Raw genomic sequence first — 54,885 nt, 5'->3', positions numbered from 1 at the left:
GCGGCGCAGCAGGATGCAGCTCTGCTCAAACATGTAGGCGTCCAGACGGGTGATGAAGCCGTTGCGCTCCAGCACCGGGATGAACACGTCGGGCTCCACAAAGCCCTGCTCCGGGTCGAACCAGCGCACCAGCGCCTCGGCCCCCACCACCTGCCAGGTGCTCAGGGACACCTTGGGCTGGAGGTAGACCTTGAAGTCCCCCTGTTCCAGAGCGGTGTTCATGCGGTTGTAGATGCTCTGGTCCATCAGCAGGCGCTGTTGGTCTGAGGGAAGGTAGAAGGCGCAGGAGCAGAGCTGGGTCTCGGGCAAGCCCTTGGCCCGCTTCCGGGCCAGATTGGCCCGGTCGCACAGCTCAGACAGGGTGGCCGGGTCCTGGGGGTCGCAGCGGCACACCCCCATGGTCAAGGGCAGATAGTAGGGGTTGGCAAGGGTGTCGTTGTAGGCGTTGAAGACGCTGGCCATGCCGGACAGGCGGGTGCGCATGGCCGCCTCCTGGTCCTGCCGCAGGAGCAGGATGAACTGGTCCTGGGCCACCCGGCCCACCAGCTCGTCGGAGCGGAGTTTCTGGCGCAGGCAGGTGTTCAGGTGGTAGAGCACCTGGTTGCCCGCCGCCTTGCCGAAGGAGCGGTTGACCAGGGAGAAGGCCTGGATGTCACAGGACACCAGGGCGTAGGTGCCGGGGGGCTGGGCGTCCAGCGCCTCCTGGGCCAGGATAAGGAAGCGGGTCTGGTTGTGGCCGCCGGTGACCGGGTCTACATAGGCGGCCTTCTCCAGGAGCACCATGCTTTGCTGCTGGCTGCGGCGGGCGTGGAGGAAGAGGAAGAGGAAGGCTGCCAGAAGGATGATGTCGCCCAGAATGGTGATCCAGAGGGCCTTATACAGCGGGGCCTGGTTGGACTCCACATCCATCACCGTGACCAGATACCAGTTGTCAACGCTGAGGGGGGCGTAGGCCAGAGCCATGCTCCGCCCGTCCATCCGGAACCGGAGGGCGCCCTTTCCGCCGGAGGCCATGGTGTCGGCCATTTCCTCCAGTTCCAGGGGGTCGGCGCCGTACTGGAGCTTCAGTGCGGTAAAGAGGTCGGGGGAGAAGAGCACCTCTCCCTCCTGGGCCAGCACGGTTCCGTCCGGGTCCACCACCACCGGGGCGTTCTGGAAACCGGGGAAGGGCTCGGGGATCTGGAGGGGGAGGGAGGCCCGGACGCGGCAGAGCACGCCGCCCGGCTGGGAGGAGAAGGGGACCAGGTAGATCAGGTCATTTTCCCCGTCCGGGGAGAGCGTGTTGGAAAAGCGAATGGTGGGCACGCCCTCCTGGCTGGCCCGCAGCAGCGCGCCGGTGAGCATGCTCCGGTTGCCGTCGGTGAGAAAGACCTCCCCCTCGCCGGTGAACAGACCCAGGGCGTCCACACCGCTCTGTTCCACCAGCGTGGTCAGATGGTCCAGACGGTCCTGGTCGTCCGGCATGGCGGCGCAGACCGAGGCGGTGAGTTGAAGATCCGAGAGCCCCTGCTGCAATTGCAGGTCCACCCGGTGGACATTGTTGGCGGCAGCCGAGACCAGACTGGCCTCCGCGTCCGAGCGCAGCAGAGCGCGCAGCCGCACCGCGGTGAAGCTGCTGAGGACCAGGCACAGCAGGGTGAACAGAGCCAGAAAGGCCCAGGTCCAATTGAAGTGGAAAGGCAAAAAACGCTTCATATCAGCCTCCGGTAATGGAAATGGCCGGAATGGCGTGGGGCTTATGGGACAGCTATGGTACGAAATTCATTTTATCATGTCGAAACGGAGGGGGCAAGGAGAAACTTGGCGGACGGTCGGGCGGCCAAAATGGCCCTGGGCGGTTGCATTTTCCGGGGGGAGCGGCTATAATCGGAGTAAGATTTCATGCGAAACCGGAGGTGCGACTATGAAAGGAAAACGACTGCTGGCCGCGGCGCTGGCCCTGACCACGACGCTGACGCTGCTGACCGCACCGGTCTCGGCGGCGACCTTCAAGGACCTGCAGGGACACTGGGCCCAGCAGGATGTGGAATATCTGGCCGGACTGGGCCTGGTGAAGGGCTACGACGACGGCAGCTTCAAGCCGGACGCCAATATGAGCGCGGTGGAGGCCCTCCTGTTCTGCGCCCGGGTGGCCACCGTGGACACCAACACCAAGAACGCCATCGTGGAGGACTGGGCCGACGTGCTGAAGGGCATCATCGGCGAGGATATGTACTCCTGGGCGGCCCCGGACCTGTCCATGTGCCTGGAGATGGGCATCATCACGCCGGAGGAGCTCTCCGAGCTGAGCCGGAACAACGGCCTGCTCAGCGCCATCCCCCGGGAGGATGTGGCCCTGTATCTGGCCCGGGCCATGCAGCTGGCCCCTGTGGCGGAGAGCCTGACGACTTACAACCTGACCTTCGCGGATAAGGACAGCATTTCCAAGGAGATGCAGCCCTATGTGTACCTTCTGAACTCCTACGGCATCCTGAAGGGAGACGAGTTCAACCGCTTCAACCCCAAGGACCCCCTGAACCGTGCCTCCATGACCTCGCTGCTCCGCCGGGCCATGGACTTCATGGATGAGCAGGGCATCACGGTGGAGCTGGCCAACTACACCACCTACGACTGGGTGGGCGGCACCATCGCCTCGGTGAACGTGCTCAACGGCGGCAGCACCCAGCTGGTGCTGACCACCGCCTTTGACGGCAACCAGAGCACCACCCTCCCCTCCGGCGTGGCCATCTATGAGAGCAACATGCGCACCACCGGCAGCGCCCTCAAGCCCGGCGAGTACGCCCGGGTGAACTTCAACAGCAAGGGCACCGCCGCCGAGGTGCGGGTCAGCGGCTCGGTGGAGGGCTTCAGCGGCAGCGTGGCCAGCCTGACCAATGATGTGCTCACCGTGGTCTCCGGCGGCCAGAGCCGCTCCTACCGGGTGGACCGCTTCACCCAGGTGAAGGTGGGCGGCCGCTCCGGCGGCATGGAGCTGCTGGAGGAGAACGCCGGCTACACCGCCGCGGTGTGCCAGGTGGACGGCCTGGGCCATCTGGCCTCGGTGGAGCTCACCGGCGGCACCCGGGAAGAGGTGGGCCTGCTGACCTCGGTGGATGTGTCCAGCTCCGGCACGGGCACCATCCAGGTCAGCGACATGAGCGGCGTCAAGACCCGCTATGAGATCTCCTCCTCCACCGCCGTCACGGTGAACAGCGCCACGGGCAAGCTCCTGTCCAGCCATGTGGGGGACTATGTGAGCCTGCGCATCTCCAACGACAACCAGGACCAGGTGTCCTCCCTCAACGTGGACACCTCCCTGCAGTATGTCCAGGCCTCCATCAAGGGGGTCAGCTATGCCCAGAGCCCCAGCAAGATCACCGTCACCCCCCTGGACAGCAGCAAGAGCGTGACCTACACCATCGCCAGCAAGTGCGACATCCGCTATAACGGCAAGACCACCACCCTCACCAAGCTGGAGAACGGCAGCTTTGTCACCCTGCGCCTCACCGGCACCGAGGTGGTGTCCATCGACGCCTACCCCGGCTCCACCACCGACAGCGGCACCATCTCTTCCATCACCTACGGCATCCCCACGGTGCTCGCCGTCACCCGGGACGACGGCAGCAGCGTCAACTATGAGCTGGACCTGAGCGATCCCCCCGAGATCTACCGGGACGGCTCCCGCACCACCATCGACCGGCTGAAAAACGGCGACAAGGTGGAGATCACCGTGCGCTACAATGAGGTCAGCGTTATCGAGGCCGAGCCCCAGAGCGCCAACGCCTCCGGTACCATCAGCAGCGTCACCATGGACACCAAGGGCACCACCATCACCGTGGAGCTCACCGGCGGCGGCACCGCCTCCTACCTCGTCACCGAGGGAGTCAGCGTCACCCAGGACGGCAAGGCCGTGGCCATCAGCACGCTGAAGCCCGGATACAAGATCTCCATGGTGGTGGACGGCGACCAGATCCTGTCCATCGAGGTGGACAAGAATACCCAGTCGGCCAACCAGCTCACCGGCACGGTGCTCTATGTGAACACCAGCGCCAAGGAGATCCTGCTTCAGACCACCGACGCCAACGGCGTCACCAACGCCGTGACCGTGAGCACCAGCGGCGCCGAGCTGCGCTCCGCCACCGGCTCCAGCCTGTATCTCTCCGACCTGGAGACCGGGGACACCGTCCTCCTGTTCGGCAGCTATGACGGCCTCACCTTCCGCACCACCCTGCTCATCCGTACCTAAGGACCCGCGCTCCGCCGGTGCAAATTGACCCTTGCAATTTGCACCGGCGGAGTATATAATACGTCTATCCATTTACTGTGAGGATTTATCCATGAAGCTGACTGCCCTCACAACTGCATCCTTTGTCTTTTCCTATGGCTGGGCTCGATTTATGGGCGCCGGCCTCTTTGACATGGAAAAAACAGGGGTGGAATAAATGGGCGGTCCCGTTCGGCGTGGACGGGAGCCGTGGATCCTCATTCAGACGCGATGCTGAAGAGCGCTCATTGATTTCATCAGTGAGCGCTCTTTTTTGCTGTGCAGAATCAGAAAGGAAGTTGTATTATTATGGTAGTCGTCATGAAACCCGGTACGCAGAAGCAGGACATCGATCGCCTGGTCGAACGCTTCCAGAAGATGGGCCTGGAAGTGGGCGTCACCAACGGTGTGGGCTGCACCATCCTGGGCCTGGTGGGCGACACCACCGCCGTGGACATGGGCAAGATCACCATTGACCCCCACGTGGAGCGGGTCATGCGGGTGCAGGAGCCCTACAAGAAGGCCAACCGCAAATTCCACCCCGAGGACACCGTGGTGGACGTGCAGGGCGTGAAGATCGGCGGCGGACACTTCAACGTCATCGCCGGCCCCTGCTCGGTGGAGAGCGCGGAGCAGGTCACCGGCATCGCCCAGGCCGTGAAGGCCTCCGGCGCCCGGATGCTCCGGGGCGGCGCCTTCAAGCCCCGCACCTCCCCCTACTCCTTCCAGGGCATGGGCGAGAGCGGCCTGGACCTGCTGCTGGAGGCCAAGAAGGCCACCGGTCTCCCCGTGGTCAGCGAGATCATGGCCCCCCGGTACGCCGAGCTCTTCGAGGAGAAGGTGGACCTGGTGCAGATCGGCGCCCGGAACATGCAGAACTTCGACCTCCTCAAAGAGGTGGGCAAGCTGAGCAAGCCTATCCTCCTCAAGCGGGGCCTGGCCAACACCTACGAGGAGTGGATCATGTCCGCCGAGTATATTATGGCCGCCGGTAACGAGAACGTCATCCTCTGCGAGCGGGGCGTGCGCACCTTTGAGACCTACACCCGCAACACCCTGGACCTGTCCGCCATCCCCGCCGTGAAGCAGATGAGCCACCTGCCCATCATCGTGGACCCCTCCCACGCCGCGGGCATGTACTGGATGGTGGAGCCCCTGGCCCTGGCCGCCACCGCCATCGGAGCCGACGGCCTCATCATCGAGGTCCACAATGACCCCGCCCACGCCAAGTGCGACGGCCAGCAGTCCCTCACCCCCGAGAAGTTCGACGCCCTGATGAAGAAGGTGGAGAGCCTGCGGGCCTGGCGGGAGAGCCAGATGTAAGGAGAGAAGCGTATGAAAACTCTGACGGTCCATCTGCCCGGACGGGACTATGACATCCGCATCGAGCGGGGGCTCCTCAGCCGGGCGGGGGAGCTGTGCCGGGAGGTACTGCCCAAGGCCCGCCGCCTGGCGGTGGTCACCGACTCCAATGTGGGACCCCTCTACGCCGGAAAGCTGGGGGAGAGCCTGAACGCCGCCGGATTCGAGGCCCGGGGCTTTACCCTCCCGGCGGGGGAGCCCTCCAAGTGCGCCCCCGCCCTGGAGCAGCTGTGGGAGGGCTTTGCCCACTTCGGCCTCACCCGCACCGACGCCGTGATCGCCCTGGGCGGCGGCGTGGTGGGAGATTTGGCGGGCTTCGCCGCCGCTACCTTCCTGCGGGGGGTGGACTTCGTCCAGATCCCCACCACCCTCCTAGCGCAGGTGGACTCCTCGGTGGGGGGCAAAGTGGCCATCGACCTCCAGCACGGCAAGAACCTGGCCGGGGCTTTCTGGCAGCCCAAGCTGGTCCTCATGGACCCGGACACCCTGGACACCCTCCCCGACGCCACCTTCGCCGACGGCATGGCCGAGGTCATCAAGTACGGCTGCATCCTGGATGAGCCCTTCTTCGACTTCCTGGCCCAGCGCCCCGGACGGGCCGAAATTACGACAGAAATCGAACACGTTTTGTATACCTGCTGCGATTTAAAACGAATCGTTGTAGAAGAGGACGAGCGGGATACCGGAAAACGGATGCTTCTCAACTTCGGCCACACCCTGGGCCACGCCTACGAGCTGGCGGGGAATTACCAGACCTGGACCCACGGCCAGGCCGTGGCCGCCGGGATGGTGCAGGCCGCCGCTCTGGGCGAGCGGTGGGGGATCACCCCCGCCGGGACGGGGGCGCGCATCGCCGCCCTGACTGCCGCCTTCGGCCTGCCGGAGACCATCCCCTGCACGGCGGAGCAGTATGACGCCGCCGTGGGCCTCGATAAGAAGGGGACGGGGGCGGACATCACCCTCATCCTGCTGGAGAAGCTGGGGAAGGCCGTTCCCCATAAAATGCCCAAGGCACAGCTGCTGGAGGAACTGAAATGAAGGTCACCATCACACCTACCCGTCTGCGGGGCGTGCTGACGCCCCCGCCCAGCAAATCCCAGAGCCACCGGCTCATCATCGCCGCCGCCCTGTCCGACGGCTTCTGTCACCTCTCCAATGTGCTCCTGTCCGACGATATCCAGGCCACCCTCCGCTGTATGCGCACCCTGGACGCCGACGCCTCCGCCGACGGCACCATCATCCGGGGGGCTGACCTGGTGGACGGCCACGACGATCCCGCCCCGGAGCTGATGGACTGCGGGGAGAGCGGCTCCACCCTGCGCTTCCTCATCCCTCTGGCTCTGGCCCTGAAGGGGAAGGGGCGCTTCACCGGCCACGGGCGGCTCATGGAGCGGCCCCAGGAGCCCTACTTCCGGATTTTTGAGGAGAAGGGCATCTCCTATGAGTTAAAGGACAACATCCTCACGGTGGAGGGGAAGCTGACCCCCGGCGTGTACACCCTCCCCGGCGACGTGTCCAGCCAGTTCGTGACCGGGCTCCTCTTCGCCCTGCCCCTCCTGGACGGGGACAGCGAGATCCATCTCACCACCGACCTGGAGAGCCGGGGCTATGTGGACATGACCCTGGACGCCCTGGAGCAGTTTGAAGTCAAGGCGGAGTGGGACGGAAAGCGCGTGTTTAAGGTGCCCGGCAATCAAATCTACCGGCACCGGGATTTAACCATCGAGGGGGACTACTCCCAGGCCGCCTTCTGGTACGCCGCCATCGGCGTGGGCAACGAGATGGACCTGGAGGGGCTCAACGCCTTCTCGGTCCAGGGTGACATGCGCATCGTGCCCTACTGGCTTCGCCTGCGGGAGGTGGGGGAGCAGGCGCTGGACGTGAGCCAGTGCCCCGACCTGGTGCCCCCCCTGGCGGCCCACGCGGTACTGCGGGCGGGGGAGACCACCCACCTGGTGAACGCCGCCCGGTTGCGGCTCAAGGAGAGCGACCGCCTGGCCACCGTGACCGAGGTCCTCACCGCCCTGGGCGGCAACGTGGAGGAGGGACCGGATTTCCTCACCTTCCACGGCAAGGAGACCCTCCCCGGCGGCGTCACGGTGAGCGCCCACAACGACCACCGCATCGCCATGATGGCCGCCATTGCCGCCACCCGCTGTGAAGCTCCGGTGACCATCACCGGGGCGGAGTGCGTCAAAAAGTCCTACCCCCACTTCTGGGAGGACTACGAGGCCATGGGCGGACAGATCGTCCGGGAGGAAGAGTAATGCGCTATACCATCTTTGGAGAATCCCACGGACCGGCCATCGGCGTCACCCTGGAGGGGCTGCCCTCCGGGGTGGAGCTGGATCTGGACTTCATCCGCTCTGAGCTCAAGCGCCGGGCCCCGGGCCAGAACTCCACCTCCACCGCCCGGCGGGAGGCCGACGAGCCGGAGATTCTGTCCGGCGTCTTTGAGGGGAAAACCACCGGCACCCCTCTGTGCGCGATTATCCGCAACACCGACACCCGCAGCAAGGATTACAGCAAGCTCCGCGACATGCCCCGGCCCGGCCACGCTGACTACACCGGACAGGTGCGCTACGGCGGCTGCAATGACTACCGGGGAGGCGGGCACTTCTCCGGGCGGCTCACCGCGCCCCTGGTGTTCGCCGGGGCGGTGGCCAAGCTGGTGCTGAAGGAGCGGGGGATCACCGTCTCCGCCCAGGTATCCAACCTGGCGGGTATCCCCGATCCCTCCGAGGAGCAGGCCCGGGCGGCCATTCTGGCGGCCAAGGGAGAGGGGGACAGCGTGGGCGGCTGCGTCCGCTGCGCTGTGGAGGGCCTGCCCGCCGGGCTGGGCTCCCCCGACTTCGGCTGTAATGTGGAGGGCATCTTTGCCCAGTACCTCTTTGCCGTCCCCGCCGTGAAGGGCATTTCCTTCGGCGCGGGTTTTGCCCTGGCCTCCATGCGGGGCAGCGAGGCCAACGACCCCTTCTGCCTGGAGGGGGACCACATCGCCACCGCCACCAACCACGCCGGCGGTGTCAACGGCGGTATCACCAACGGCATGCCGGTGGACTTTGAGGTGGTGTTCCGCCCCACCCCGTCCATCTCGAAACCCCAGCGGACGGTGAGCCTGTCCCGCATGGAGGAGACGGAGCTCATCGTGGAGGGCCGCCACGACCCCTGCGTGGTACTGCGGGCGGTGCCGGTGGTGGAGGCCGCCGCCGCCCTGGCCGCCTGTGAGGTTCTGGGGATTTAAAGAATTGGATTGTCCGGAAAAGGAGAGCGACGAACATGAGTCAACTGGAGCAATACCGACAGGAGATCGACGCCATCGACCGGGAGCTGGTGGACCTGTTCCTTCGGCGGATGGAGATCACCGGCAAGGTGGGGGAGTGGAAGCAGCAGAACGGCGTGCCGGTGCTGGACGCCGAGCGGGAAAAGCGGGTCATCGCCGCCAAGACCGCCCTCACCGACGACCCGGCCCGCCGGGCCGACCTGGCGGAGCTCTATGAGACCATCATGGCCATCTCCCGCCGCCAGCAGCGCCATCTGGTGAAGGAGGGCACCGAGGACCCGGGTTACGCCGCCTACGCCGCCGCCCTGGCTGGGGCGCGGAAGCCGGTGGAGCGTCCCCGGGTGGTCTACCAGGGCGAGCCGGGCTGTTACAGCGAGGAGGCCGCCGCCGGGTTCTTCGGCGAGGACGTGGACAGCAAGGGCTGTCCCTGGTTCTCCGACGTGTTCGCCGCCCTGGAGCGGGGGGAGGCCGACTATGCCGTGCTCCCCATCGAGAACAGCTCCACCGGCTCCATCCGGCAGGTGTACGATCTGCTGGCCCAGTACCGCTATTATGTGGTGGGGGAGTATGATGTGAAGGTGGAGCACTGCCTGATGGCCCTCCCCGGGGTGACCATGGCGGACATCCGCACGGTCTACTCCCACGAACAGGGCCTTATGCAGAGCGAGAAGTTTTTGGACCAACACCGGGACTGGCGGCGGGTGCCCACCCTGGACACCGCCGGGTCGGCCAAGCAGGTGGCCGAGACCGGGGACCGCACCGCCGGGGCCATCTGCTCCCGACGGGCCGCCCAGCTCTACGGCCTCAACATCCTGGTGGAGGGCACCAACTACAACTCCCTCAACCATACCCGCTTTGTGGTGGTCTCCCCAGTGATGGAGCTGCGGGAGCGCCGGGACAAGATCTCCGCCCTCTTCCGCCTGCCCCACCAGAGCGGCTCCCTGCACCAGATCCTGACCCTCTTCGCGGTCCAGGGGCTGAACCTTCTGAAGCTGGAGTCCCGGCCCATTCCGGGGCGGAGCTGGGAGTACCTTTTCTTCCTGGAGTTTTCCGGAGATTTGCTGGCCCCCGGCATGGACGGGGTGCTCCACGAGCTCTCCCAGCTCTCCGGTGAGATGCGGGTGCTGGGCAATTTCAAGGGGTACGAGCCATGAAGAACATCGTCCTCATCGGCATGATGGGCTGCGGCAAGTCCACGGTGGGCGCCATTCTCTCCAAAAAGCTGGGGGTGGAGCTCATCGACACCGACGCCCTCATCGAGGCCCGGGAGGGCCGCACCATCCCCTGGATCTTCCGGGAGTGGGGGGAGGGCTACTTCCGCGCCTGTGAGGAGCGCGTGGCCGGGGAACTGGCCGGGAAATCCGGGCTGGTGATCTCCTGCGGCGGGGGGCTCCCCCTGCGGGAGGGGGCCATCCGGCCCCTCCACGGGAGCGGCACCGTCTTTTTCCTCTGCCGGGACCCGGGTGTTACTTATGACTCCGGCGTGCTGGGGGACCGGCCCCTGGCCCAGGGGAGGAGAGAGGCCTTCGTGGAGCGCTTCGCCCGGCGGGAGCCGGTGTACCGCCGCTGGGCCCATCACGTCATTTCCGATCTGCCGTCCCCGGAGGCGGCGGCCGACGCCATTCTGGAGGTGCTGAAGCTGTGAAATTCCTCATCATCAACGGACCCAACCTGAACCTGCTGGGCAAGCGGGAGCCGGGCATCTACGGCTCGGAGAACTACGAGAGCCTGTGCGCCCACCTGAAAGAGTTCGCCGCCGCCCACGGCTCCACCGCCGACTGCTTCCAGTCCAACCATGAGGGGGACATCGTGGACGCCATCCAGGAGGCCGACGGGGTGTACGACGCCATCGTCATGAATCCTGGGGCCTACACCCACTACTCGGTGGCCATTCTGGACGCCCTGAAGGCCGTTTCGGTGCCCTGCGTGGAGGTCCACATCTCCAACATCCACCAGCGGGAGGAGTTCCGCCACAAGAGCGTCACCGCCCCCGCCTGTGTGGGCCAGATCTGCGGCCTGGGCCTGTACGGCTACGAGGCCGCCATGTCCTACTTTCTCTCGAGAGAGAAAGTAGGCAAAGAGAGCTTCCATTGAGCTGACTGTGGGCTTCCACAGAATATAAAAAGGAGAAGAACATGAGATATCCGGTTCCCCTGCCGCGCATCGGGATGCGGGTGGTCAAGACTGCCGTGTCGGTGATGCTGTCCTATGCGCTGTTTGTCCCCTTCGGCCTCCTGTACCGGGAGGAGCTGGGGGGCGTGCTGGGACAGCTGGGGCCGCTGTACGCCTGTATCGCCTGCATCATCTGCACCCAGAGCACCCTGGGCCAGACCTTTCAGCAGGGGATCTCCCGCCTCATCGGCGTGGTGGTGGGCGGCGCGCTGGGTACGGCCACTTTGCTGCTGGGGCCCGCGCTGGACAATCCCTGGGTGAAGGTGCCGGTGCTGGGCGCGGTGTGTGTGGCGGGCGTGTGGCTGTGCCTGCTCATCAAACGGCCTACCGCCTGTGGCATGGCCTGCATCCTGCCCTGTGTCATCCTCATCACCGGCGTCACCGGGGTGACCCGGTACTACTACGCCGCCGCCCGCATCATCGAGACCATCGTGGGGCTGCTCATCGCCCTGGGGGTGAACGCCGCCCTGCCCGACCACCGGCCGGAGCCCAAGAGGGAAGTGAAGGACATGCAAGTGGAACTGAAGAACACCACCCGCAAACTCTGTGTCATCGGGGACCCGGTGGGACACTCCAAGTCCCCCCTGATCCAGAACACCATGATCCGGGCGCTGGGGCTGGACTACATCTATCTCTGCCAGAGCGTGCCCCGGGGGCAGTGCCGGGAGTGGCTGGAGTGCGCTAAATTCGCCGGATACGCCGGTTTCAACGCCACCATGCCCCACAAGGAGGAGCTGATCCCCCTGCTGGACGAGTTGGACGAGGACGCCCGGCTCATCGGCGCGGTGAACACCGTGTGCATCCGGGACGGCAGGACCTATGGCTATAACACCGACGGCGCGGGCTTCCTCCGGGCCCTGGCCGATGAAGGCGTGGAACCCGCCGGGACAGCGGTCACGGTGCTGGGGGCCGGGGGCGCGGCCAAGGCGGTGTGCCTGAAGCTGGCCCGGGCCGGGGCCCGGGTGACGGTGTGCAACCGCTCCCGGGAGAAGGCGGAGGCCCTCTGCGCCCACGACCCGGAGCACCTGACCGCTATGGGCTTTACGCCCGAGGACCTGGCTGCCGCCGCCCAGGGGTGCCGGGTGCTGGTCAACTGCACCTCTCTGGGCATGGAGGGGACGGCGGGGCAGTTTGCGGACTTCTCCTTCCTGGACGCGCTGCCCCGGGAGGCCCTGGTGGTGGACCTCATCTACGCCCCCGCCCAGACCGAGCTCCTCCGCCAGACCGACCTGCGGGGGCACCGGACCGCCAACGGCATGGGCCTTCTGGTCCACCAGGCGGTGCTGGCGCTGGAGCACTTCACCCAGACCAGGATCGACCCCGAGGAAATGAAAGAGCGCCTGAGTGAGGTGCTCTGAGGAAACGAAACACGGCCCCGCCGTCCAGACCGGACGGCGGGGCAAAAAAATTGAAAAACCGGCGGGAAAGCTCTTGACAGACGTCGGGTTTTCAGGTATCATAATCAAGCGCCTGTAAAGGGTGCATTCTGCGATGATGCGGGAGATTGCGGCTTTCGCCGGTAACTTCCGCGGAGTATGTCCGAGCAAATCGGGCGGCTGAGAAGGTTCCGTACACGGCTCATGCCGTGCAGGGACGAAACCGGCTGCTTTTGCGCCGGTTTTCTTCGTGTCGATCCGCGACACGCACGGAAACGTGTACAGAAGATTCTCACCGTACGAAGCGTGCACGGAATACAGAACGTCACTTCGTATGTTTAAGGAGGAAACACCAATGGCAGCTCAGAAAGAAATGATCCGCATCCGCCTGAAGGCTTACGATCATCAGCTCATCGACCAGAGCGCTGAGAAGATCGTGGAGACCGCCAAGCGCACCGGCGCCACCGTGTCCGGCCCCATCCCCCTGCCCACCAAGAAGGAGGTCGTCACCATCCTCCGCGCTGTCCACAAGTACAAGGACAGCCGTGAGCAGTTCGAGCGCCGCACCCACAAGCGCCTGATCGACATCCAGAAGCCTTCCGCCAAGACCGTGGAGGCCCTGATGAGCCTGGAGCTCCCCGCCGGCGTCGAGATCGAGATCAAGCTGTAAGAGCGAACCCCCTATTTCCTTAGTTTGTACCGCAGTCCGCCGCGTTTTGAGGCGGACGGGTCAAGTTGGCCGAGCAATGAGAGCCCGATGCTCAACTCGCCCAACCAATAACCTATATAAGGAGGAAAAAACATGGAAAAGGCCATCATCGGCAAGAAGGTCGGCATGACTCAGATCTTTGACGCCGAAGGTAAGGTCATCCCGGTCACCGTCATCGAGGCGGGCCCCTGCACCGTCGTGCAGAAGAAGACCGAGGAGAAGGACGGCTACACTGCCGTTCAGCTGGGCTACGAGGACGTAGCCGAGAAGAAGCTCACCAAGCCTGAGCTGGGCCATCTGAAGAAGGCTGAGGTCTCTCCCAAGAAGGTCCTGAAGGAGTTCAAGCTCTCCAACGCGGCTGAGATGAACGTGGGCGACGAGGTGAAGGTCGACGTGTTCGCCGAGGGCGACCGCGTGGATGTCACCGGTATCAGCAAGGGTAAGGGCTACGCCGGCGTGGTTAAGCGCTATGGCGCCGGCCGTACTCCCATGAGCCACGGCGGCGGTCCTGTGCACCGTCACGCCGGTTCCATGGGCCCCGCTACCGATCCTTCCCGTATCTTCAAGGGCAAGATCGGCGCCGGCCACATGGGCTGCGACCAGGTCACCGTGCTGAACCTGGACGTGGTGAAGGTGGACCCCGAGCTGGGCATCATCGCCGTGCGCGGCGCCATCCCCGGCCCCAAGGGCGGCGTGGTGTACCTGCGCAATTCCGTCATCAACGTCAAGGCCAAGGGCGCCGCTGCTGGCATCAGCAACAACCCGCAGAAGGCGTCTGCCCGCGTCAATCCCCAGAAGGCCTCTGCGCGTAACCGCTAAAAGAAGGGAGAGATACCAAAATGCCTAAGGCAACTGTTGTTAACATGACCGGCGCTAAGGTCGGTGAAGTGGAGCTCTCCGACGCCATCTTCGGGATCGAGCCCAACCAGGTCGTGGTGCATGACGTGGTCAAGAACCACCTGGCCAACTGCCGTCAGGGTACCCAGAGCGCCCTGACCCGCGCCGAAGTCTCCGGCGGCGGCATCAAGCCCTGGCGTCAGAAGGGCACCGGCCGTGCCCGTCAGGGTTCCACCCGCGCTCCCCAGTGGACCCACGGCGGCATCGTGTTCGCCCCCAAGCCCCGCGATTACAGCTACACCCTCAACAAGAAGGTGAAGCGCCTGGCTCTGAAGTCCGTCCTGTCCGCCAAGGCGGCCGAGGGTAACGTCATCGTGGTCGATGGCCTGAACCTGGACGAGATCAAGACCAAGACCATGCAGTCCTTCCTGAACGCCGTTGAGGCCGGCAAGGCTGTCGTGGTGACCAGCGAGGTCAACCAGAACGTGGTCCTGTCCGCCCGGAACATCCCCGGCGTGACCACCACCACTGCCAAGATCCTCAGCGTTTACGACATCGTGAACGCCAACAAGTTTATCGTCGACAAGGCCGCCCTGGCCGTCATCGAGGAGGTGTTCGCGTAATGGCTACCGTCGCTTATGACATCATCAAGCGCCCCGTGATCACGGAGAAGTCCATGGCCCTGACCCAGGACCGGAAGTACACCTTCCTGGTGGCCAAGGACGCCAACAAGATCCAGATCGGCAAGGCCGTGGAGGAGATCTTCGGTGTGAAGGTCGCCAAGGTCAACACCATCAACATGGACGGCAAGCTCAAGCGCACCGGCCGCTTCCCCGCTGGCCGCCGTGCTTCCTACAAGAAGGCCATCGTCACCCTCACCGAGGACTCCAAGACCATCGAGTTCTTCGAGGGCATGGTGTAAGGAGGTAAAGAGAAATGGCGATCAAGACTTATAAGCCCACTACCCCCTCCCGCCGCCACATGACCGTGTCCGCCTTCGAGGGGATCGACAAGAAGGCCAAGCCTGAGCGCAGCCTGACCGAGGTTCTGAAGAAGAACGCCGGCCGCAACAGCTACGGCCGCATCACCGTCCGTCACCGCGGCGGCGGCAACAAGAAGAAGTACCGCATCATCGACTTCAAGCGCGACAAGCAGGGCTCCGCCACTGTGCTGCGCGTGGAGTACGATCCCAACCGCTCCGCCAACATCGCTCTGATCCAGTACGAGGACGGCGAGAAGCGCTATATCCTGGCTACCGTGGGCATGAAGGCCGGCCACATCATCATGACCGGTCCCGACGCCGACATCCTGCCCGGCAACTGCCTGCCCATCGCCAACATCCCCCTGGGCACCCTGATCCACAACATCGAGCTGTACCCCGGCAAGGGCGGCCAGCTGGTCCGCGCCGCTGGTGAGTTCGCTCAGCTAATGGCCAAGGAGAACGGCATGGCTCAGGTCCGCCTCCCCTCCGGCGAGGTGCGTTATATCCGGCCCGAGTGCCTGGCCACCATCGGCCAGATCGGCAACATCGAGCACGAGAACATCCAGATCGGTAAGGCCGGCCGCAAGCGTCACATGGGCTGGCGTCCCACCGTCCGCGGCTCCGTCATGAACCCCAATGACCACCCCCACGGCGGCGGCGAGGGCAAGAGCCCCGTCGGTCGTCCTGGCCCTGTCACTCCTTGGGGCAAGCCTGCTATGGGTTACAAGACCCGTAAGGGCAAGAACCGCACCGAGAAGTTCATCGTCAAGCACCGTAACGCTAAGTAAGGAGGTTGTAAAACATGTCCAGAAGCATCAAGAAAGGCCCGTTTTGCGCCCCCGAGCTGCTGAAGCGGGTGGACGAAATGAACCAGACCGGCGAGAAGAAGGTCCTCAAGACCTGGAGCCGCTCCTCCACCATCTTCCCCGCCTTCGTGGGCCACACCTTCGCCGTGCACGACGGCCGCAAGCACGTGCCTGTGTACGTCACCGAGGATATGGTCGGGCACAAGCTGGGCGAGTTCGCCCCCACCCGTACCTTCCGCGGCCACGCGGGTTCCAAGACCGGTAAGTAAGGAGGAGAGAATATGGAAGCGAAAGCTGTTCTGAAGTATGCCCGCATCTCTCCCCGCAAGGTCCAGATCGTCTGCGATCTGATCCGCGGCAAGAGTGTGGCTGAGGCCACCGCCATCCTGATGGCCACCCCCAAGGCCGCCTCCGAGCTCATGCTCAAGGTGCTCAAGAGCGCCGCGGCCAACGCCGAGAACAACCACCAGATGGACCCTGAGAAGCTCTACGTGTCCACCACCTACGCCGCCCCCGGCCCCATCATCAAGCGCATCATGCCCCGGGCTCAGGGCCGTGCGTACCGGATCAACAAGCGGACTTCTCACATCACCATCGGCGTGAGCGAGCGCTAAGGGAGGAGGAAAAAAATGGGACAGAAAGTGAATCCCCACGGCCTGCGCGTGGGTGTCATTAAGGATTGGGACTCCCGCTGGTATGCTCGCAACGAGAAGGTCGGCGACCTGCTGGTGGAGGACAAGAAGATCCGTGATTTCCTGAAGAAGAAGCTCTACGGCGCCGGCGTGCCCAAGATCGAGATCGAGCGCGACAACGCCAAGGTCCGCATCTACCTGCACTGCGCCCGCCCCGGCATGGTCATCGGTAAGGGCGGCGAGGACATCGAGCGCCTCCGCCTGACCCTGGAGAAGATGATCGGCAAGAGCGTGGCTCTGAACATCGTCGAGGTCAAGAGCCCCGACATGAACGCTCAGCTGGTGGCCGAGAACATCGCCCAGCAGCTGGAGAAGCGCATCGGCTTCCGCCGCGCCATGAAGAACGCCATGGGCCGCGCTATGCGCATGGGCGCCCGCGGCATCAAGACCTGCGTGTCCGGCCGTCTGGGCGGCGCTGAGATCGCCCGCACCGAGCACTATCACGACGGCACCATTCCCCTGCAGACCCTGCGCGCCGACATCGACTACGGCTTCGCTGAGGCTGCCACCACCTACGGTCGCATCGGCGTGAAGGTGTGGATCTACAAGGGCGAGGTGCTCACCCAGAGCCTGCGGACCACCCCCCGCACCCTGGACACCAAGAACTTTAAGGAGCGCCCCGAGCGTCCCCGCCGCGATCGCCGCGACGGCGACCGTCGCCAGGGCGGCTTCAACCGCAACGGCGGCTTTAACCGCAACAACAACGGCCGTCCCCAGGGCGGCTTCCGGCAGGGCGGCGCCCGTCCCGCCGGCAATGCTCAGAAGGAAGGAGGCTCCAACTAATGCTGCTGCCTAAGAGAGTGAAATACCGCCGCGTGCACCGCGGTCGCATGAAGGGCAAGGCCCTCAAGGGCAATACCGTCACTTACGGTGATTGGGGCCTCCAGGCCACCGAGCCCTGCTGGATCACCAGCAATCAGATCGAGGCCGCCCGTATCGCCATGACCCGTTACACCAAGCGTGGCGGTAAGGTCTGGATCAAGATCTTCCCCGACAAGCCCATCACCGAGAAGCCCGCCGAGACCCGCATGGGTTCCGGTAAGGGTTCTCCCGAGTACTGGGTGGCCGTGGTCAAGCCCGGCCGCGTGATGTTCGAGATCGCCGGCGTCTCCGAGGAGATCGCCCGCGAGGCCCTGCGTCTGGCTTCTCACAAGCTGCCTGTCAAGTGCAAGATCGTGAAGAAGCAGACCGCCGAGACCGAGATTGGTGGTGAAGAATGATGAAGGCAAACGAAGTCCGCAAGATGAGCGCCGCTGAGCTGGAGACCAAGCTGGGCGACCTGAAGAAGGACCTGTTCCAGCTCCGGCTTCAGCATGCCACCAATCAGCTGGAGAACCCCGTGAAGATCGCGGAGGTCAAGAAAGACATTGCCCGAGTCAAGACCATCCTGCGTGAGCAGCAGCTCGCTGGCCGATAATGTAAGAAGGAGGAATTATCATGGAGAACAGAACTTCTTCCCGTAAGACCAGAGTCGGCCTGGTGGTCTCTGACAAGATGGACAAGACCGTGGTGGTCGCCATCGCCGACCGTGTGGCCCACCCTCTGTATAAGAAGATCGTCAAGCGGACCTACAAGCTGAAGGCCCATGACGAGCAGAATGCCTGTGGCGTGGGCGACCGCGTCAAGGTCATGGAGACCCGCCCCCTGTCCAAGGACAAGCGCTGGCGCGTGGTCGAGATCATCGAGAAGGCGAAGTAAGGAGGTGCGGTCATGATTCAGCAGGAAACTTATTTGAAGGTGGCCGACAACACCGGCGCCAAGGAGATCAAGACCATCCGCGTGCTGGGCGGCTCCAAGCGTAAGTTCGGCAACATCGGCGACGTGGTCGTGGCTTCCGTGCGCAAGGCTCAGCCCGGCGGCACCGTGAAGAAGGGCGAGGTGGTCAAGGCCGTCATCGTCCGCTCCGTCCGCGGCGTGCGCCGCAGCGACGGCAGCTATGTCCGTTTCGACGACAACGCCGCCGTCCTGATCAAGGACGACAAGAATCCCCGCGGTACCCGTATCTTTGGGCCCGTGGCCCGCGAGCTGCGCGACAAGGACTATATGAAGATCCTGTCCCTGGCTCCCGAAGTGCTGTAAGGGGGGTAACGAGGCATGAATAAGATGAGCATTCGTAAGGACGACACCGTCATCGTCCTGTCCGGTAAGGACAAGGGCAAGCAGGGCAAGGTCCTGAACGTTCTCCCCAAGGAGAGCAAGGTGGTCGTGGAGGGCGTCAACGTCGTCTCCCGCCACACCAAGCCCCGCAAGCAGGGCGACCAGGGCGGCATCATCAAGAAGGAGGCCCCCATCTACGCCTGCAAGGTGCAGAAGGTCTGCCCCAAGTGCAACAAGCCCACCCGCATCGGCCACAAGGTCGAGGGTGACAAGAAGGTCCGCATCTGCAAGAAGTGCGGCGCCGAGATCTAAGAGAGGAGGAGTCAACTATGGCTAACATGCCCAACCTGAAGAAGAAGTACCAGGAAGAAGTCGCTCCTGCTCTCATGCAGAAGTTCGGCTACAAGTCCACCATGCAGATCCCCAAGCTGGACAAGATCGTGGTCAACTGCGGCTGCGGCGAGGCCCGGGACAACTCCAAGGTCCTGGAGGCCGTCGTGGGCGATCTGACCAAGATCACCGGCCAGAAGGCCATCATCACCAAGGCCAAGAAGTCCGTGGCTAACTTCAAGCTGCGTGAGGGCATGCCCATCGGCGCGAAGGTCACCCTGCGCGGCGATCGTATGTGGGAGTTCGTGGACCGCCTGTTCAACGTGGCCCTGCCCCGCGTGCGTGACTTCCGCGGCATCAACCCCAACGCCTTTGACGGCCGCGGCAACTATGCCCTGGGCATCAAGGAGCAGCTGATCTTCCCCGAGATCGAGTACGACAAGATCGACAAGATCCGCGGCCTGGATATCGTGTTCTGCACCACCGCTCAGACTGATGAAGAGGCCAAGGAGCTGCTGACCCAGATCGGCGCGCCCTTCGCCCGCTAAGGAGGAGAACGTTAATGGCTAAGAAGTCTATGATCCTGAAGCAGCAGGCGGAGCCCAAGTTCTCCACCCGCCGCTACAACCGCTGCAAGATCTGCGGCCGTCCCCACGCCTATCTGCGGGACTACGGCATCTGCCGTATCTGCTTCCGCGAGCTGGCCTACAAGGGTCAGATCCCCGGCGTGAAGAAGGCCTCCTGGTAAGAACCAAACACCCGTTTGCAACGCCGCGCCAGACGTGTATGACACGTCGGGCGCTTGCGTTGCGTGACGGGGTAACGCCGTTCCCTCACGGCGGAGCCGCCTTCGGCGGCGGCTCAGCGCACCGGCAGGTGCGAAAAACAAAATTCTCCGTTTAGGAGATAAACCCACCCGATAGTGCAAGTCGGACTGTGAAAAATGAATAAGGAGGCCCCTTTCCGGCACCCTTGGTAGGGCAATCCTCCAAAAGTTCGGAAAGAGGCCAAATTTCACTTTTCAAGCCGGGCTTTTCACTATATAATAGTTCCTTGGCAGACGGTTAAAAGGTCGGAGATTTGCGACCTCCGATACCTTGCCGCCTTAACGGGTCTTCTCACGGACTCGTAATTCAAAAAGGAGGGTAAACTCATGCATATTACCGATCCCATTGCGGATATGCTGACCCGCATCCGCAACGCGAACAACGCAAAGCATGACACCGTGGACGTCCCCGCGTCCAACATGAAGAAGTCCATCGCTCAGATCCTGCTGGATGAAGGCTATATCAAGAACTTCCAGCTGATCGACGACGGCACCCAGGGCGTGATCCGCATCACCCTGAAGTACGGCGCTGGTAAGGAGAAGGTTATCTCCGGTCTGCGCCGCGTGTCCAAGCCCGGCCTGCGCGTGTACGCTGGCGCTGATGAGCTGCCCCGCGTCATCCGTGGTCTGGGTATCGCTATCGTCTCTACGTCCAAGGGCGTCATGACCGACAAGGCTGCTCGCGCGGCTCACGTCGGCGGCGAAGTCCTTGCGTTCGTGTGGTAAGGGAGGGAGAAAGAATGAGCCGAATCGGAAGAAAGCCGATCTCCATCCCCGCCGGCGTGGACGTGAAGATCGATGGGAACGTGGTCACCGTCAAGGGCCCCAAGGGCACCCTGACCCGCGCGTTCCACCCCAACATGAACATCGCCCAGGAGGGCAACGAGCTGCTCGTTACCCGTCCCAACGATGAGAAGGAGAACCGCAGCCTGCACGGCCTGACCCGCACCCTGCTCCACAACATGGTGGTGGGTGTGACTGAGGGCTTCAAGAAGGAGCTGGACGTCAACGGCGTCGGCTACCGTGTGGCCATGGACGGCAAGAAGCTGGTCATGAACCTCGGTTTCTCCCATCAGGTCTTTATGGAGGGCCCCGAGGGCATCACCATCGAGACCCCCAGCGCTAACAAGATCGTGATCTCCGGCGCCGACAAGGAGGTCGTGGGTCAGTTTGCCGCTGAAGTCAGAGAGAAGCGTCCCCCCGAGCCTTATAAGGGCAAGGGTATCAAATACACCGACGAGGTCATCCGCCGCAAGGAAGGCAAGACCGGCGTCAAGAAGAAATAAGGAGGTGTGCCACTATGATCAATCGTCCCAATACCAAGGCGCAGCGGCTTAAGCGCCATAAGCGTGTCCGCTCCAAGATTTCCGGCACGCCCGAGCGTCCCCGTCTCAACGTGTTCCGCAGCGAGACCAACATCTACGCCCAGGTCATCGATGACGTGAGCGGCAAGACCTTGGTCTCCGCTTCTTCCCTGGAGAAGGGCTTCGAGGGCAAGGGCTCCAACTGTGAGGCCGCCAAGAAGGTTGGCCTGACCGTTGCTGAGCGTGCCAAGGCCGCCGGCATCAGCACCGTGGTCTTCGACCGCGGCGGCTATGTCTACCATGGCCGCGTCGCCGCTCTGGCCGAGGGCGCCCGTGAGGGCGGCCTGGAGTTTTAATAGGGGAGGAGAACGAACATGGCTAGATTTGAAAGAGAACCCAGCGAGTTCACCGAGAAGCTCGTTTCTCTGAACCGCGTCAGCAAGACCGTCAAGGGCGGCCGTATCTTCAAGTTTGCCGCCCTCATGGTCGTGGGCGACGAGAAGGGCCGCGTGGGCTTCGGCCTGGGCAAGGCCGCTGAGGTGCCCGAGGCCATCCGCAAGGGCATCGAGGATGCCAAGAAGAACATGTGCACCATCAGCCTGTCCGGCACCACCATCCCCCACGAGGTGATCGGTGAGTTCGGCGCTGGCCGCGTGCTCCTGAAGCCCGCCGCCCCCGGTACCGGTATCATCGCCGGCGGTCCTGTCCGTGCCGTCATGGAGGCGGCCGGCATCCGTGACATCCGCGCCAAGTGCCTGCGCTCCAACAACCCGCAGAACGTGGTGTCCGCTACCTTCGAGGGCCTGAAGTCCCTGCGTTCCCCCGAGGAAGTGGCCCGGGTCCGCGGCAAGAGCGTCAGCGAGATCGTAGGTTAAGGAGGGCCGACCACAATGGCTAACATCAATATCAAGCTGGTCAAGAGCCTGAACGGCCGCATCGCCAAGCATAAGGCGACTGCCGAGGCTCTGGGGCTGCGCAAGATCGGCGATACCACCGTCCAGCCCGACAATGTCGCCACCCGCGGCAAGATCGCTCAGATCGGTTACCTGCTCCAGGTCACCGAGGAACAGTAATGGAGGTGCGCGATATGAAACTGCATGAACTGTCTCCCGCGCCCGGCTCTGTGAAGAAGGCTTACCGCAAGGGCCGCGGCAAGGGTTCCGGTAACGGCACCACCGCCGGCCGTGGTCAGAAGGGCCAGTGGGCCCGCTCTGGCGGCGGCGTCCGCGTCGGCTTCGAAGGCGGCCAGATGCCTCTGGCCCGCCGTCTGCCCAAGCGCGGCTTCCACAACATCTTTGCCAAGCGCCTGGAGAGCATCAACGTCTCCGCGCTGAACAAGTTTGACGACGGCGCGACCGTCAACGTCTGCGATCTCCTGGAGAAGGGGATCCTGTCCAAGTGTGAGCACGGCGTCAAGGTGCTGGGCAACGGCACCCTGAACAAGAAGCTCATTGTTCGCGCTTCCGCGTTCTCCGCCTCCGCGAAGGAGAAGATCGTCGCGGCCGGCGGAAAGTACGAGGTGATCTAAGTGCTCGAGACCGTACGCAACGCCTGGAAGATTCCTGAGCTGCGCAAGAAGATCCTCTTTACCATCTTCGCGCTGCTGATCTTCCGGCTGGGCTCCGCCGTGCCTGTTCCCTTTGTGGACGGTCAGCTCTTCGCCACTCAGATGAATGCCATGAACGGCACCATCTTCGGTCTGTTGGGCGCCATGAATGGTACGGCCTTTAGTTACGCCACGGTATTTGCCCTTGGCGTGCAGCCCTATATCAACAGCTCCATCATCGTGCAGCTGCTGACCGTCGCCATCCCCGCTCTGGAGCGTCTCCAGAAAGAGGGCGGCGAGGAGGGCCGCAAGAAGATCGCTGCGATCACTCGTTACGTCACCGTCGCCATCGCCCTGCTGCAGGGCTTCGGCTACCTGACTCTGGTCCGTACCGCCGGCAACAACATCCTGGACTTCGGCGGCCTGCCTGAGGTGTGGGGCTCCATCGTGATCATCCTCACCTTCACCGCTGGCTCCGCGTTCATCATGTGGCTGGGTGAGCAGATCACCGAGTTCGGCATCGGCAACGGCATCTCCATCATCCTGTTCGCCGGCATCCTGTCCCGGGGTCCCCACATGATCCTGGCCATGATCGTGGGCGTGCAGAACTGGGCTGCCGGCAACGAGGGCGGCATGCATCCCGCCTTCATCCCCCTGATTCTCATCGGCATGCTGATCATGGTGGTCTTCATCGTGTTCATCCAGAATGCCGAGCGCCGCATCCCCGTCCAGTACGCCAAGCGCGTGGTGGGCCGGAAGATGTACGGCGGCCAGTCCAGCCACCTGCCCCTGAAGGTGAACATGAGCGGCGTTATGCCCATCATCTTCGCCCAGGCCATTGCCTCCCTGCCCGCGACCATCGGCGCTTTCGTGCCTTCGGCCCAGGTGGAGGGCTCCGGCTGGAACACCTTCCTGAAAATCTTTGACACCACCAGCGTCTTCTATATTGTGGTGTACTTCCTGCTGATCCTGGGCTTCAGCTACTTCTACTCCACCATGCAGTTCAACCCCGTGGAAGTGGCCAACAACCTGAAGAAGAACGGCGGCTTCGTGCCCGGCTTCCGGCCCGGCAAGCCCACCGCGGACTTCATCAGCAAGGTTCTGGGCAAGATCACCTTCTTCGGTGCCATCTATCTGTCCATCATTGCGATTGCCCCCATCGTCACCGGCGCTCTGGTGGGCAGCAGCACCCTGGCCATCGGCGGCACTTCCATCATCATCGTGGTGGGCGTCGCTCTGGAGACGGTCAAGGCCATGGAGGCTCAGATGCTCATGCGGCATTACAAGGGCTTCCTGGAGTAATAAGAGAGGGGTTAAGGGTAATGAAGCTGATTCTGTTGGGCGCCCCCGGCGCCGGAAAAGGCACGCAGGCTGAGATCATCAGCCAGAAGCTCGGCATTCCCACCATCTCCACCGGCAACATCCTCCGCGCCGCGGTGAAGAACGGCACGCCCGTGGGCCTGCAGGCCAAGGCCTATATGGAGGCCGGCAAGCTGGTCCCCGACGAGGTCATCATCGGGATTATCCAGGAGCGCCTGGCGGAGCCCGACTGCGCCGGCGGCTATATCCTGGACGGCGTGCCCCGCACCATCGCCCAGGCGGAGGCTCTGGAGAAGGCCGGTATCAACTTTGACGCGGTGCTCTCCCTGGAGATCGCCGACAGCGTCATCGAGGCCCGCATGACTGGCCGCCGGACCTGCCACGGCTGCGGCGCCACCTACCACATCGTGGCCGCTCCTTCCAAGGTGGAGGGCGTGTGCGACAAGTGCGGCGGCGCGCTGGAGCAGCGCAAGGACGACCAGCCTGAGACGGTCAAGCACCGTCTGGAGGTCTACCATCAGGAGACCGAGCCCCTGAAGAACTTCTATGAGACCCGCGGTATCCTCAAGACCGTTCCCGATGCGGGCGGCATTGAGGCCACCAATGAGGCCATTATGAAGCTGCTGGGGAAGTGAGCGGAATGGATCTGATTTCCCTCAAATCTCCCCATGAGATCGAGCTGATGCGCCGGGCCGGACGGATCACCGCCCAGGCCCGGGCATTGGCCGGCTCCCTGGTGCGTCCCGGCGTTTCCACGCTGGAGATCGACACTGAGGTGCGCAAATTCATCGAGAGCCAGGGCGCCAAGCCCTCTTTCCTGGGCTACGGGGGATTCCCCGGCTCCGCCTGTGTCTCGGTGAATGAGGTGGTCATCCACGGCATCCCTTCCAAGCACATCGTGCTGAAGGAGGGCGACATCGTCAGCGTGGATGTGGGCGCCTACATCGGCGGCTTCCACGGCGACTGCGCCGCCACCTTTGCCTGCGGCGCCATCTCCCCCGAGGCCCAGCGCCTCATCGAGGTGACTGAGCAGAGCTTCTGGGAGGGTATCAAGCTGGCCCGGCCTGGAAATCGGGTGTATGACATCTCCCACGCCGTGCAGAAGTATGTGGAAGCAAACGGCTGCTCGGTGGTACGGGATTTCGTGGGACACGGTGTGGGCCGCAACCTGCACGAAGCCCCCGAGGTCCCCAATTTCGGACCCGCCGGCCACGGTCCCCGGCTCCAGCCGGGCATGACCCTGGCGGTGGAGCCCATGGTGTGCGCCGGCGATTGGCACGTAAAAGTGCTCAAGGACAAGTGGACCACGGTTTCGGCCGACGGTTCCCTGACCGCGCACTACGAAAACACCATTCTCATCACCGACGGTGAGCCTGAGATCCTCACCGTGACGGGAGACTGAGCATGGAGTTTGCAAAAGCCCAGATCGTGCAATCCCTGGCCGGGCATGACAAGGGGGAGCTGTTCTGTGTCCTGGACACCGACGGCGCCTACCTGCTCCTGGCCGACGGGAAGCGCAGAAAGGCTAGGAGCCCCAAGCGGAAGAAGGGTATTCACGCCGCTTTCGCCGGGGCGTTCCGGCACCCGGTCCTGGAGAAAGTCCAGGCCGGTCAGCAGGTGTCGGACAGCGAGTTACGGAGGGCGCTGGCCGCTTTCCGAGAGGATGCAAGGAGGGTATGACGCTTTGGCAAAAGACGATATGATCGAAGTGGAGGGCGTCGTGGTTGAGTCCCTTCCCAACACCACGTTCCGCGTGGATATCGGAAACGGTCACATCATTCTGGCCCATATCTCCGGCAAGCTGCGGATGAACTTCATCCGCATCCTGCCCGGCGACAAGGTGACGGTCCAGATGTCCCCCTACGATGTGACCCGCGGAAGGATCACCTGGCGCAGTAAGTAATAAGGCGTGCCGCCGGCGGAAGGCCGGGACGCGCAGAGCGACATGAGTTCTGTCATGTCTGAGAGCCCGCAGGCTATCAGGAGGTAACGACAATGAAAGTTAGACCGTCCGTGAAGCCCATGTGCGAGAAGTGCAAGGTCATCAAGCGCAAGGGCAAAGTCATGGTTATTTGCGAGAACCCCAAGCACAAACAGAGACAAGGTTAATTAGGAGGTGCTGAAACAGTATGGCACGTATTGCTGGCATTGACCTGCCGAAGGATAAGCGGATCGAGATCGGCCTGACCTATATCTTTGGCATTGGGCGCACCAGCGCCAATAAGATCCTGGCTGAGACCGGGATCAACCCCGACACCCGCGTGAAGGACCTCACCGACGAGGAGGAGGCCAAGCTGCGTGAGTGCATCTCCCACAACTACACTGTGGAAGGCGACCTCCGCCGCGACGTGGCGATGGATATCAAGCGTCTGACCGAGATCGGCTGCTACCGCGGCATCCGTCACCGCAAGGGCCTGCCGGTCCGCGGCCAGCGCAGCAAGACCAACGCCCGTACCCGCAAGGGTCCCAAGCGTACCGTCGCGAACAAGAAGAAGTAAAGGAGGGATAAGCAATGGCTGCGAATACCAAGGGTAAGAAAGTGATCCGCAAGCGCCGCGAGCGCAAGAACGTGGAGAAGGGCCAGGTGCATATCCGCTCTTCCTTCAACAACACCATGGTCACCGTGACCGATATGGGCGGCAACGCCCTGTCCTGGGCCTCCTCCGGCGGCCTGGGCTTCCGTGGCTCCCGTAAGTCCACCCCCTTCGCCGCTCAGACCGCCGCTGAGACCGCCGCTAAGGCTGCCATGGAGCACGGCCTGAAGACCGTCGAGGTCTACGTGAAGGGCCCCGGCGCCGGCCGTGAGGCCGCCATCCGCGCTCTGCAGGCCGTGGGCCTGGAGGTCACCCTGATCAAGGACGTGACCCCCATCCCCCACAACGGCTGCCGTCCGCCCAAGCGTCGCCGCGTGTAAGAGAAGGAGGAAACTGATATGGCAAAGAATATGCAGCCGATCGCCAAGCGCTGCCGTGCGCTGGGCATTTCTCCTGCCGCGATGGGCTATGCCAAGAAGGAGAGCAACCGCAATCCCGGCGGTCAGATGCGCAAGAAGAAGAGCGAGTACGCCCTGCAGCTCTCTGAGAAGCAGAAGGTGAAGTTCGTCTACGGCATCATGGAGAAGCAGTTCCGTATGTACTACGAGAAGGCCGCCCGGATGCCCGGCAAGACCGGCGAGAACCTGCTGGTCCTGGTGGAGCGCCGCCTGGATAACGTGGCCTTCCGTCTGGGCTTCGCCATGACCCGCCGTGAGGCCCGTCAGCTGGTGGGCCACGGCCACTTCACTGTGAACGGCCAGCGGGTGGACATCCCCTCCTACCTGGTCAAGCCCGGTGACGTCATCGAGGTCCGGGAGGCCAGCCGTTCTTCCGTGAAGTTCAAGCGCCTGACCGGCGAGGACGCTCCCAACGTGCTGCTGCCCAAGTGGCTGGAGCGTGAGAAGAACTCCCTGAAGGGTACCGTGGTCCAGATGCCCGAGCGTGCGGACATCGACCTGCCCATCGAGGAGCACCTGATCGTCGAGCTGTACTCCAAGTAAGAGAGAGCGTACCCTCGATTATTGGTGAGCTGTAATACCAGGCGGCGGGCTGCCCGGCCCGCCGCTGCGAAAAGGAGGGTAACACATGGTAGAAATCGAAAAGCCGCGCATCGAATGTGTGGAAAACCCAGCCGACGGCTCTTATGGCAAGTACGTGGTGGAACCGCTGGAGCGCGGCTACGGCATCACGCTGGGTAACTCCCTGCGCCGCATCCTGCTCTCTTCTCTGCCTGGCACCGCGGTGACTTCGATCAAGATCGCCGGTGTACAGCACGAGTTTACGACCATCCCCGGTATCAAGGAGGATGTGACGGAGATCGTCCTCAACGTCAAGCGGATCATTGCGAAGCTGCACTGCGAGGGCGTCAAGACCGTCTATATCGAGGCCAGCGGCGAGTGCGTGGTCACCGCCGGTGACATCAAGGCCGACGGCGAGGTTGAGATCCTCAACCCCGACCTGAAGATTGCCACCCTGGGCCCCGACGCCAGCCTCAACATGGAGCTGACGCTGTCCCACGGCCGGGGCTATGTGCCCGCCGACCGGAACAAGCCCGCCCAGATGGTCATCGGCCTCATCCCCGTGGATTCCATCTACACCCCGGTCCGCAAGGTCAACTACACCGTGGAGCCCACCCGTGTGGGCGACCAGACGGACTTTGACAAGCTGACCCTGGAGGTGTGGACCAACGGCACCATCACCGCCCGGGACGCGGTGAGCCTGGGCGCCCGGATCCTCTGCGACCACTTCGTCCTCTTCACCGACCTCTCTGAGACCATGGGCTCCAAGTCCACGGTGGTGGAGAAGAGCGAGGCTCAGCGGGACAAGGTACTGGAGCTGACCATCGAGGAACTGGACCTGTCGGTCCGTTCCTTCAACTGCCTCAAGCGCGCCAACATCAACACGGTGGAGGATCTGATCTCCAAGACCGAGGACGAGATGATGAAGGTGCGCAACCTGGGCCGCAAGTCCCTGGAAGAGGTCATCAACAAGCTGGCTATGATGGGTCTGTCCTTGGCCAGCGAGGAGAACAACTGATCCCGGCCTGATTGGCCGGTGCGAGAGGCAGTCCGGGGGCATGTAACGTCCCCTCCCGGATACGCCAAGGCGATGCCGCCCCCAGCGGGGGCGGCGCCTCTCAGAGGGATAACCCCTCAGGACGAATTTACACTGGATTTCGCCAGGCGAAATACCGATAGGAGTTGACTCACATGTCCGGATATCGTAAGCTGGGCCGCCCCACTGATCAGCGTATGGCCATGCTCCGCGCCATGACCACCTACCTGCTGGAGAACGGCCAGATCAAGACCACCCTGAGCCGCGCCAAGGAAGTCGCCCCCATGGCTGAGAAGATGATCACCCTGTCCAAGAAGGCCAACCTGGCCTCTTACCGGCAGGCGCTGGGCTTCCTGACCAAGGAGGATGTGGCCAAGAAGCTCTTCGACGAGATCGGTCCCAAGTACGCCGAGCGCAACGGCGGCTACACCCGCGTGGTGAAGATCGGTCCCCGCCGCGGCGACGCCGCTGAGATGGCGATCGTTCAGCTGGTGTAAGAAAGCGAACAAAAATCCCCTGCCCGCGGGCAGGGGATTTTTTCGTCTCAGGACAGCAGGAGGGAGAGGAAGGCCTCCCGGTCCATGCCGTGGAAGTAGGGCTCCAGGTCCACCCCGGCCAGGGCGGCGCGGAGGGCGTCCTCCTCCAGAGGGACGCCCAGAAAGCGCCGGGCCAGCACGCAGCTGTCTCCATCGCCGAAGTAGTCGCCAAAAAAGTGCAGCGAGGTGATGGTCCCCTCCGGGTCGGTGTTCAGCCAGGCCTCCACCTGCCCGCAGTCCTCCACGGTGAGCTCCTTGTGGAAGCGGCAGGGGGGAAGGGAGCCGTAATTCCAATCCCAGCGGTCGTAGATCTCTGCCTGGATGGCCTGGACGGCGGACAGGTCGCCCTCGGTCAGGCGGTAGGGCTCCAGCCGGGCGGAGGAGAACATGGCGGAGCGCAGTACCCGCAGGAAGGAGAGGGTGTCCAGATCCCGCTCCAGACGGGGTCGGATGTTGGTGACGGGCTCGATCCGGTAGCGGGAGGCCGGATGGACCGGAAAGACCGTCAGCGCCCGCTGCCGGGCCTCCAGGTCGGTGTCGAAGAAGAGGGTCCCATGGTGGAGCACCCGGCCGTCCCGGCGGTACTGGGCGCTGCCGGAGCACTTGCGCCCGTCGATGGTGATGTCGTTGCGGCCGTTGAGCTGGGCCGGCAGGCCCATGCGCCGGAGCACTTCCACAATGGGGCCGGAAAATGTGGAAAAATCATAGGCGGCGGAGCTGTCGCCGCCGGAGATGAAGGTATAGTTGACCGTCCCCAGGTCGTGGTAGACCGCGCCGCCGCCGGAGAGCCGCCGCACCACCTGGAGCTGGTGCCGGGCTGCGTAGACGGGGTCCACGGTGGTCAGGGTGTTCTGGTGCCGCCCCACCATGACGGCGTTGTCGTTCTGGCTCAGCAGGAAATAGGAGTGCCGCCGGTCCAGACCGTGAAACACGTAATGCTCCAGGGCCAGATGGAAGCGGGGGTCGTGGCCGGAGCATTCCAGATAGTACATCATGTGGGAGGCCCCCTTTCACCGGTGATAGGGAAATTGTACCATGCCGGCGGGGCCCGGCGCAAGCGCGGGTTGGGATTTCCGTGGCAATTTGGCCCGGGGTGTGCTATCATGAAACGCAGAGTACAGCGGGGCGGAGCCCCGTACACATAGGAGTAGCGATATGAGAAAACTGGTCGTGGGCATTCTGGCCCATGTGGACGCGGGCAAGACCACGCTGTCGGAGGCCATGCTCTACGAGAGCGGCTCCATCCGCAAGCTGGGCCGGGTGGACCACGGGGACGCCTTTCTGGACACCGAGCGCCTGGAGCGGGAGCGGGGCATCACCATCTTCTCCAAGCAGGCCATTCTGCCTTTGCCCGAGTGTGAGATCACCCTGCTGGACACACCGGGGCATGTGGACTTTTCCAGCGAGATGGAGCGCACCCTCCAGGTGCTGGACTGCGCGGTGCTGGTCATCAGCGGCACCGACGGCGTGCAGGGCCACACCCGGACCCTGTGGCGGCTGCTGGAGCGCTACGGCGTGCCCACCTTCCTCTTTGTGAACAAGATGGACCTGGATGGAGCCGACCGGGACGCCGTGCTCTCCGACCTCCGCCAGCGCCTCAGTGGCGGCTGTGCCGACTTCGGAATGCTGGAGGACCCGGACACTCTGGAGGAGATCTCCCTCACCGACGAGGGAGCTATGGAGGAGTATCTGGAGAGCGGCGCGCTCTCGGACGAGACCCTCTCCGCCCTCATCGCCGCGCGGAAGGTGTTCCCCTGCTGGTTCGGCTCGGCGCTGAAGCTGGACGGGGTGGGGGAGCTGCTCGCCGGTCTGGAGCGTTTCGCCCCCCGTCCGGTGTGGGGGAGCTCTTTTGCCGCCAAGGTCTATAAAATCGGCCGGGACGCCCAGGGGACGCGGCTGACCTATCTCAAACTCACCGGCGGCGCACTGAAGGTGAAGGACAGCATTTCAGGCACCACCGGCGGCGAGGCATGGAGCGAGAAGGTGGATCAGATCCGCCTCTACTCCGGCGCGAAATTCCGCACCGCCGACCGGGTGGAGGGGGGCCAGGTCTGCGCCGTCACCGGCCTGAGCCGCACCTGGCCGGGCCAGGGCCTGGGAGCGGAGCCCGACTCTCCGCCCCCGGCGCTGGAGCCGGTGCTGACCTACCGCCTGCTGCTGCCCGAGGGGGCCGATCCACACACGGTGCTCCCCAAGCTGCGGGCCCTGGAGGAGGAGGATCCCCAGCTCCATCTGGTGTGGAATGAGGCCCTGGGGGAGCTCCACGTCCAGCTCATGGGCGAGGTGCAGCTGGATGTGCTCCGTTCGGTCATCCAGGAGCGCTTCGGCCTGGCGGTGGACTTCGACGCGGGGAACATCGTCTACAAGGAGACCATCGCCGCCCCGGTGGAGGGCGTGGGCCACTTCGAGCCTCTGCGCCACTACGCTGAGGTCCACCTCATTCTGGAGCCCGGGGAGCGGGGGAGCGGCATTACCGTGGCCACCTCCTGCTCCGAGGACCAGCTGGACCGCAACTGGCAGCGGCTCATTCTGACTCACCTGCTGGAGCGGGAGCACCCCGGCGTCCTCACCGGCTCTCCCATCACCGACCTGAAAATTACCCTGGCCGCTGGGAAGGCCCACCTGAAGCACACCGAGGGGGGCGACTTCCGCCAGGCCACCTACCGGGCAGTGCGCCAGGGCCTGATGAAGGCGGAAAACATCCTCCTGGAGCCCTGGTACGACGTGCGCCTGGAGCTGCCCGCCGCCCTGGTGGGCCGGGCCATGACCGATCTGCAGCAGATGGGCGGCCAGTGTGAGCCCCCCGAGACGGTGGGGGAGGAGGTCGTCCTCACCGGCTCCGCCCCGGTGGCGGCCCTTCGGGGCTACCAGCGGGAGCTGACGGCCTATTCCAAGGGCCAGGGGCGGCTGTTCTGCACCCTCCGGGGGTACGAGCCCTGTGCCGACCAGGAGGCCGTGGTGGAGGCTCTGGGCTACGACCCGGAGCGGGATGTGGACAATCCCCCCGACTCGGTGTTCTGCGACCACGGCGCCGGTGTGGTGGTCAAGTGGAATGAGGTGGAGGGGCGGATGCACCTGCCCGCCTGCCTGACCGCCGAGCCGGAGGAGGAGGCCCCCGCGGCCCAGCCGGTGCGGCTCTCACGGCCCGGGCCCTCCCTGGAGCAGGACAAGGAGCTCCAGGCCATCTTTGAGCGCACCTACGGCAAGGTGGAGCGGGAGGCCTTCCGGCCCCAGCCCAAGCCCGCCCGCACCAGCCTGGACGAGGGAAAGTACAACATCCGCACCCAGAACCTGGGCCCGGAGTACCTGCTGGTGGACGGCTACAACATCATCCACGCCTGGGACGAGCTGAAGGACCTGGCCCGCACCAACATGGACGCCGCCCGCAAGGCGCTGATGGACCTGTTGAGCAATTACCAGGGGTTCCGCAAGTGCGAGCTTATCCTGGTCTTTGACGCCTACCGCATCAAGGGCAACCCGGGGAGCGTGGAGAAGTACCAGAATATCCACGTGGTCTACACCAAGGAGGCCGAGACGGCGGACAACTACATCGAGAAGGTGACCTACGAGATCGGCCGCAAGCACCGGGTCCGGGTGGCCACCAGCGACGGCGTGGAGCAGCTCATCATCCTGGGCCACGGGGCGCTGCGGGTGTCGGCCCGGGCCTTCCGGCAGGAGATCGAGCAGGCTGAGGGGCAGATCGCCGACCTTATCGCCCGCAACAACCGCAGCACCCGCAAGCTGGACCAGCTCCAGTTCCGGCTGGGTCAAAAAACAGATTGACAAAGTTCGATGTGTCTGCTATCCTACACATTGATAAAAATAAATGTGTAGCGCCGCCGGGCGGCGCGGAGAGGAGCGGAACATGGAACAGGTCGCTGCGGCGTGGGACTTCTTCCAGAATCAGATTCTGGGTATGAAGTGGCTCAACGCCCTCATCGGACAGGGGATAGAGGCCCTGGGCCTCACCGGCACCGCCGGAGGGGTGGTGCAGTTTTTCCTCTATGACACGGTAAAGATCTTCGTGCTGCTGTCGGTCCTGATTTTCGGGATCTCGTACATCCAGAGCTATTTCCCGCCCGAGCGGACCAAAAAGATCCTGGGCAGGGTTCACGGCCTGACCGCCAACGCCGCCGCGGCGCTGCTGGGGACGGTGACTCCCTTCTGCTCCTGCTCCTCCATCCCCATCTTCATGGGCTTCACCAGCGCGGGGCTCCCCATCGGGGTGACCTTCTCCTTCCTCATCTCCTCACCCATGGTGGACCTGGGGTCTCTGGTGCTGCTGATGAGCATTTTCGGCGCCCGGATCGCGGTGGTCTATGTGCTGCTGGGCCTGGTGGTGGCGGTGATCGGGGGGACGCTGCTGGAGAAGCTGGGCATGGAGCACTATGTGGAAGATTTCATCCGCAACGCCCCCCATCTGGACCTCCCCCAGCGGGAGCTCAAGCGCCGGGACCGGGTGGATTATGCCGTGGGCCAGCTCAAGTCCACCGTAAAGAAGGTGGCCCCCTACATCTTCCTGGGCGTAGGTGTTGGCGCGGTGATCCACAATGTCATCCCCCAGAGCTGGGTGGAGACGGTGCTGGGCCGGGACAATCCCTTCGCGGTGGTGCTGGCCACCCTGGTGGGTGTGCCTATGTACGCCGACATCTTCGGCACCATCCCGGTGGCGGAGAGCCTCCTCTACAAGGGCGCGGGGCTGGGCACGGTGCTGTCCTTCATGATGGCGGTGACCACCCTGAGCCTGCCCTCCCTCATCATGCTGAAAAAGGCGGTGAAGCCCCGACTGCTGGGGGCGTTCATTGCCATCTGTGTGGCGGGCATCCTGCTGGCCGGGTGCGTGTTCAACCTGGCCTCGGGCTGGCTCCTATAAGACAGAAAAAAGCCTCTGTAAGCCGGCAAAACCGGTTTACAGAGGCTTTTTTGGCACCCCTGACCAGACTCTAACTGGTGGCCTACCGCTTAGGAGGCGGTCGCTCTATACAACTGAGCTACAGGGGTATGGACGGTACCTGCGGGACCTTCCCGCCGGTTCCGGGCAAAATGGGCTGGAAATTATTTTATCGCAAAGTGCGTCCGATGTCAACGGCGGTATGGGACTCTGTATAAGATGACAAAATCGGCGACTTTTGCGCTTCTCCGGTTGCGTTTTTCCGGTACCTCGTTTATAATACAAGGTTGAGATTTCGATTACTTCGATTACAGTAAGAGGTGCTATCCGTGCAGAACACGAAACTGAGAAACGTAGCCATCATTGCCCACGTCGACCACGGCAAGACCACCCTGGTGGACGAAATGCTCAAGCAGGGCGGCATTTACCGCGAGAACCAGGCCACCGTCGAGCGCGTCATGGACTCCGGCGATCTGGAGCGGGAGCGCGGCATTACCATCCTGGCCAAGAACACCGCCGTCCACTACAAGGACGTGAAGATCAACATCGTGGACACCCCGGGCCACGCCGACTTCGGCGGCGAGGTGGAGCGTATCCTGAAGATGGTCAACGGCGTCATCCTCCTGGTGGACGCCGCCGAGGGCCCCATGCCCCAGACCCGCTTCGTCCTTTCCAAGGCCCTGGAGCTGGGCCACAAGGTCATCGTGGTGGTCAACAAGATCGACCGCCCCGACCAGCGCATCCACGAGGTCATGGACGAGGTGCTGGAGCTGCTGCTGGACCTGAACGCCACCGACGAGCAGTTCGAGTCCCCCACCCTGTTCTGCTCCGGCCGGCAGGGCACCGCCTCCTACTCTCCCGACGTGCCCGGCACCGACCTGACTCCCCTCTTTGAGACCATCCTCAACTATATCCCCGCCCCCGAGGCCGATGTGGACGCCCCCTTCCAGATGCTGGTGTCCTCCATCGACTATAACGAGTTCGTGGGCCGCATCGCCATCGGCCGCATCGAGCGTGGCACCATCAAGCAGAACCAGGAGATCGCGGTGTGCAACTACCACACCCCCGATGAGCCCGCCAAGAAGGCCAAGGCGGTCTCCCTCTACGAGTTCGACGGCCTGGGCAAGGTGCCCGTCACCGAGTCCACCGCCGGCAACATCATCGCCATGAGCGGCATCGGCGACATCACCATCGGCGACACCATCTGCGCCCCCGAGTGTGTGGAGCCCATCGAGTTCGTCAAGATCTCTGCTCCCACCATTGAGATGACCTTCTCGGTCAACGACTCCCCCTTCGCCGGCCGCGAGGGCAAGTACGTCACCTCCCGCCAGATCCGGGAGCGCCTGTTCCGCGAGACCCTGAAGGACGTGTCCCTGCGAGTCACCGAGACCCCCAACACCGACGCCTTCAGCGTGGCCGGCCGCGGCGAGATGTCCCTGTCCATCCTCATCGAGACCATGCGCCGCGAAGGCTATGAGTTCCAGGTGTCCCCCCCGCGCGTGCTGTACCAGGAGATCGACGGCAAGAAGTGCGAGCCCATCGAGCGCCTGGTCTGCGACGTGCCCAGCGACGCTGTGGGCGCGGTCATGGAGAAGATCGGCGCCCGCAAGGGTGAGCTGCAGGAGATGAACCCGGTGGGCGACCGGATGAAGCTGGAGTTCCTGGTGCCCGCCCGTGGCCTGTTCGGCTACCGCAACGAGTTCCTCACCGACACCAAGGGCGAGGGCATCATGGCCTCCGTCTTTGAGTGCTACGCCCCCTACAAGGGCGACATCGCCCGCCGCTCCACTGGCTCCCTGGTGGCCTTCGAGACCGGCGAGGCGGTCACCTACGGCCTCTTCAACGCCCAGGAGCGCGGCGCGCTGTTCATCGGCGCGGGCGTGCCTGTGTACGCCGGCATGGTGGTGGGCGAGACCCCCAAGGCCGAGGACATTTCCGTCAACGTCTGCAAGAAGAAGCAGCTGACCAACATGCGCGCCGCCGGCTCCGACGAGGCTCTGCGCCTGACCCCGCCCCGCCAGCTCTCTCTGGAGCAGTGCCTGGAGTTCCTCAACGACGACGAGCTGCTGGAGGTCACCCCCGAGAACCTGCGCCTGCGCAAGCGCATCCTCAGCCACGCCGACCGTATGAAGGCCCTGAAGGGCGGCAAGTAAGAAGCCGTGATCGAGCTGACCATCCCCGGCTGGGGGGAGGTGTGCGTGGCCCATCTGGTGCTGGACTACAACGGCACCCTGGCCAAGGACGGCATCCTCCTGCCCGGGGTGGGCCCCCGGCTGGAGGAGCTGCACCGGAGGGGCGTGTCCCTCCACATCATCACCGCCGACACCAACGGCACCGTCGCCGCCCAGTGCGCCGCCCTCCCGGTGGAGGTGCTGGTCTTTGACGGCAGCGCGGTGGCCCGGGAGAAGGCCGCTCTGGTGGAGCGGCTGGGCGCGGCGGAGACCGCCGCCGTGGGCAACGGCCGCAACGACGTGGAGATGCTCCGCGCCGCCGGGCTCTCCCTGGCGGTGATGGGGGACGAGGGCGCCTTTACCGGCGCACTGCTCTCCGCCCATCTGGCCTGCCGTACCATCGAGGAGGTACTGGACCTCCTGCTGCTGCCCCACCGGCTGAAGGCCTCCCTGCGGGGCTGACCGACAAAGGAGACCGATATGCAACGAGAGCAACGCCGCCCCGACCGGGTCTGGACCGCCGAGCAGGACGACACCCTGCTCTCCTTCCTGCTGACCCACGTGACGGGCAAATCCCGCAACAACATCAAATCCATGCTGTCCCGGGGCCAGGTGAAGGTGGACGGCCGGGCGGTGACCCGGTTCGACACTCCGGTGCCGGTGGGTTCCCGGGTGAGCGTGACCCAGCATCTGGAGGAGCCCGCCCCGGCGCTGCCCTTCCCGGTGCTCTATGAGGACGACGACCTCATCGTCATCGACAAGCCCGCGGGCCTTCTCACCATCGCTAACGAGAAGGAGCGCTTCCGCACCGCCTACCGCATCCTCACCGACTACGTGCGGGAGAAGAACAAGTTCGCCCGCATCTTCGTGGTCCACCGGCTGGACCGGGACACCTCCGGCGTGGTGCTCTTCGCCAAGAACGAGGAGACCAAGCGGGCTTTTCAGGAGGACTGGGACCAGCGGGTGCTCCGCCGGGGTTACCGGGCGGTGGTGGAGGGTACCCCCGAGCCGCCGGAGGGTTATGTCCGCTCCTGGCTGCGGGAGACCCGCACCCACCTGGTCTATTCCGGTGAGAAGGGGCGGGACGCCAAGGAGGCCATCACCGCCTACCGCACCCTGGCCAGCGGGGGCGGCTACGCCCTCCTGGAGGTGGACCTGGAGACCGGACGGAAGAACCAGATCCGCGTCCACATGTCCGACCTGGGCCACCCCATCGCCGGGGACCAGCAGTACGGGGCCAAGACCCGCCCGCTGGGGCGGCTGTGCCTCCACGCCCACCGGCTGGAGCTCATCGACCCCCGCAGCGGGGAGAAGCGGGTCTTTGCGGCCCGGGAGCCCATCGCCTTCCGCCGCCTGTGCCGGGAGAAAAGTAAATCGCGGGAATGAGGTGCTCCCGCGCCCCTCGGGGCAAAACCGCCTTTTTGGGCTGATGACTTCTGTGGTGACACAGGGGGCATCAGCCTTTTTTTGAGGAGAAGGAGGAATTTACATGGAGAACTGGAAGGAAACGCTGCGGGAGAATCTTCTGCCCCTGCTGGCCGCCGTGGTGATCGGCGTGTTGGTGGGGGCGGTGGACGCCCTCTTCGGCCGGGTACTGCTGGCCATCGGAGACGTGCGGGACGCCCACTTCGTCCCCCTGGTGGTGGGACTCCCCCTGGCGGGAGCGGCCATCGCCTGGGCCTACCGCCGCTGGGGCGGCCCCTGCGGCAAGGGCATGGGTCTGGTCTTTGCCGCCGGGCGGGGGGAGGAGGAGGCCATCCCCCTGAAACTGATTCCCCTCATCCTGGGGGGCACCTGGCTCACCCACCTCACCGGCGGCAGCGCCGGACGGGAGGGCGTGGCCGTCCAGATCGGCGCCACCGTGGGCCACGGCATCGGCCGCCGCCTGGACCGGGGGAATCACCGGGTCTACCTGGTCACCGGCATGGCCGCGGGCTTCGGCGGGCTCTTCCGCACTCCGCTGGCCGCCGCCTGCTTCGCCCTGGAGGTGGGCACCGCCGGGGCCCTGGATCTGAGAGCCCTGCTGCCCGCCCTGGTGGGCTCCTATACCGCCTCGGCGGTGTCGGGGGCCCTGGGGCTGGAGAAGTTCACGGTGGAACTGTCCCCCTTCACGCCGGACGGGAAGAACTGGTGTGCGCTGCTCCTGTGCGGGGTGCTCTTCGGCCTGGTGGGCGGAGCCTTTGCCAAGGTCCTCAGCTGGGCCAAGGGCGCGCTGGGGCAGAAGATCCCCCAGCCGGTGGCCCGGGCCGCGGGTGTGGGCGCGGTGCTGGCCGTCCTCCTCTTCCTGCTGGGACAGGGGCGCTATGCGGGCCTGGGCACCAACCTCATCAGTCTCTCTACCAGCGGGGGAGAGGTGTTCGCCTGGGACTGGGCGCTGAGATTCCTCTTTACGGTGACCACACTGGCCGCCGGGTTCCAGGGCGGCGAGGTGACCCCCCTCTTCTCCATCGGAGCCTCCCTGGGCGCCGTGGCGGGGCCGCTGCTGGGCCTCCCCGTGGCGTGGTGCGCCGCTCTGGGCTACGCCGCCGTGTTCGGCGGGGCCACCAACACCCTGCTGGCCCCCATCCTCATCGGCTGCGAGGTGTTCGGGTACGGCGCTCTGCCGGTCTTTTTCCCGGTGTGCGCCCTGGCCTATGTGTGCAGCGGCGGCGGCTCCATCTACGGCGCCCAGCGGACCCTCCCCGAGGAGACCTTTACCGGCAAGCGTGCGTAAATTTTCCCGCCTTCCACTGCAAGAGCGTTGTCAAATGCAAAACTTTTTGGTATACTGAAAATAAATGGGAAAGGGTGCACTGCGCCCGTCCAAATATGAGAAGAGGGAACGAACGCACATGAATACGAGATACGATGTAGCCATTATCGGCTGTGGCGAGGCGGGCATTTTCGCCGCATATGAGCTGATGCGCCTGTGCCCCGACCTGAAGGTCGTCACCCTGGACCAGGGCGCCGACATCTACCACCGCAGCTGCCCCATCGTGGCCGGCAAGGTCAAGGAGTGCATCCACTGCAAGATCTGCGACACCATGTGCGGATTCGGCGGCGCGGGTGCCTTCTCCGACGGTAAGTACAACTTCACCACCGCCTTCGGCGGCTGGCTCACCGACTTCATGGACGGCAAGGAGGTCATGAACCTCATCGACTACGTGGACTCCATCAACGTCAAGCACGGAGCCACCACCGAGGTCTACTCCACCGCCACGCCGGAGGCCAAGGCCCTGGAGAAGCGGGCCCTGGAGCACGACCTGCACCTCCTGCAGGCTCGGTGCAAGCACCTGGGTACCGAGAACAACCTGCGCATCCTCCAGAGCATCTACGAGACCGTGAAGCAGTACGCCGAGTACCGCTTCCACACCGCTGTCGCCACCATCGAGGACCTGGGCGACGAGGGCTACCGCCTGACCACCGACAAGGGGGATCAGGTGGACTGCACCTGGCTCATCGCCGCCCCCGGCCGCTCCGGCGCCGAGTGGTTCGCCAACCAGTGCAAGGGCCTGGGCCTGGAGCTCATCAACAACCAGGTGGACATCGGCGTGCGGGTGGAGCTGCCCGCCACCGTCTTTGAGCACATCACCGATGTGGTCTACGAGTCCAAGCTGGTCTACCGCACCAAGCAGTACGGCGATCAGGTGCGCACCTTCTGCATGAACCCCTACGGCCATGTGGTGGCCGAGAACGTGGAGGGCATCAACACCGTCAACGGCCACTCCTACTCCGACCCCGCTCTCCGCAGCGAGAACACCAACTTTGCCCTGCTGGTGTCCAACCGCTTCACCCAGCCCTTCAACGAGCCCTACCGCTACGGCAAGCACATCGCCTCCCTGAGCAACATGCTGGCCGGCGGCGTGCTGGTGCAGCGCTTCGGCGACCTGGTGGCGGGCATCCGCACCAACGAGCACCGGCTGAGCAAGTCCTTCGTGCGGCCCACCCTGACCGCCGCCGTGCCCGGCGACCTGTCCCTGGCCCTGCCCAAGCGGCAGCTGGACGACATCATCGAGATGATCTATCAGCTGGACAAGATCGCCCCCGGTACCGCCAACTACGACACCCTGCTCTACGGCGCGGAGGTGAAGTTCTACTCCTCCCGTCTGGCCCTCTCCGGTGAGCTGGAGACCGCCAAGCCCGGCTTCTTCGCCATCGGCGACGGCGCGGGCGTCACCCGTGGCCTCGCCCAGGCGGGCGCCTCCGGTGTGAAGGTGGCCCGTGTCATCGCGCAGCGTCTGAGCAAGTAAAGACAAAAAAAGGCCGCCCGGCATATGCCGGGCGGCCTTTTTATACTTATTTCTGGATGGGGCGGATGAGAACGAAGGGGGTGAGCTGGCGGTCCTGGCCGGCGGGGTTGTCCCGGATGAGGTCCAGAAGCTCCTCGTCGCTCTCCTTGAGCTGGGAGCAGTGGCCCAGCATCTCCACGTTCAGGTCGTTGGCGTCCACCACCATGGAGACGATGCCAGTCTTTTCATAGATCTCGTCGCACACACCGGCGGGATTCTCGGGGATGCGCACGCCCATGTGCTCATACTCGGGGATGTCCTCCCCGTAGAAGCCGTCCAGGCCGGAGACCTCCAGGCCCGCGATGCGGTAGAAGGTGCCGTGGACGCCGCGGAGCTTGTCGATGGCGGCCCGGAAGGCGGCCCACAGGATCTTGGGCAGGCCGCAGACGTTGATGGCGAACTGCATCTTGATGGGCAGGCCCATGCCGGGGCCGGCGGAGGTCTGGTGGACGAAGCGGGAGAGCACCTTGGCCCAGAAGCCGGGCTTCAGCTCGTCCTCGGTGACCACCCGCTTCTGGCAGATGGCGATGACCTTCTCGCTCATGGAGAGGATGTCACCCTCCTGATAGACCGGCTTCACATAGCGCTCCATCAGGTCAATGTAGCTCTCACCCACGGTGACGAAGTGGGTCTGGATGGCGTGGCGGGCCCAGGTGCGGCCCATGGCCTGTATCTCGACGTTCTTGCCGTCATTCGCACGGAATTCCATAAAAAATCCTCTTTTCCGTCTGGATATCGTCAGTACGCATTATTATACCCACTCTCCGGGGAAAAGGCAACGGCTGGAAGGGAAAAAAACCGACAAACCTGACCCTCAGAACAGGGCCGGAATGTACCGCGCCAGCAGGCGCTTCCAGCCGGGGAGGGACTTGCGCAGCGCCTCCCGCTGCCCTTCCAGGGCGGCAAGGAGGACTTCCCGCTCGTCCTCGCCGGGGCCGGTGCGGCCGAAGGCGGCGCGGCGGGCCTGTTCCAGTACCACCTCGGGCACGGGCGCGCCCCAGCGCGCCAGGCGGCGGCTGTACCGGTAGGCGTACACGGCGGCCCGGTCGGGGGGCAGGGTGCGCAGCCGGCGCTGCCGCCAGCGGGCGGTGAGCCTGGGCCGCAGCAGGAACAGCACGCAGAGGACCAGCGCGGCCAGAAGGACCAGGGGTAGCGTGGGGTCAGAGCCGGTGGGGTCCACCGTGCCGGGCTTGGGTGTGGACGTGGGCGCGGCCGAGGGGGCGGCCGAGGCAGTGGGCGCGGCGGACGGGGCGGCCGAGGCAGTGGGCGTCGGCGTGGGGGTGGGCTCCGTGGGGTCGTCGCCCGCGGCGGACTGGGGGGTGTAGCCCGGGGTCATCTCTACGGGATACCAGCCGTACCCGTCCAGATAGATCTCCACCCAGGAGTGGGCGTTCCGGTCGGGCACGTTGACCTCTTTTCCGGCGGTGACGTCGGCGATGTAGCCGCTGACGTACCGGGCGGGGATGCCCATGGCCCGCAGCAGCAGCACCCCGGCGGAGGCGAAGTGCATGCAGTAGCCCGACTGGCTCTCGTTCAGGAAGTAGAGGACGTAGTCCCGGCCGTCGGGGACGGCGGGGGCGGAGGCATCGTAGGTGGCGATGCCCGCCAGATACTCGGCCACCGTCTCGGCCTGCATGACGCGGACCAGGGAGGCGTCCCGGACGGTGGAGTAGTCCAGCCGCCGCTCGATGGTGCTGGTGTGGCTGCGCAGGGCCTGGGCCATGCCGTCGGGGAGCTGGAGATAGTGCTCATAGACAAAGTCGGCATAGAAGGCCTCGGCTCCCGCCGCAGTGCCGGAGAGACCCTCCATCTCCTCCAGATTCAGGGCGTCGGGGCGGAAGTAGACGGTGTGGCGGTTGACGAACTGCTCCCGGCCCAGGTAGGAGTCCTCCACATAGGCGGCGCCCCGCAGCTCCGAGGGGCTGGTCAGGATCTGGTAGGGGAAGTAGACGCACCCGCCGGGGGCGGAGCGGTTTTCCACCGTAATGGCGTAATAGGTGGAATCACTGGTGTGGGCGGGCAGGTTCAGGGCGCTCAGGCCCGAGTCCCAGGGGAGCAGGACGCCCTTGCTGATCATCCCGTAATAGGTATCCTCCGGCAGGGGCTCCCACTGGTTGTCCTCATAAATGGCGGCGCTGTGGCCGCGGAGGTACAGGTGCCCGCTCCACTCGCTCTTCACCCGCAGCACGGTGTGGCCGTCGTAGGTGATGGCGTCCCGGTTCAGGTCCACCTGGGCGGAGGAGCCGGCGGAGACCAGCTGCCCGCCGCCCAGCTCATCCAGCCCCAGCCGGAGGGAGAGGGAGGTGGCGGTGGAGAGCAGCTCCTGCCGGGCGTTCCGGGCCCAGGTTGGGAACTGGTAGTCCCGCCAGGGGAGAAGCCCCGCGTACAGGGCCAGCAGCAGCGCCGCCGCGGGCATGGCCCGCGCGGCCAGACGCACCCGGCCCTTCCCCTTCCGGGGAGTGAGGCGGAGGAAGAGCAGCACCGACCAGCCCCACACCAGGGCCAGGAAGGGGAGCATGTGGGGCATCCGGGCGATGGGGAGCCCGGGGATCAGCAGCGGCGCGGAGAGGAGCAGGGAGAGCCAGAAGGAGCGGGCGGAGCACACTGCCCACCCCAGCAGCAGCCCCCACAGCAGGGCGAAGAAGAGAGCGCCCAGGGTAAGGGCGTCCACCCAGCCCTGTTCGGAGAGCTCCATCACCGCATAAATATGGTTGATCTGGGGATAGACTTCGGCGTAGGCGTTCACCACCGCACACTGCACCGCCGCCCAGGCGGGGAGCAGCGCATCCCAGAGCCGCCAGGCCAGCAGGGCCAGGGGGCACAGCAGCGCCAGCGGCAGCAGGGGGGACCAGGGGGCGGGCAAGCGGTACACAAGGGGAAGCAGGAGGCAGAGGACCGCCGTACCCAATCCGAAGCGCACCAGGTCACAGCTCAGGCCGAAGGCAGTGGCAAAGCAGCCCAGGCCCCCCCACAGCAGGGCACACAACAGGAGCACGTCCATCCCGTACCCGGGGAGGGCGGCGCGCAGATGCAGACGTTTCAAGAGGCCTCACCCTCCTCTCCCCACAGATGGGCGGTGACGTGGAAGGCCTTGGGCGGGCCGTCGCTGCCCGGCACCGAGAGCGGCACGTCGAGAGCCGAGCGGCCGGTGCCGGGGGCCTCCTCCCGCAGGAAGCGGGACAGGGCCTTGTGGAGTCCGGCCCGGTCCTCCACCGGGCAGAGGGTGGCCGCGCCGCTCACCGGGTGGACCCAGGCGATGAGGTGTCCTTCCTCCCGGCTCAGCAGGGCCAGGGAGAGGGCCTGGAGCCGGTCCAGCGCCTCGTCCAGCTCCTCCGGCGGGCCGAAGTGGTCCACCGTGAGCACCAGGGCGGCCCGGCGGGGCTCCAGCATCTCCCGCACCACCAGCTCGTCCCGCTTGGAGGAGAGCTTCCAGTGGACGGTGCGCATGGGGTCCCCGGGGCGGTAGTCCCGCAGGTCGTAGTCCTCGGCGGGGCCGCCGCCGGGCTTGGGCTTGAGGCCCAGGGAGCGGCCCGCGTGCCCCAGCACCGGGGGAATGGGTCCGGCCGGGCGGTATTTGGGCAGCACCGGCACCTCCCCATCGGGGGCGGAGAGGGGCACCGGCAGGGCAAAGATCCCCAGCAGGTCCAGCACCCGCAGGCGCTCCAGCCGGAAAGTCAGCATGCCGCAGTGCCCGGTGGGCAGGGGGAAGGGGACCTCCAGCGGGGACCCGTCACAGCGCAGGCGGATGGTCCGGGTCCACTTCCCGCCGGTGAGGGCGTTGAGCAGCACCAGACGGCCGGTGAGACGCCCCACGGCCAGGCCTCCGGGGGGCTCCAGCCGGAAGGTGAGGGCGGCCTCCCCCTCCCGCACCACCGGTCCCTCCGGCGGCAGGAGCTCCGGGCGGAGCTTCCGGGCCAGGGGGAGGCTCAGCGCCAGGGAGACCACCGGCAGGGCCAGCACCAGCACCAGGGTAAAGAGGGAGATCCACGCCTCATAGAAGAGGAAGAACAGCGCCGCCCCCGCCAGGGCCAGCGCGTAGAGGATCCGGCGGCCGACCACGGCGCTTACCGGATCTGGGGGGCGGGCACCGCCTGGAGCACCGCCTCCAGCGGGTGGCGCAGCCCCTCGCTCTCCACCCGGGGGGAGAGGATCAGCCGGTGGGCCAGGGTGTCCTGGCACACCAGGGCCACGTCCTCGGGGATGACATAATCTCGCCCCTGGAAGAAGGCCATGGCGCGGCTCATGGCGGCCAGGGCCAGGGTGGCCCGGGGGCTGGCCCCCTGGACGATGAGGGGATGGCTGCGGGTGGCGGAGATGAGGGCCACCAGATACTCGCACACCGCGTCGCTGATGTGGACGGCGTCCACCGCCTGCCGCATGCGCTCCAGCTCGTCCAGGGTCACCACCGGCTCCACGCGCTGGATGGGGTTGCCCTGTTGCTTGCGCCGGAGCAGCTCCACCTCCGCCTCCCGGGCCGGATAGCCCAGAGACAGGCGGACCATGAAGCGGTCCAGCTGGGAGTCGGGGAGGGGCTGCGTGCCCGAGGCGCCGGTGGGGTTCTGGGTGGCGATGACCAGGAAGGGCTGGGGCACCGGGTGGGTCACCCCGTCCACCGTCACCTGCCCCTCCTCCATGGCCTCCAGCAGGGCCGACTGGGTGCGGCTGGTGGCGCGGTTGAGCTCGTCGGCCAGGAAGAGGTTGCACAGGAGCGCGCCGGGCTGGTACTCCATCCGCCCGGCGGCCTTGTTGTAGAGGGAAAAGCCCGTCAGATCCGAGGGCATCACGTCGGGGGTGAACTGCACCCGGCGGTAGCTCAGCGAGAGAGCCCGGGAGAAGGCCAGGGCCAGCGTGGTCTTGCCCACGCCGGGGATGTCCTCCAGCAGGATATGGCCCCGGGCCAGAATGGTCAGCAGGACCTTGGCCAGCACCTCGTCCTTGCCCACGACGGCCTTCTGGACCTCGTGAAGGACGGCGGCGGCTTGGTTGCGTTGGGTCATAGACGATACCTCCTGTCGGTTTGTACCTCCTATTCTAACAAAAACTGGCCTTATGTCAACGTGAACAAGAAAACCGGGGGAAAAAGCCCACTGTTTTTGCCTTTGCGGCGGACAGAAGGGGCCAAAAAGTCTTGCGCTGGTGGAGCGTTTGTGGTATAGTAAGACAGGATAGTAGTAGTGGTATGGTTAGAGTGGGGTCCGCCCCGCTCTTCTTTTTGAAAAAAATCAGGTATGGAAATATCTGGGACACACTTTTGGGAGGGGTACGCATGGCAAAAGTGACCGATACCGTGACCGCCCTGGCCGCCCCCATCGCCCAGGCGCAGGGCTGCCGGCTGTGGGACGTGGAATACGTGAAGGAGGCCGGCACCTGGTACCTCCGGGTCTTCATCGACAAGGAGGGCGGCGTGTCCATCGACGACTGCGAGGCGGTCTCCCGCCCCCTGTCCGACGCGCTGGATGAAGCCGACCCCATCGAGGGAAGCTATACGCTGGAGGTGGGCTCGGCGGGCATCGACCGGGTGCTGCGCAAGCCGGAGCACTTCGCGGCCTATCTGGGCAGCGAGGTGGAGGTGCGCCTCTACCGTAGCGTGGACGGCCGCAAGGACCACGTGGGGGCGCTGAGCGCCTACGAAAACGGCGACGTGACCATCGAGACGGCCCAGGGAAGCAAGACCTTCCCCAAGAAGGACGTGGCCCAGACCCGGCTGTACGTGAGGTTTTAAAGTAGGGGCGGCGCGGTCCGCCTGTGTGTGAGGATAAGGAGTACGATTATGCCGAAGAAAAACGCCAAAGCGCAAAAGAGCAACGAGCTGGACGGGGCGGAGTTCTTTACCGCGATCAGCCTCATCGAGAAGGAGAAGGGCATCCCCAAGGCTTATATGATCGAGAAGATCACCCAGGCCCTGGTCTCCGCCTACAAGCGGGACCACGAGAGCGTGGGGGACAATGTGACGGTGGAGGCCAACGAGGCCATGGGCACGGTGCGCATGTTCGTCAAGAAGGACGTGGTGGAGACCGTGGACAATCCCTGCACCGAGATGAGCCTGGAGGAGGCCCGGCAGACCCTGCCCCGGGCCCAGCTGGGCGACGTGCTGCGCATTGAGATCAAGCCCCGCAACTTCGGGCGCATCGCCGCCCAGACCGCCCGTCAGGTCATCATCCAGGGCATGCGGGAGGCCGAGCGCGGCATGGTGTACGACGAGTTCTCCTCCAAGGAGCATGAGATCCTCACCGGCCTCGTGACCCGCATCGACCCCCGCTCCGGCGCCGCCAGCCTGCGCATCGGCTCCGGCGGCGAGAGCACCGACGCCTATCTGGCCGCCGGTGAGCAGGTCAAGGGCGAGCCCCTCACCGAGGGCATGCGCCTGAGAGTGTATGTGGTGGAGGTCCGCCGCTCCACCAAGGGTCCCCAGGTGCTGGTGTCCCGCACCCACCCGGGCCTGGTGAAGCGCCTCTTCGAGCTGGAAGTGCCCGAGATCTACGACGGCACTGTGGAAGTCAAGTCCATCGCCCGTGAGGCCGGCTCCCGCACCAAGCTGGCCGTCTGGTCCGCCGACCCCGACGTGGACGCCATCGGCGCCTGCGTGGGTCCCCGCGGCCAGCGCGTGAACAACATCGTGGAGGAGCTGGACGGCGAGAAGGTGGACATCATCAAGTACAGCGAGGACCCCGCCGCTTACATCGCCGCCGCCCTCTCTCCCGCCGACGTCATCAGCGTCACCACCCTGGAGGAGGGCAAGAGCTGCCGGGTCATCGTGCCCGACGACCAGCTCTCCCTGGCCATCGGCAAGGAGGGCCAGAATGCCCGCCTGGCCGCCAAGCTCACCGGCTATAAGATCGACATCAAGCCCGAGAGCGCCCCCGTGGAGGAGGAGCCCGAGCTGGAGAGCGAGGACGAGGAGATCCTCCTGGACGAGGACGATGTGGCCGACGAGGAGAGCGTCCCCGCTGAGACCGAGGAATAAGCCCGGATCGTGGGCGGCTCCGGCCGCCCGCAGGGCTTGCAGAAGGAGGCGAGTGAAATGCCTAAAAAGATCCCCATGCGCCAGTGTCTGGGCTGCCGGGAGATGAAGCCCAAAAAGGAACTCATCCGGGTGGTGAAGAGCCCGGAGGGGGAGGTCTCCCTGGATTTCAAGGGAAAGAAGCCGGGCCGGGGGGCCTATGTGTGCCCCAATCCCGAGTGCCTGAAGCGGGCCCGGAAATCCAGAGCGCTGGAGCGGGCGTTTTCCGCCCCCATCCCCGACGAGGTCTACGACGCCCTGACGGCGGAGATGGAGGAGGGGAACCATGAATAGTGCCCTGCACCTGCTGGGCCTGGCCCGGAAGGGCGGCAACCTGGCCCTGGGCGAGGACGCCGTGGCCGACGCCGTGGCCCGCCGCACCGCCCGGCTCCTGCTGGTGGCCGCCGACGCGGCGGAGAACACCCGGGACCGGGGGGAGCACAGCGCCCAGAGCATCCGCGTCCCCTGCCTCACCGTCCCCTTTGACAAGGCCGAGCTGGGGGGCTCCCTGGGCCGGGAACAGTGCGCCGTGCTGGCCGTCACCGACATGGGCCTCGCCGGCGCCGTGGCCGGAGCCCTGGCCCGGATGGACGCCGAGGCCTACGGCGAAGTGGCGGAGACTCTGCGGGAGCGGGCCCGCCGGACCCTCACCCGCCAGAAGAAGAAGCGGACCCGCGCCAAGGCACGGGCTGCCGCTCAGCATAAGCCCTGGGCAGCGCCGCCCAAAGAGGGGCAATCCGGACGGAAACGCCGCCCGGACCGGCCGGGACAGCGCCGGGATGGATAGACTGTCCGGAACGATCAAGTACAGAGACAGCGGACTTGTTCCAATCAGAAAGCGCAAAGAGCCTTTGCGTTTTCTCGTTGGCACAAGTCCCGACGTGGAGGTGGCTTTATTTGCTGAACAATAAGTATCGAGTGCATGAGGTGGCCAAGGACTTTGGCCGCAACTCCAAGGAGATCGCGGATATTCTCACCGAGTACGCCAGCACGCCCAAGAACCATATGCAGGTCCTGGGCGACAGCGAGCTTTCTGTGATCTTCGACTATCTGACCCAGCACAACCAGGTGGAGAGCATCGAGAGCATCTATGCCGATGTCTACCACGAGCCCAAGGCCGCGGCCAATGCCAAGCCCGCCGCGCCCCAGGGCCAGCAGGGTCCCAAGAACAACCAGAACAACCACAACAACGGCGGCAAGCCCCAGGGCCAGAAGGCCGGCGGCAACGCCCCTGCCCGTCCCGCGGCCCAGCCCCAGGCCCAGGCTCAGAGCCAGAAGGCCAACAACAACGCCCAGCCCGCCGCCGGGAACAAGCCCGCCAGCCGCGTGCCCGAGAAGAAGATCGTGGACACCCGCAAGGCCGGCAACGTCAACCTGGAGAAGTACGACGAGCGCCTGGAGGACCTGGCCGCCGGCAAGACCAAGCAGATGCAGGCCGGCAAGCAGAAGTTCCAGGGCCGCAACGCCAACCAGCGCAAGGGCGGCAACTTCGGCAACAAGCGCAAGCAGGAGGAGCAGGACCGCATGCGCCGCCTCCAGCAGGAGATCGCCAAGAAGGCCCCCGTCAAGGTCCTCATCCCCGATGAGATCGGCGTGGGCGAGCTGGCCTCCCGCATGAAAAAGACCGGCGCCGAGGTGGTCAAGACCCTGATGAAGAACGGCGTCATGGCCTCCCTCAGCGACATCATCGACTTCGACACCGCCGCCATCATCGCCGAGGAGATGGGCTGCAAGGTGGAGAAGGAGGTCATCGTCACCATCGAGGAGCGCCTCATCGACACCGCCGAGGACAAGGAGGAGGATCTGCTCCCCCGCGCCCCCGTGGTGGTGGTCATGGGCCACGTCGACCACGGCAAGACCTCCCTGCTGGACTACGTCCGCAAGGCCCACGTGGCTGCGGGCGAGGCCGGCGGCATCACCCAGCACATCGGCGCCTATCAGGTGGACGTGGGCGGCAAAGTGATCACCTTCCTGGACACCCCCGGCCATGAGGCCTTCACCGCCATGCGCGCCCGCGGCGCCATGATCACCGATATCGCCATCCTGGTGGTGGCCGCCGACGACGGTATCATGCCCCAGACCGTGGAGTCCATCAACCACGCCAAGGCCGCCAAGATCCCCATCATCGTGGCTATCAACAAGATGGATAAGCCCGAGGCCGACCCCGAGCGCATCAAGGAGCAGCTCACCAAGTACGAGCTGGTGCCCGAGGAGTGGGGCGGCGACACCATCATCTGCCCCATCTCCGCCAAGACCGGCGAGGGCATCGACAACCTCCTGGAGATGGTGAACCTGACCGCCGAGATGCAGGAGCTCAAGGCCAACCCCAACCGCTCCGCCCACGGCGCCGTCATCGAGGCCCGCCTGGACCGCGGCCGCGGCCCTGTGGCCACCCTGCTGGTGCAGAACGGTACCCTGCACCAGGGCGACGTCATCATCGCCGGCACCGCCGTGGGCCGTGTCCGCGCCATGACCAACGCCCGCGGCCAGAAGCTCAACGAGGCCGGCCCCTCCGTGCCTGTGGAGATCATCGGCATGAGCGAGGTGCCCAACGCCGGTGACGACTTCCACGCCGTGGCCGACGAGCGCATGGCCCGCGAGCTGGTGGAGCAGCGCAAGCACGAGCAGAAGATGGCCGCCTCCGGCCCCGTGGGACAGAAGGTGTCCCTGGAGGATCTGTTCAGCCAGATCAAGCAGGGCGAGATGAAGGAGCTGGCCATCATCGTCAAGGCCGACGTGATGGGCTCCGCCGAGGCCGTCAAGGCCTCCCTGGAGAAGATCTCCAACGACGAGGTCCGGGTCCGGGTCATCCACTGCGCGGTGGGCGCCATCAACGAGAGCGACGTCATGCTGGCCACCACCTCCAACGCCATTATTGTTGGCTTCAACGTCCGCCCCGACAACAACGCCAAGGAGTCCGCCGCCCGCAACAAGGTGGATATGCGGATGTACCGGGTCATCTACGACTGCATCAACGAGATCGAGACCGCTATGAAGGGCATGCTGGCGCCCAAGTTCAAGGAAGTGGAGCTGGGCCAGGCCGAGGTCCGCGAGGTGTTCCGTATCACCAACGTGGGCATGGTGGCCGGCTGCTACGTCACCAACGGCAAGATGCAGCGCGGCGCCCAGATGCGCCTGCTGCGGGACAACGTGGTCATCTACGACGGCGCCATCGCCTCCCTCCAGCGCTTCAAGGACAGCGTGAAGGAGGTCGCCCAGGGCTACGAGTGCGGCATCACCTTCGAGAAGTTCCAGGACATCAAGCAGGGCGACGTCATCGAGGCGTTCCTGATGGAGCAGATCGAGGTCTGATCCGTCTACTTCGGTGCCCCCGGGCCGGCATAGCCGTGCCGGCCTACGCGAAACATTTGCCACCGGCAAATGTTCTTAACGCTGCGGTGGAGCAGATCGAGGTCTGATCCTCTAGCAATATCCCATTTCACACAACCAAAAAAGACCCGTTCCGTCCCCAATTCATTTGAGGAGGGGACGGGTCTTTGCTGCATGATAGGAGAACAAGTATGGCAAGTAATCGCATCGGACGCATCAACGAGGAGATCCAGCGGGAGCTGGCCACCCTCATCCGCACGGTGAAGGACCCCCGGGTCCACGGCCTGGTGTCCATCACGGCGGTGGAGACCACCCCCGACCTGCGCTATTCCAAGATCTACGTCAGCGTGCTGGATAAGAGCGACGTGAAGGAAGTGGTCAAGGGCCTCAAGTCCGCCGCCGGCTATCTGCGCCGGGAGCTGGGCTCCGCCCTGAAGCTGCGCTACACCCCGGAGCTCCTCTTTGTGGAGGACGACTCCATCGGCAAGGGCGCCCACATCCTCAGCATGCTCCGGGACCCCGAGGTGGTCAAGCCCGCCAACCCCGCCAACGCCCACATCAACCTGGACGCGGAGGACGAGGAATGAACAGCATCACCTACCAGGAGGCCGCCGCCTTCCTGAAGGCCCACGACCGCTATCTCATCCTGACCCACAAGCGGCCCGACGGCGACACCATCGGCTGCGCTGCCGCCCTGTGCGAGGGACTGCGGCATCTGGGCAAGACCGCCCACATCTGCCCCGGCACCGGGGAGACCCACCTCTTTACCCCCTATCTGGAGGGTTATCTGGCCCCCGAGGGCTATGAGCCCGAGACGGTGGTGTCCACCGACATCGCCGCCCGCAACCTCTTCACTCAGGAGGGACAGAAGTGGCTGGAACGGGGCATTGACCTGGCCATCGACCACCACCCCTCCCAGGAGTTCTTTGCCAAGGTGACCTGTGTGGACGCCGGGCGGGCGGCCTGCGGTGAGCTCATTTACGACATCCTCCACGAGCTGGGAGCGGTCACCTCCGATATGGCGGTGCCCCTCTATGTGGCGGTGTCCACCGACACCGGCTGCTTCCAGTACAGCAACACCACCGCCGGGACCCACCGCATCGTAGCGGCCCTGATGGAGACCGGCATCGACACCTTCGCCCTCAACAAGCGCCACTTCCGCACCAAGTCCTGGGCCCGGCTCCAGGTGGAGCGGCTCCTCACCGAGCGGATGCACCGCCACGACGGCGGCACCATCGCCATCGCCCCCGTGTCCCTCTCCCTCCTGGACGAGGCCGGGGCCACCGAGGAGGACCTGGAGGACATCGCCGCCTTCCTGGGCCAGATCGAGGGCGTGCTCACCTCGGTCACCATCCGGGAGAAGCCGGAGGGGGGCTGCAAGCTGTCGGTGCGCAGCGACACCGTGAACTGCACCCAGGTCTGCGCCCAGCTGGGGGGCGGCGGCCACGCCGCTGCCGCCGGGTGCAACACCAAGGGCTCCCTGGCCGAGGCTGAGGAGGCCATCGTGGCCGCCATCCGGCAGGTGCGGGACCATGGCTAACGGCATCGTCGTCATCGACAAGCCGGTGGACTGGACCAGCCACGACGTGGTGGCCCGGTGCCGCCGCCTCTTCCACGAGAAGCGGGTGGGCCACGCCGGCACCCTGGACCCCATGGCCACCGGAGTGCTGCCGGTCTTTGTGGGCCGGGCCACCCGGGCCGTGGAGTTCGCCGCCGAAGCCGGAAAGGAGTATATCACTGGGTTAAAACTCGGCGTTATCACCGACACCCAGGACACCACCGGAAATATCCTGGAACAGCGGCCCGTAAGCGTGGGCCGGGCCGAGCTGGAGGAGGCCCTGGCCCCCTTCCGGGGGGACATCCTCCAGGTGCCCCCCATGTACTCCGCCCTGAAGGTGAAGGGCCAGAAGCTCTACGAGCTGGCCCGGAAGGGGGTGGAGGTGGAGCGCAAGCCCCGGCCGGTGACTATCCACACCCTGGAGGTGCTGGAGCAGACCGGACCGGACGAGTACCGCCTGCGGGTGGCGTGCTCCAAGGGCACCTACGTGCGCACCCTCTGCCACGACATCGGCCAGGCCTTGGGCTGCGGCGGGTGCATGAGCGCCCTGCGGCGGACTAAGGCGGCGGGGTTCGATCTTTCCACCGCGGTGACCCTGGAGCAGGTGGCCGAGGCGGCGGAGCGGGGAGAGGAGCAGTCCCTCCTGCTGCCGGTAGACGCCTACTTTTCCACTTATCCGGCGCTGACGGTGGACGAGCGGCGGGAAAAATCCGCCCGCAACGGCGCCGCCTTCCCCCAGGAGGGGGAGGACGGCACCTATCGGGTCTACGGCCCCCAGGGCCAGTTCCTCCTGCTGGGGGAGCTGCGGAGCGGCCGGATGACCACAATCAAGAGCTTTTTTGAGGTGTAAACACAGTGAATCACGAACAGACGAAGCGCGTCATCGCGCTGGGCTTTTTTGACGGCGTACACCGGGGCCATGGGGCCCTCCTGAACCGGGTGACCGAGCGCGCCCGGGAGTTGGACGCCGTCCCGGCGGCGGTGACCTTCGACACCCATCCCGAAAAGTGCATCCTGGGCAGCCCCCTGCCCCTGCTCAGTTCCCCCACCGACCGGGCGGACCTGATGCGGCGGTACTACGGCGTCCGGGACGTCATCGTGGCCCATTTCGATGAGCGCATGATGCGCATGCCTTGGCGGGAGTTCATCATCGAGTACCTGGTGGCCGAGCACGGCGCGGTCCACCTGGTGGCGGGCCACGACTTCCACTTCGGCTACAAGGGGGAGGGAGACCCCCAGCGCCTGCAGGAGACCTGCCGGGAGCTGGGCATCGGGTGCGACATCATCCCCAAGGTGGAGGTGGACGGCCGCACCGTCTCCTCCACGTACATCCGCACCCTGGTGGCCCAGGGCGAGATGGAGCGGGCCCTGGAATTTCTGGGCCATCCCCACACCCTCACCAACACCGTGGCCCGGGGCAAGCACCTGGGCTCCACCCTGGGCTTCCCCACGGTGAACCTTCAGTTCCCCGCCGGGGTGCTGGTGCCCGCCTACGGCGTGTACGCCTGCAAGGTGTGCTTCGAGGGGGGCGAGACCCATATGGCGGTGACCAACGTGGGTACCCGGCCCACCGTGGACGACGGCAACCGGGTCAACGCCGAGGGCTTCATTCTGGATTTCCACGGGGATCTGTACGGGCAGAGCATCCGCATGGAGTTCTACAAGCGCCTGCGGGGGGAGCGGAAATTCCCCTCCCTGGAGGCCCTGCGGGACGAGGTCATGCGCAACGCCCAGCAGACCCGGGATTATTTTGAGGACCGCCCCCAGTAACGGGAGCGGCGCAAAGGAGAGGTCGACATGAAGAAAAGCTGGATCGTCCTCGCCCTGGCTCTGTGTGTGGCCCTGGGCGGGAGCATGCTCTTCTCCGCCAGCGCGGCGGAGGAGACCGTCACCGCGGACTCCAACGCCTCCCGCGTCCTGGTGGACGGGAAAGAGGTGCAGTTTGACGCCTATACCGTCTTTGAGGGCAGCGGCGGCACCAATTACTTCAAGCTTCGGGACATCGCCTACGTGCTCTCCGGCACCCAGGCCCAGTTCGACGTGACCTGGGACAGCGCCGCCGGGAGCATCCGCATCCTCACCGGCGAGCCCTACACTGTGGCGGGCGGGGAGTTCTCTGCCCCCTCCGGCGAGGCGCGGACGGCGTTCTACAACCGGTCCCCCATCTACCTGGACGACGCCCAGGTGCAGATCCAGGCCTATACCATCGCCCAGAACAACTACTTCAAGCTCCGCGACCTGGGCAACTGGATGGGCTTTGGGGTGGACTGGGATCAGGAGAGCCAGAGCATCCTCATCACCAGTGACCCGGCCTCCCAGCCCAGCCCCACGCCGACTCCCACGCCGACGCCGACTCCCACGCCGACCCCGACTCCTACCCCGGCGGCGGATGTGAAGGCCGAGGTGGTGCGCCTGGTGAATGAGGAGCGGGCCAAGGAGGGCCTTGCGCCTCTGTCCACCCTGCCGGAGCTGGACGCGGCGGCGGATGTCCGGGCCCCTGAGGTGGCGGAGTACTTCTCCCACGACCGACCGGACGGGACCAGCTGCTTCACGGTGCTGAGCCAGTGCGGCGTCAGCGGCTACCGGAGCGCCGGCGAGAACATCGCCAGAGGCTACCCCACCGCCGAAGCGGTGGTGGAGGGGTGGATGAACTCCGA

64 protein-coding genes, 1 tRNA gene and 1 riboswitch (2 of these 66 running past the window's edge) are annotated in these 54,885 nt (G+C 65.0%); of the genes, 58 read left to right on the top strand and 7 right to left on the bottom strand.

Annotation, left to right across the window (positions count from 1 at the left end):
* A protein-coding gene (locus B5G43_RS07825; RefSeq protein WP_087259980.1) for an EAL domain-containing protein crosses the window boundary here: on the bottom strand, positions 1–1,695 show its 5' portion. It extends 537 nt beyond the left edge of the window; only the first 1,695 of its 2,232 coding nucleotides appear in the window; the start codon lies at positions 1,693–1,695; its stop codon lies beyond the left edge, outside the window.
* Between the two features lie 208 nt (positions 1,696–1,903).
* On the opposite strand from B5G43_RS07825, the gene B5G43_RS07820 reads away from it, so the two are divergent.
* The 41 genes from B5G43_RS07820 (at position 1,904) to rplQ (ending at position 28,971) form a co-directional block, all read left to right on the top strand.
* Positions 1,904–4,225 carry an S-layer homology domain-containing protein gene (locus B5G43_RS07820; RefSeq protein ID WP_087259978.1) on the top strand — a complete coding sequence of 774 codons (2,322 nt, stop codon included), beginning with the start codon at positions 1,904–1,906 and terminating at the stop codon, positions 4,223–4,225.
* A 327-nt stretch (positions 4,226–4,552) separates the two neighbouring features.
* The gene (gene aroF / locus B5G43_RS07815; protein WP_087259977.1) at positions 4,553–5,566 is read left to right on the top strand and encodes a 3-deoxy-7-phosphoheptulonate synthase; all 1,014 of its coding nucleotides are present in this window, start codon (positions 4,553–4,555) and stop codon (positions 5,564–5,566) included.
* A 12-nt stretch (positions 5,567–5,578) separates the two neighbouring features.
* Positions 5,579–6,643, top strand: a complete 1,065-nt coding sequence (gene aroB, locus B5G43_RS07810) for a 3-dehydroquinate synthase (protein ID WP_087259975.1) — start codon at positions 5,579–5,581, stop codon at positions 6,641–6,643.
* Positions 6,640–7,872, top strand: coding sequence for a 3-phosphoshikimate 1-carboxyvinyltransferase (locus B5G43_RS07805; RefSeq protein WP_087259973.1), 1,233 nt, complete (start codon positions 6,640–6,642; stop codon positions 7,870–7,872). The genes aroB and B5G43_RS07805 overlap by 4 nt, the downstream gene beginning before the upstream one ends.
* Positions 7,872–8,849, top strand: a complete 978-nt coding sequence (locus B5G43_RS07800; protein ID WP_087259971.1) for a chorismate synthase — start codon at positions 7,872–7,874, stop codon at positions 8,847–8,849. The genes B5G43_RS07805 and B5G43_RS07800 overlap by 1 nt, the downstream gene beginning before the upstream one ends.
* A 35-nt stretch (positions 8,850–8,884) precedes the next feature.
* On the top strand, positions 8,885–10,042 hold the full coding sequence (locus B5G43_RS07795) for a bifunctional chorismate mutase/prephenate dehydratase (protein WP_087259969.1): 1,158 nt from the start codon (positions 8,885–8,887) through the stop codon (positions 10,040–10,042).
* Positions 10,039–10,533 (top strand): shikimate kinase, encoded by a 495-nt coding sequence (locus B5G43_RS07790; protein WP_087259967.1) that lies wholly within the window; start codon positions 10,039–10,041, stop codon positions 10,531–10,533. Before B5G43_RS07795 ends, B5G43_RS07790 begins: the two co-directional genes overlap by 4 nt.
* The gene (gene aroQ, locus B5G43_RS07785) at positions 10,530–10,982 is read left to right on the top strand and encodes a type II 3-dehydroquinate dehydratase (protein WP_087259965.1); all 453 of its coding nucleotides are present in this window, start codon (positions 10,530–10,532) and stop codon (positions 10,980–10,982) included. Before B5G43_RS07790 ends, aroQ begins: the two co-directional genes overlap by 4 nt.
* 41 nt (positions 10,983–11,023) lie before the next feature.
* Positions 11,024–12,418, top strand: coding sequence for a shikimate dehydrogenase (gene aroE, locus B5G43_RS07780; protein WP_087259963.1), 1,395 nt, complete (start codon positions 11,024–11,026; stop codon positions 12,416–12,418).
* Positions 12,419–12,791: 373 nt separating this feature from the next.
* Positions 12,792–13,106: a 30S ribosomal protein S10 gene (rpsJ, locus tag B5G43_RS07775; protein WP_087259961.1), complete on the top strand. Its 315-nt coding sequence runs from the start codon at positions 12,792–12,794 to the stop codon at positions 13,104–13,106.
* A gap of 132 nt (positions 13,107–13,238) precedes the next feature.
* Positions 13,239–13,964 (top strand): 50S ribosomal protein L3, encoded by a 726-nt coding sequence (gene rplC / locus B5G43_RS07770; protein WP_087259959.1) that lies wholly within the window; start codon positions 13,239–13,241, stop codon positions 13,962–13,964.
* A gap of 20 nt (positions 13,965–13,984) precedes the next feature.
* Positions 13,985–14,605, top strand: a complete 621-nt coding sequence (rplD, locus tag B5G43_RS07765) for a 50S ribosomal protein L4 (protein WP_087259957.1) — start codon at positions 13,985–13,987, stop codon at positions 14,603–14,605.
* Entirely contained in the window at positions 14,605–14,904 is a 300-nt protein-coding gene (gene rplW, locus B5G43_RS07760) for a 50S ribosomal protein L23 (RefSeq protein WP_087259955.1), read from the top strand. The genes rplD and rplW overlap by 1 nt, the downstream gene beginning before the upstream one ends.
* 14 nt (positions 14,905–14,918) lie before the next feature.
* Positions 14,919–15,752: a 50S ribosomal protein L2 gene (rplB, locus tag B5G43_RS07755; RefSeq protein WP_087259953.1), complete on the top strand. Its 834-nt coding sequence runs from the start codon at positions 14,919–14,921 to the stop codon at positions 15,750–15,752.
* A gap of 14 nt (positions 15,753–15,766) precedes the next feature.
* Positions 15,767–16,039 (top strand): 30S ribosomal protein S19, encoded by a 273-nt coding sequence (gene rpsS, locus B5G43_RS07750; protein ID WP_087259951.1) that lies wholly within the window; start codon positions 15,767–15,769, stop codon positions 16,037–16,039.
* A 12-nt stretch (positions 16,040–16,051) separates the two neighbouring features.
* Positions 16,052–16,384, top strand: a complete 333-nt coding sequence (gene rplV, locus B5G43_RS07745; protein WP_087259949.1) for a 50S ribosomal protein L22 — start codon at positions 16,052–16,054, stop codon at positions 16,382–16,384.
* Between the two features lie 15 nt (positions 16,385–16,399).
* On the top strand, positions 16,400–17,245 hold the full coding sequence (gene rpsC / locus B5G43_RS07740) for a 30S ribosomal protein S3 (protein ID WP_087259947.1): 846 nt from the start codon (positions 16,400–16,402) through the stop codon (positions 17,243–17,245).
* Positions 17,245–17,682, top strand: coding sequence for a 50S ribosomal protein L16 (gene rplP, locus B5G43_RS07735; protein WP_087259945.1), 438 nt, complete (start codon positions 17,245–17,247; stop codon positions 17,680–17,682). Before rpsC ends, rplP begins: the two co-directional genes overlap by 1 nt.
* Positions 17,682–17,879 (top strand): 50S ribosomal protein L29, encoded by a 198-nt coding sequence (gene rpmC, locus B5G43_RS07730; protein WP_087260024.1) that lies wholly within the window; start codon positions 17,682–17,684, stop codon positions 17,877–17,879. The genes rplP and rpmC overlap by 1 nt, the downstream gene beginning before the upstream one ends.
* Before the next feature lie 20 nt (positions 17,880–17,899).
* Positions 17,900–18,160, top strand: coding sequence for a 30S ribosomal protein S17 (gene rpsQ / locus B5G43_RS07725; protein ID WP_033116904.1), 261 nt, complete (start codon positions 17,900–17,902; stop codon positions 18,158–18,160).
* A gap of 12 nt (positions 18,161–18,172) precedes the next feature.
* On the top strand, positions 18,173–18,541 hold the full coding sequence (gene rplN, locus B5G43_RS07720) for a 50S ribosomal protein L14 (RefSeq protein ID WP_087259943.1): 369 nt from the start codon (positions 18,173–18,175) through the stop codon (positions 18,539–18,541).
* 15 nt (positions 18,542–18,556) lie between these two features.
* The gene (gene rplX / locus B5G43_RS07715) at positions 18,557–18,871 is read left to right on the top strand and encodes a 50S ribosomal protein L24 (protein ID WP_087259941.1); all 315 of its coding nucleotides are present in this window, start codon (positions 18,557–18,559) and stop codon (positions 18,869–18,871) included.
* Between the two features lie 26 nt (positions 18,872–18,897).
* Positions 18,898–19,437: a 50S ribosomal protein L5 gene (gene rplE / locus B5G43_RS07710; protein WP_087260022.1), complete on the top strand. Its 540-nt coding sequence runs from the start codon at positions 18,898–18,900 to the stop codon at positions 19,435–19,437.
* Between the two features lie 14 nt (positions 19,438–19,451).
* On the top strand, positions 19,452–19,637 hold the full coding sequence (locus B5G43_RS07705) for a type Z 30S ribosomal protein S14 (protein ID WP_006573415.1): 186 nt from the start codon (positions 19,452–19,454) through the stop codon (positions 19,635–19,637).
* A 405-nt stretch (positions 19,638–20,042) separates the two neighbouring features.
* Positions 20,043–20,441: a 30S ribosomal protein S8 gene (gene rpsH, locus B5G43_RS07700; RefSeq protein ID WP_087259939.1), complete on the top strand. Its 399-nt coding sequence runs from the start codon at positions 20,043–20,045 to the stop codon at positions 20,439–20,441.
* Positions 20,442–20,455: 14 nt separating this feature from the next.
* Positions 20,456–21,001 carry a 50S ribosomal protein L6 gene (rplF, locus tag B5G43_RS07695; RefSeq protein WP_087259937.1) on the top strand — a complete coding sequence of 182 codons (546 nt, stop codon included), beginning with the start codon at positions 20,456–20,458 and terminating at the stop codon, positions 20,999–21,001.
* A 14-nt stretch (positions 21,002–21,015) separates the two neighbouring features.
* The gene (rplR, locus tag B5G43_RS07690; protein ID WP_087259935.1) at positions 21,016–21,375 is read left to right on the top strand and encodes a 50S ribosomal protein L18; all 360 of its coding nucleotides are present in this window, start codon (positions 21,016–21,018) and stop codon (positions 21,373–21,375) included.
* Positions 21,376–21,393: 18 nt separating this feature from the next.
* Positions 21,394–21,894 carry a 30S ribosomal protein S5 gene (gene rpsE, locus B5G43_RS07685; RefSeq protein ID WP_087259933.1) on the top strand — a complete coding sequence of 167 codons (501 nt, stop codon included), beginning with the start codon at positions 21,394–21,396 and terminating at the stop codon, positions 21,892–21,894.
* A gap of 15 nt (positions 21,895–21,909) precedes the next feature.
* Complete coding sequence (rpmD, locus tag B5G43_RS07680; RefSeq protein WP_087259931.1) at positions 21,910–22,092, top strand: 50S ribosomal protein L30; 183 nt, start codon at positions 21,910–21,912, stop codon at positions 22,090–22,092.
* Positions 22,093–22,106: 14 nt separating this feature from the next.
* Positions 22,107–22,547, top strand: coding sequence for a 50S ribosomal protein L15 (gene rplO, locus B5G43_RS07675; protein ID WP_087259930.1), 441 nt, complete (start codon positions 22,107–22,109; stop codon positions 22,545–22,547).
* On the top strand, positions 22,548–23,867 hold the full coding sequence (gene secY / locus B5G43_RS07670) for a preprotein translocase subunit SecY (RefSeq protein ID WP_087259928.1): 1,320 nt from the start codon (positions 22,548–22,550) through the stop codon (positions 23,865–23,867).
* 20 nt (positions 23,868–23,887) lie between these two features.
* The gene (locus B5G43_RS07665; RefSeq protein WP_087259926.1) at positions 23,888–24,520 is read left to right on the top strand and encodes an adenylate kinase; all 633 of its coding nucleotides are present in this window, start codon (positions 23,888–23,890) and stop codon (positions 24,518–24,520) included.
* A gap of 11 nt (positions 24,521–24,531) precedes the next feature.
* Positions 24,532–25,287 carry a type I methionyl aminopeptidase gene (gene map / locus B5G43_RS07660; protein WP_087260020.1) on the top strand — a complete coding sequence of 252 codons (756 nt, stop codon included), beginning with the start codon at positions 24,532–24,534 and terminating at the stop codon, positions 25,285–25,287.
* A gap of 2 nt (positions 25,288–25,289) precedes the next feature.
* Positions 25,290–25,565: a KOW domain-containing RNA-binding protein gene (locus B5G43_RS07655; protein WP_087259924.1), complete on the top strand. Its 276-nt coding sequence runs from the start codon at positions 25,290–25,292 to the stop codon at positions 25,563–25,565.
* Between the two features lie 4 nt (positions 25,566–25,569).
* The gene (gene infA, locus B5G43_RS07650) at positions 25,570–25,788 is read left to right on the top strand and encodes a translation initiation factor IF-1 (RefSeq protein ID WP_087259922.1); all 219 of its coding nucleotides are present in this window, start codon (positions 25,570–25,572) and stop codon (positions 25,786–25,788) included.
* A gap of 92 nt (positions 25,789–25,880) precedes the next feature.
* Positions 25,881–25,994 carry a 50S ribosomal protein L36 gene (gene rpmJ, locus B5G43_RS07645; RefSeq protein ID WP_008982609.1) on the top strand — a complete coding sequence of 38 codons (114 nt, stop codon included), beginning with the start codon at positions 25,881–25,883 and terminating at the stop codon, positions 25,992–25,994.
* Positions 25,995–26,014: 20 nt separating this feature from the next.
* A complete protein-coding gene (gene rpsM / locus B5G43_RS07640; protein ID WP_087259920.1) occupies positions 26,015–26,383 on the top strand; it encodes a 30S ribosomal protein S13 in 369 nt (122 codons plus the stop codon).
* A 14-nt stretch (positions 26,384–26,397) separates the two neighbouring features.
* On the top strand, positions 26,398–26,799 hold the full coding sequence (rpsK, locus tag B5G43_RS07635) for a 30S ribosomal protein S11 (protein ID WP_087259918.1): 402 nt from the start codon (positions 26,398–26,400) through the stop codon (positions 26,797–26,799).
* 18 nt (positions 26,800–26,817) lie between these two features.
* Positions 26,818–27,420 (top strand): 30S ribosomal protein S4, encoded by a 603-nt coding sequence (rpsD, locus tag B5G43_RS07630; protein WP_087259917.1) that lies wholly within the window; start codon positions 26,818–26,820, stop codon positions 27,418–27,420.
* 85 nt (positions 27,421–27,505) lie between these two features.
* Positions 27,506–28,456 carry a DNA-directed RNA polymerase subunit alpha gene (locus tag B5G43_RS07625; RefSeq protein ID WP_087259916.1) on the top strand — a complete coding sequence of 317 codons (951 nt, stop codon included), beginning with the start codon at positions 27,506–27,508 and terminating at the stop codon, positions 28,454–28,456.
* Between the two features lie 173 nt (positions 28,457–28,629).
* Positions 28,630–28,971: a 50S ribosomal protein L17 gene (gene rplQ / locus B5G43_RS07620; protein WP_087259914.1), complete on the top strand. Its 342-nt coding sequence runs from the start codon at positions 28,630–28,632 to the stop codon at positions 28,969–28,971.
* 47 nt (positions 28,972–29,018) lie between these two features.
* Here the strand turns inward: rplQ and B5G43_RS07615 are convergent, their stop codons facing one another.
* Positions 29,019–30,005, bottom strand: coding sequence for a lipoate--protein ligase (locus B5G43_RS07615; RefSeq protein WP_087259911.1), 987 nt, complete (start codon positions 30,003–30,005; stop codon positions 29,019–29,021).
* Positions 30,006–30,165: 160 nt separating this feature from the next.
* Between B5G43_RS07615 and B5G43_RS07610 the strand changes: the two genes are divergently transcribed.
* Together B5G43_RS07610 and B5G43_RS07605 are read left to right on the top strand one after the other, a co-directional pair.
* Positions 30,166–32,793 carry a TetM/TetW/TetO/TetS family tetracycline resistance ribosomal protection protein gene (locus B5G43_RS07610; protein ID WP_087259910.1) on the top strand — a complete coding sequence of 876 codons (2,628 nt, stop codon included), beginning with the start codon at positions 30,166–30,168 and terminating at the stop codon, positions 32,791–32,793.
* A gap of 82 nt (positions 32,794–32,875) precedes the next feature.
* On the top strand, positions 32,876–33,883 hold the full coding sequence (locus B5G43_RS07605) for a permease (RefSeq protein WP_087259908.1): 1,008 nt from the start codon (positions 32,876–32,878) through the stop codon (positions 33,881–33,883).
* 51 nt (positions 33,884–33,934) lie between these two features.
* Here B5G43_RS07605 and B5G43_RS07600 read toward each other — a convergent pair.
* Positions 33,935–34,011: transfer RNA gene (locus tag B5G43_RS07600), tRNA-Arg, on the bottom strand.
* 219 nt (positions 34,012–34,230) lie between these two features.
* Here B5G43_RS07600 and typA point away from each other — a divergent pair.
* The 5 genes from typA (at position 34,231) to B5G43_RS07575 (ending at position 40,301) form a co-directional block, all read left to right on the top strand.
* On the top strand, positions 34,231–36,054 hold the full coding sequence (gene typA / locus B5G43_RS07595) for a translational GTPase TypA (RefSeq protein WP_087259906.1): 1,824 nt from the start codon (positions 34,231–34,233) through the stop codon (positions 36,052–36,054).
* A 6-nt stretch (positions 36,055–36,060) separates the two neighbouring features.
* A complete protein-coding gene (locus B5G43_RS07590) occupies positions 36,061–36,534 on the top strand; it encodes an HAD family hydrolase (protein WP_087259904.1) in 474 nt (157 codons plus the stop codon).
* A gap of 18 nt (positions 36,535–36,552) precedes the next feature.
* Positions 36,553–37,458 (top strand): RluA family pseudouridine synthase, encoded by a 906-nt coding sequence (locus tag B5G43_RS07585; RefSeq protein ID WP_087259902.1) that lies wholly within the window; start codon positions 36,553–36,555, stop codon positions 37,456–37,458.
* A riboswitch (Fluoride riboswitch) is annotated at positions 37,442–37,518 on the top strand. (Overlaps the previous gene by 17 nt.)
* A gap of 43 nt (positions 37,519–37,561) precedes the next feature.
* A complete protein-coding gene (locus B5G43_RS07580; protein WP_087259900.1) occupies positions 37,562–38,785 on the top strand; it encodes a chloride channel protein in 1,224 nt (407 codons plus the stop codon).
* 118 nt (positions 38,786–38,903) lie between these two features.
* Positions 38,904–40,301, top strand: a complete 1,398-nt coding sequence (locus tag B5G43_RS07575) for an NAD(P)/FAD-dependent oxidoreductase (protein WP_087259898.1) — start codon at positions 38,904–38,906, stop codon at positions 40,299–40,301.
* A gap of 46 nt (positions 40,302–40,347) precedes the next feature.
* On the opposite strand, the gene B5G43_RS07570 is transcribed toward B5G43_RS07575, so the two are convergent.
* The 4 genes from B5G43_RS07570 to B5G43_RS07555 form a co-directional block, all read right to left on the bottom strand.
* Positions 40,348–41,049: a F420-0--gamma-glutamyl ligase gene (locus B5G43_RS07570; RefSeq protein WP_087259896.1), complete on the bottom strand. Its 702-nt coding sequence runs from the start codon at positions 41,047–41,049 to the stop codon at positions 40,348–40,350.
* Between the two features lie 105 nt (positions 41,050–41,154).
* Complete coding sequence (locus tag B5G43_RS07565) at positions 41,155–43,383, bottom strand: transglutaminase-like domain-containing protein (RefSeq protein WP_087259894.1); 2,229 nt, start codon at positions 43,381–43,383, stop codon at positions 41,155–41,157.
* Positions 43,380–44,399: a DUF58 domain-containing protein gene (locus B5G43_RS07560; protein WP_087259892.1), complete on the bottom strand. Its 1,020-nt coding sequence runs from the start codon at positions 44,397–44,399 to the stop codon at positions 43,380–43,382. Before B5G43_RS07560 ends, B5G43_RS07565 begins: the two co-directional genes overlap by 4 nt.
* Positions 44,400–44,404: 5 nt before the next feature.
* Complete coding sequence (locus tag B5G43_RS07555; RefSeq protein WP_087259890.1) at positions 44,405–45,337, bottom strand: MoxR family ATPase; 933 nt, start codon at positions 45,335–45,337, stop codon at positions 44,405–44,407.
* Between the two features lie 269 nt (positions 45,338–45,606).
* On the opposite strand from B5G43_RS07555, the gene rimP reads away from it, so the two are divergent.
* The 10 genes from rimP to B5G43_RS18105 form a co-directional block, all read left to right on the top strand.
* Positions 45,607–46,062 carry a ribosome maturation factor RimP gene (gene rimP, locus B5G43_RS07550; RefSeq protein WP_087259888.1) on the top strand — a complete coding sequence of 152 codons (456 nt, stop codon included), beginning with the start codon at positions 45,607–45,609 and terminating at the stop codon, positions 46,060–46,062.
* 48 nt (positions 46,063–46,110) lie between these two features.
* Positions 46,111–47,304: a transcription termination factor NusA gene (gene nusA, locus B5G43_RS07545; RefSeq protein ID WP_087259886.1), complete on the top strand. Its 1,194-nt coding sequence runs from the start codon at positions 46,111–46,113 to the stop codon at positions 47,302–47,304.
* A 57-nt stretch (positions 47,305–47,361) separates the two neighbouring features.
* Positions 47,362–47,634, top strand: coding sequence for a YlxR family protein (locus B5G43_RS07540; protein ID WP_087259884.1), 273 nt, complete (start codon positions 47,362–47,364; stop codon positions 47,632–47,634).
* The gene (locus B5G43_RS07535; protein WP_087259882.1) at positions 47,627–48,127 is read left to right on the top strand and encodes a ribosomal L7Ae/L30e/S12e/Gadd45 family protein; all 501 of its coding nucleotides are present in this window, start codon (positions 47,627–47,629) and stop codon (positions 48,125–48,127) included. The genes B5G43_RS07540 and B5G43_RS07535 overlap by 8 nt, the downstream gene beginning before the upstream one ends.
* A 113-nt stretch (positions 48,128–48,240) precedes the next feature.
* The gene (infB, locus tag B5G43_RS07530) at positions 48,241–50,652 is read left to right on the top strand and encodes a translation initiation factor IF-2 (protein ID WP_343214408.1); all 2,412 of its coding nucleotides are present in this window, start codon (positions 48,241–48,243) and stop codon (positions 50,650–50,652) included.
* Positions 50,653–50,861: 209 nt separating this feature from the next.
* Positions 50,862–51,257: a 30S ribosome-binding factor RbfA gene (gene rbfA / locus B5G43_RS07525; protein ID WP_087259879.1), complete on the top strand. Its 396-nt coding sequence runs from the start codon at positions 50,862–50,864 to the stop codon at positions 51,255–51,257.
* Entirely contained in the window at positions 51,254–52,210 is a 957-nt protein-coding gene (locus B5G43_RS07520; RefSeq protein WP_242960496.1) for a DHH family phosphoesterase, read from the top strand. The genes rbfA and B5G43_RS07520 overlap by 4 nt, the downstream gene beginning before the upstream one ends.
* Positions 52,203–53,078 carry a tRNA pseudouridine(55) synthase TruB gene (gene truB, locus B5G43_RS07515; protein ID WP_087259877.1) on the top strand — a complete coding sequence of 292 codons (876 nt, stop codon included), beginning with the start codon at positions 52,203–52,205 and terminating at the stop codon, positions 53,076–53,078. The genes B5G43_RS07520 and truB overlap by 8 nt, the downstream gene beginning before the upstream one ends.
* Before the next feature lie 5 nt (positions 53,079–53,083).
* Positions 53,084–53,998 carry a riboflavin biosynthesis protein RibF gene (gene ribF, locus B5G43_RS07510; RefSeq protein WP_087259875.1) on the top strand — a complete coding sequence of 305 codons (915 nt, stop codon included), beginning with the start codon at positions 53,084–53,086 and terminating at the stop codon, positions 53,996–53,998.
* Positions 53,999–54,025: 27 nt separating this feature from the next.
* Positions 54,026–54,885 carry the 5' portion of a CAP domain-containing protein gene (locus B5G43_RS18105; protein ID WP_343214404.1) on the top strand. The gene runs 94 nt beyond the window's last position, so the window shows 860 of its 954 coding nt (coding positions 1–860); the start codon lies at positions 54,026–54,028; its stop codon lies beyond the right edge, outside the window.

This window comes from Flavonifractor sp. An92 (assembly GCF_002159175.1).
Classification (GTDB): Bacteria; Bacillota; Clostridia; order Oscillospirales; family Oscillospiraceae; genus Pseudoflavonifractor_A.
Note: the sequence above shows the minus strand (reverse complement) of the source record. Positions and strands in the feature narration are given on the sequence as shown.

Coding starts and splice junctions, on each gene's coding strand:
- B5G43_RS07820 (WP_087259978.1), top strand. CDS start 1,904: ATGAAAGGAAAACGACTGCTGGCCGCGGCGCTGGCCCTGACCACGACG.
- aroF (WP_087259977.1), top strand. CDS start 4,553: ATGGTAGTCGTCATGAAACCCGGTACGCAGAAGCAGGACATCGATCGC.
- aroB (WP_087259975.1), top strand. CDS start 5,579: ATGAAAACTCTGACGGTCCATCTGCCCGGACGGGACTATGACATCCGC.
- B5G43_RS07805 (WP_087259973.1), top strand. CDS start 6,640: ATGAAGGTCACCATCACACCTACCCGTCTGCGGGGCGTGCTGACGCCC.
- B5G43_RS07800 (WP_087259971.1), top strand. CDS start 7,872: ATGCGCTATACCATCTTTGGAGAATCCCACGGACCGGCCATCGGCGTC.
- B5G43_RS07795 (WP_087259969.1), top strand. CDS start 8,885: ATGAGTCAACTGGAGCAATACCGACAGGAGATCGACGCCATCGACCGG.
- B5G43_RS07790 (WP_087259967.1), top strand. CDS start 10,039: ATGAAGAACATCGTCCTCATCGGCATGATGGGCTGCGGCAAGTCCACG.
- aroE (WP_087259963.1), top strand. CDS start 11,024: ATGAGATATCCGGTTCCCCTGCCGCGCATCGGGATGCGGGTGGTCAAG.
- rpsJ (WP_087259961.1), top strand. CDS start 12,792: ATGGCAGCTCAGAAAGAAATGATCCGCATCCGCCTGAAGGCTTACGAT.
- rplC (WP_087259959.1), top strand. CDS start 13,239: ATGGAAAAGGCCATCATCGGCAAGAAGGTCGGCATGACTCAGATCTTT.
- rplD (WP_087259957.1), top strand. CDS start 13,985: ATGCCTAAGGCAACTGTTGTTAACATGACCGGCGCTAAGGTCGGTGAA.
- rplW (WP_087259955.1), top strand. CDS start 14,605: ATGGCTACCGTCGCTTATGACATCATCAAGCGCCCCGTGATCACGGAG.
- rplB (WP_087259953.1), top strand. CDS start 14,919: ATGGCGATCAAGACTTATAAGCCCACTACCCCCTCCCGCCGCCACATG.
- rpsS (WP_087259951.1), top strand. CDS start 15,767: ATGTCCAGAAGCATCAAGAAAGGCCCGTTTTGCGCCCCCGAGCTGCTG.
- rplV (WP_087259949.1), top strand. CDS start 16,052: ATGGAAGCGAAAGCTGTTCTGAAGTATGCCCGCATCTCTCCCCGCAAG.
- rpsC (WP_087259947.1), top strand. CDS start 16,400: ATGGGACAGAAAGTGAATCCCCACGGCCTGCGCGTGGGTGTCATTAAG.
- rplP (WP_087259945.1), top strand. CDS start 17,245: ATGCTGCTGCCTAAGAGAGTGAAATACCGCCGCGTGCACCGCGGTCGC.
- rpmC (WP_087260024.1), top strand. CDS start 17,682: ATGAAGGCAAACGAAGTCCGCAAGATGAGCGCCGCTGAGCTGGAGACC.
- rpsQ (WP_033116904.1), top strand. CDS start 17,900: ATGGAGAACAGAACTTCTTCCCGTAAGACCAGAGTCGGCCTGGTGGTC.
- rplN (WP_087259943.1), top strand. CDS start 18,173: ATGATTCAGCAGGAAACTTATTTGAAGGTGGCCGACAACACCGGCGCC.
- rplX (WP_087259941.1), top strand. CDS start 18,557: ATGAATAAGATGAGCATTCGTAAGGACGACACCGTCATCGTCCTGTCC.
- rplE (WP_087260022.1), top strand. CDS start 18,898: ATGCCCAACCTGAAGAAGAAGTACCAGGAAGAAGTCGCTCCTGCTCTC.
- B5G43_RS07705 (WP_006573415.1), top strand. CDS start 19,452: ATGGCTAAGAAGTCTATGATCCTGAAGCAGCAGGCGGAGCCCAAGTTC.
- rpsH (WP_087259939.1), top strand. CDS start 20,043: ATGCATATTACCGATCCCATTGCGGATATGCTGACCCGCATCCGCAAC.
- rplF (WP_087259937.1), top strand. CDS start 20,456: ATGAGCCGAATCGGAAGAAAGCCGATCTCCATCCCCGCCGGCGTGGAC.
- rplR (WP_087259935.1), top strand. CDS start 21,016: ATGATCAATCGTCCCAATACCAAGGCGCAGCGGCTTAAGCGCCATAAG.
- rpsE (WP_087259933.1), top strand. CDS start 21,394: ATGGCTAGATTTGAAAGAGAACCCAGCGAGTTCACCGAGAAGCTCGTT.
- rpmD (WP_087259931.1), top strand. CDS start 21,910: ATGGCTAACATCAATATCAAGCTGGTCAAGAGCCTGAACGGCCGCATC.
- rplO (WP_087259930.1), top strand. CDS start 22,107: ATGAAACTGCATGAACTGTCTCCCGCGCCCGGCTCTGTGAAGAAGGCT.
- B5G43_RS07665 (WP_087259926.1), top strand. CDS start 23,888: ATGAAGCTGATTCTGTTGGGCGCCCCCGGCGCCGGAAAAGGCACGCAG.
- B5G43_RS07655 (WP_087259924.1), top strand. CDS start 25,290: ATGGAGTTTGCAAAAGCCCAGATCGTGCAATCCCTGGCCGGGCATGAC.
- rpmJ (WP_008982609.1), top strand. CDS start 25,881: ATGAAAGTTAGACCGTCCGTGAAGCCCATGTGCGAGAAGTGCAAGGTC.
- rpsM (WP_087259920.1), top strand. CDS start 26,015: ATGGCACGTATTGCTGGCATTGACCTGCCGAAGGATAAGCGGATCGAG.
- rpsK (WP_087259918.1), top strand. CDS start 26,398: ATGGCTGCGAATACCAAGGGTAAGAAAGTGATCCGCAAGCGCCGCGAG.
- rpsD (WP_087259917.1), top strand. CDS start 26,818: ATGGCAAAGAATATGCAGCCGATCGCCAAGCGCTGCCGTGCGCTGGGC.
- B5G43_RS07625 (WP_087259916.1), top strand. CDS start 27,506: ATGGTAGAAATCGAAAAGCCGCGCATCGAATGTGTGGAAAACCCAGCC.
- rplQ (WP_087259914.1), top strand. CDS start 28,630: ATGTCCGGATATCGTAAGCTGGGCCGCCCCACTGATCAGCGTATGGCC.
- B5G43_RS07615 (WP_087259911.1), bottom strand. CDS start 30,005: ATGATGTACTATCTGGAATGCTCCGGCCACGACCCCCGCTTCCATCTG.
- B5G43_RS07610 (WP_087259910.1), top strand. CDS start 30,166: ATGAGAAAACTGGTCGTGGGCATTCTGGCCCATGTGGACGCGGGCAAG.
- B5G43_RS07605 (WP_087259908.1), top strand. CDS start 32,876: ATGGAACAGGTCGCTGCGGCGTGGGACTTCTTCCAGAATCAGATTCTG.
- B5G43_RS07585 (WP_087259902.1), top strand. CDS start 36,553: ATGCAACGAGAGCAACGCCGCCCCGACCGGGTCTGGACCGCCGAGCAG.
- B5G43_RS07580 (WP_087259900.1), top strand. CDS start 37,562: ATGGAGAACTGGAAGGAAACGCTGCGGGAGAATCTTCTGCCCCTGCTG.
- B5G43_RS07575 (WP_087259898.1), top strand. CDS start 38,904: ATGAATACGAGATACGATGTAGCCATTATCGGCTGTGGCGAGGCGGGC.
- B5G43_RS07570 (WP_087259896.1), bottom strand. CDS start 41,049: ATGGAATTCCGTGCGAATGACGGCAAGAACGTCGAGATACAGGCCATG.
- B5G43_RS07555 (WP_087259890.1), bottom strand. CDS start 45,337: ATGACCCAACGCAACCAAGCCGCCGCCGTCCTTCACGAGGTCCAGAAG.
- rimP (WP_087259888.1), top strand. CDS start 45,607: ATGGCAAAAGTGACCGATACCGTGACCGCCCTGGCCGCCCCCATCGCC.
- nusA (WP_087259886.1), top strand. CDS start 46,111: ATGCCGAAGAAAAACGCCAAAGCGCAAAAGAGCAACGAGCTGGACGGG.
- B5G43_RS07540 (WP_087259884.1), top strand. CDS start 47,362: ATGCCTAAAAAGATCCCCATGCGCCAGTGTCTGGGCTGCCGGGAGATG.
- B5G43_RS07535 (WP_087259882.1), top strand. CDS start 47,627: ATGAATAGTGCCCTGCACCTGCTGGGCCTGGCCCGGAAGGGCGGCAAC.
- rbfA (WP_087259879.1), top strand. CDS start 50,862: ATGGCAAGTAATCGCATCGGACGCATCAACGAGGAGATCCAGCGGGAG.
- B5G43_RS07520 (WP_242960496.1), top strand. CDS start 51,254: ATGAACAGCATCACCTACCAGGAGGCCGCCGCCTTCCTGAAGGCCCAC.
- truB (WP_087259877.1), top strand. CDS start 52,203: ATGGCTAACGGCATCGTCGTCATCGACAAGCCGGTGGACTGGACCAGC.